At 63.4% G+C, this 55,548-nt stretch carries 54 protein-coding genes, 5 tRNA genes and 2 pseudogenes; 45 read left to right on the top strand and 16 right to left on the bottom strand.

Annotated elements, in window-relative coordinates; genetic code table 11:
* Positions 1-45 precede the first annotated feature (45 nt).
* The 3 genes from INS93_RS08570 (at position 46) to INS93_RS08560 (ending at position 456) form a co-directional block, all read left to right on the top strand.
* A tRNA-Arg gene (locus INS93_RS08570) sits at positions 46-122 on the top strand.
* 110 nt (positions 123-232) lie between these two features.
* A tRNA-Arg gene (locus tag INS93_RS08565) sits at positions 233-309 on the top strand.
* Positions 310-379: 70 nt separating this feature from the next.
* Positions 380-456 (top strand) — tRNA-Arg (locus tag INS93_RS08560).
* Positions 457-500: 44 nt separating this feature from the next.
* On the opposite strand, the gene INS93_RS08555 is transcribed toward INS93_RS08560, so the two are convergent.
* Positions 501-995: a DUF4124 domain-containing protein gene (locus tag INS93_RS08555; protein ID WP_192981048.1), complete on the bottom strand. Its 495-nt coding sequence runs from the start codon at positions 993-995 to the stop codon at positions 501-503.
* A gap of 323 nt (positions 996-1,318) precedes the next feature.
* Here INS93_RS08555 and mgtE point away from each other — a divergent pair, with 323 nt between their 5' ends.
* On the top strand, positions 1,319-2,761 hold the full coding sequence (gene mgtE / locus INS93_RS08550; protein ID WP_192981047.1) for a magnesium transporter: 1,443 nt from the start codon (positions 1,319-1,321) through the stop codon (positions 2,759-2,761).
* Positions 2,762-2,767: 6 nt separating this feature from the next.
* On the opposite strand, the gene INS93_RS08545 is transcribed toward mgtE, so the two are convergent.
* From INS93_RS08545 to INS93_RS08535, 3 genes are read right to left on the bottom strand one after another with little or no spacing between them, the layout of a single operon-like run.
* Positions 2,768-3,229, bottom strand: coding sequence for a nuclear transport factor 2 family protein (locus INS93_RS08545; RefSeq protein WP_160020291.1), 462 nt, complete (start codon positions 3,227-3,229; stop codon positions 2,768-2,770).
* 29 nt (positions 3,230-3,258) lie between these two features.
* Complete coding sequence (locus INS93_RS08540; RefSeq protein WP_224490645.1) at positions 3,259-3,555, bottom strand: Atu4866 domain-containing protein; 297 nt, start codon at positions 3,553-3,555, stop codon at positions 3,259-3,261.
* A 44-nt stretch (positions 3,556-3,599) separates the two neighbouring features.
* Complete coding sequence (locus tag INS93_RS08535) at positions 3,600-4,334, bottom strand: SDR family oxidoreductase (RefSeq protein ID WP_420707285.1); 735 nt, start codon at positions 4,332-4,334, stop codon at positions 3,600-3,602.
* Between the two features lie 163 nt (positions 4,335-4,497).
* On the opposite strand from INS93_RS08535, the gene INS93_RS08530 reads away from it, so the two are divergent.
* From INS93_RS08530 to INS93_RS08515, 4 genes are all read left to right on the top strand, one after another.
* Positions 4,498-5,394, top strand: a complete 897-nt coding sequence (locus INS93_RS08530) for an AraC family transcriptional regulator (RefSeq protein WP_192981429.1) — start codon at positions 4,498-4,500, stop codon at positions 5,392-5,394.
* A gap of 201 nt (positions 5,395-5,595) precedes the next feature.
* Entirely contained in the window at positions 5,596-5,853 is a 258-nt protein-coding gene (locus INS93_RS08525) for an OadG family protein (protein ID WP_192981044.1), read from the top strand.
* A gap of 23 nt (positions 5,854-5,876) precedes the next feature.
* Positions 5,877-7,652, top strand: coding sequence for a sodium-extruding oxaloacetate decarboxylase subunit alpha (gene oadA, locus INS93_RS08520; RefSeq protein WP_192981043.1), 1,776 nt, complete (start codon positions 5,877-5,879; stop codon positions 7,650-7,652).
* A 10-nt stretch (positions 7,653-7,662) separates the two neighbouring features.
* Positions 7,663-8,799: a sodium ion-translocating decarboxylase subunit beta gene (locus INS93_RS08515; protein WP_192981042.1), complete on the top strand. Its 1,137-nt coding sequence runs from the start codon at positions 7,663-7,665 to the stop codon at positions 8,797-8,799.
* An 80-nt stretch (positions 8,800-8,879) separates the two neighbouring features.
* Here INS93_RS08515 and INS93_RS08510 read toward each other — a convergent pair whose 3' ends face one another.
* Positions 8,880-9,206 carry an Arc family DNA-binding protein gene (locus tag INS93_RS08510; protein WP_003461866.1) on the bottom strand — a complete coding sequence of 109 codons (327 nt, stop codon included), beginning with the start codon at positions 9,204-9,206 and terminating at the stop codon, positions 8,880-8,882.
* Between the two features lie 377 nt (positions 9,207-9,583).
* On the opposite strand from INS93_RS08510, the gene phnC reads away from it, so the two are divergent.
* The 14 genes from phnC to INS93_RS08440 all read left to right on the top strand — a co-directional run bounded on the left by phnC (position 9,584) and on the right by INS93_RS08440 (position 21,527).
* Entirely contained in the window at positions 9,584-10,408 is an 825-nt protein-coding gene (phnC, locus tag INS93_RS08505) for a phosphonate ABC transporter ATP-binding protein (RefSeq protein ID WP_192981041.1), read from the top strand.
* 54 nt (positions 10,409-10,462) lie between these two features.
* Positions 10,463-11,464: a phosphonate ABC transporter substrate-binding protein gene (phnD, locus tag INS93_RS08500; RefSeq protein ID WP_192981040.1), complete on the top strand. Its 1,002-nt coding sequence runs from the start codon at positions 10,463-10,465 to the stop codon at positions 11,462-11,464.
* 63 nt (positions 11,465-11,527) lie between these two features.
* Positions 11,528-12,319: a phosphonate ABC transporter, permease protein PhnE gene (gene phnE, locus INS93_RS08495; RefSeq protein WP_192981039.1), complete on the top strand. Its 792-nt coding sequence runs from the start codon at positions 11,528-11,530 to the stop codon at positions 12,317-12,319.
* Between the two features lie 20 nt (positions 12,320-12,339).
* On the top strand, positions 12,340-13,062 hold the full coding sequence (phnF, locus tag INS93_RS08490; protein ID WP_192981038.1) for a phosphonate metabolism transcriptional regulator PhnF: 723 nt from the start codon (positions 12,340-12,342) through the stop codon (positions 13,060-13,062).
* Between the two features lie 11 nt (positions 13,063-13,073).
* Positions 13,074-13,523, top strand: coding sequence for a phosphonate C-P lyase system protein PhnG (phnG, locus tag INS93_RS08485; protein WP_397428071.1), 450 nt, complete (start codon positions 13,074-13,076; stop codon positions 13,521-13,523).
* Entirely contained in the window at positions 13,523-14,134 is a 612-nt protein-coding gene (gene phnH, locus INS93_RS08480) for a phosphonate C-P lyase system protein PhnH (RefSeq protein WP_160020280.1), read from the top strand. The genes phnG and phnH overlap by 1 nt, the downstream gene beginning before the upstream one ends.
* Positions 14,134-15,210: a carbon-phosphorus lyase complex subunit PhnI gene (locus INS93_RS08475; protein ID WP_192981036.1), complete on the top strand. Its 1,077-nt coding sequence runs from the start codon at positions 14,134-14,136 to the stop codon at positions 15,208-15,210. Before phnH ends, INS93_RS08475 begins: the two co-directional genes overlap by 1 nt.
* Complete coding sequence (locus INS93_RS08470) at positions 15,210-16,088, top strand: alpha-D-ribose 1-methylphosphonate 5-phosphate C-P-lyase PhnJ (protein WP_192981035.1); 879 nt, start codon at positions 15,210-15,212, stop codon at positions 16,086-16,088. The genes INS93_RS08475 and INS93_RS08470 overlap by 1 nt, the downstream gene beginning before the upstream one ends.
* Complete coding sequence (gene phnK / locus INS93_RS08465) at positions 16,085-16,894, top strand: phosphonate C-P lyase system protein PhnK (protein WP_160020277.1); 810 nt, start codon at positions 16,085-16,087, stop codon at positions 16,892-16,894. Before INS93_RS08470 ends, phnK begins: the two co-directional genes overlap by 4 nt.
* A gap of 82 nt (positions 16,895-16,976) precedes the next feature.
* On the top strand, positions 16,977-17,693 hold the full coding sequence (gene phnL / locus INS93_RS08460) for a phosphonate C-P lyase system protein PhnL (RefSeq protein WP_192981034.1): 717 nt from the start codon (positions 16,977-16,979) through the stop codon (positions 17,691-17,693).
* Positions 17,683-18,828 carry an alpha-D-ribose 1-methylphosphonate 5-triphosphate diphosphatase gene (locus INS93_RS08455; RefSeq protein WP_192981033.1) on the top strand — a complete coding sequence of 382 codons (1,146 nt, stop codon included), beginning with the start codon at positions 17,683-17,685 and terminating at the stop codon, positions 18,826-18,828. Before phnL ends, INS93_RS08455 begins: the two co-directional genes overlap by 11 nt.
* Positions 18,828-19,475, top strand: coding sequence for a phosphonate metabolism protein/1,5-bisphosphokinase (PRPP-forming) PhnN (gene phnN / locus INS93_RS08450; protein ID WP_192981032.1), 648 nt, complete (start codon positions 18,828-18,830; stop codon positions 19,473-19,475). Before INS93_RS08455 ends, phnN begins: the two co-directional genes overlap by 1 nt.
* Positions 19,466-20,245: a phosphonate metabolism protein PhnP gene (phnP, locus tag INS93_RS08445; protein ID WP_192981031.1), complete on the top strand. Its 780-nt coding sequence runs from the start codon at positions 19,466-19,468 to the stop codon at positions 20,243-20,245. Before phnN ends, phnP begins: the two co-directional genes overlap by 10 nt.
* Before the next feature lie 82 nt (positions 20,246-20,327).
* On the top strand, positions 20,328-21,527 hold the full coding sequence (locus INS93_RS08440) for an MFS transporter (protein WP_192981030.1): 1,200 nt from the start codon (positions 20,328-20,330) through the stop codon (positions 21,525-21,527).
* A gap of 19 nt (positions 21,528-21,546) precedes the next feature.
* Here the strand turns inward: INS93_RS08440 and INS93_RS08435 are convergent, their stop codons facing one another.
* The 3 genes from INS93_RS08435 to INS93_RS08425 all read right to left on the bottom strand — a co-directional run bounded on the left by INS93_RS08435 (position 21,547) and on the right by INS93_RS08425 (position 24,667).
* Positions 21,547-22,164, bottom strand: coding sequence for an NAD(P)H-dependent oxidoreductase (locus INS93_RS08435; RefSeq protein WP_192981029.1), 618 nt, complete (start codon positions 22,162-22,164; stop codon positions 21,547-21,549).
* Positions 22,157-23,551 (bottom strand): class II fumarate hydratase, encoded by a 1,395-nt coding sequence (locus tag INS93_RS08430; protein ID WP_192981028.1) that lies wholly within the window; start codon positions 23,549-23,551, stop codon positions 22,157-22,159. The genes INS93_RS08435 and INS93_RS08430 overlap by 8 nt, the downstream gene beginning before the upstream one ends.
* Before the next feature lie 105 nt (positions 23,552-23,656).
* Positions 23,657-24,667, bottom strand: coding sequence for a DUF2804 domain-containing protein (locus tag INS93_RS08425; RefSeq protein WP_192981027.1), 1,011 nt, complete (start codon positions 24,665-24,667; stop codon positions 23,657-23,659).
* Between the two features lie 275 nt (positions 24,668-24,942).
* Here INS93_RS08425 and INS93_RS08420 point away from each other — a divergent pair, with 275 nt between their 5' ends.
* The 5 genes from INS93_RS08420 to INS93_RS08400 all read left to right on the top strand — a co-directional run bounded on the left by INS93_RS08420 (position 24,943) and on the right by INS93_RS08400 (position 29,298).
* A complete protein-coding gene (locus INS93_RS08420) occupies positions 24,943-25,440 on the top strand; it encodes a DUF2059 domain-containing protein (RefSeq protein ID WP_160020268.1) in 498 nt (165 codons plus the stop codon).
* 11 nt (positions 25,441-25,451) lie between these two features.
* Positions 25,452-25,745 carry a BolA family protein gene (locus tag INS93_RS08415; RefSeq protein ID WP_160020267.1) on the top strand — a complete coding sequence of 98 codons (294 nt, stop codon included), beginning with the start codon at positions 25,452-25,454 and terminating at the stop codon, positions 25,743-25,745.
* A gap of 205 nt (positions 25,746-25,950) precedes the next feature.
* Positions 25,951-26,889, top strand: a complete 939-nt coding sequence (locus tag INS93_RS08410; protein ID WP_160020266.1) for a rhodanese-related sulfurtransferase — start codon at positions 25,951-25,953, stop codon at positions 26,887-26,889.
* 2 nt (positions 26,890-26,891) lie between these two features.
* Entirely contained in the window at positions 26,892-27,524 is a 633-nt protein-coding gene (locus INS93_RS08405; protein WP_192981026.1) for a DsbA family protein, read from the top strand.
* Positions 27,517-29,298 carry an ABC transporter ATP-binding protein gene (locus INS93_RS08400; protein ID WP_192981025.1) on the top strand — a complete coding sequence of 594 codons (1,782 nt, stop codon included), beginning with the start codon at positions 27,517-27,519 and terminating at the stop codon, positions 29,296-29,298. The genes INS93_RS08405 and INS93_RS08400 overlap by 8 nt, the downstream gene beginning before the upstream one ends.
* Before the next feature lie 521 nt (positions 29,299-29,819).
* On the opposite strand, the gene INS93_RS08395 is transcribed toward INS93_RS08400, so the two are convergent.
* Entirely contained in the window at positions 29,820-30,683 is an 864-nt protein-coding gene (locus INS93_RS08395; protein ID WP_160020263.1) for a LysR family transcriptional regulator, read from the bottom strand.
* A 95-nt stretch (positions 30,684-30,778) separates the two neighbouring features.
* Between INS93_RS08395 and INS93_RS08390 the strand changes: the two genes are divergently transcribed.
* The 9 genes and pseudogenes from INS93_RS08390 to INS93_RS25065 all read left to right on the top strand — a co-directional run bounded on the left by INS93_RS08390 (position 30,779) and on the right by INS93_RS25065 (position 39,887).
* On the top strand, positions 30,779-31,516 hold the full coding sequence (locus INS93_RS08390; RefSeq protein WP_192981024.1) for a CTP synthase: 738 nt from the start codon (positions 30,779-30,781) through the stop codon (positions 31,514-31,516).
* Positions 31,513-31,839 (top strand): antibiotic biosynthesis monooxygenase family protein, encoded by a 327-nt coding sequence (locus INS93_RS08385; RefSeq protein ID WP_192981023.1) that lies wholly within the window; start codon positions 31,513-31,515, stop codon positions 31,837-31,839. Before INS93_RS08390 ends, INS93_RS08385 begins: the two co-directional genes overlap by 4 nt.
* Before the next feature lie 224 nt (positions 31,840-32,063).
* A complete protein-coding gene (hppD, locus tag INS93_RS08380; RefSeq protein ID WP_192981022.1) occupies positions 32,064-33,146 on the top strand; it encodes a 4-hydroxyphenylpyruvate dioxygenase in 1,083 nt (360 codons plus the stop codon).
* 4 nt (positions 33,147-33,150) lie between these two features.
* Positions 33,151-34,290, top strand: coding sequence for a homogentisate 1,2-dioxygenase (locus INS93_RS08375; RefSeq protein ID WP_192981021.1), 1,140 nt, complete (start codon positions 33,151-33,153; stop codon positions 34,288-34,290).
* A 90-nt stretch (positions 34,291-34,380) separates the two neighbouring features.
* The gene (locus INS93_RS08370) at positions 34,381-35,361 is read left to right on the top strand and encodes a fumarylacetoacetate hydrolase family protein (protein ID WP_192981020.1); all 981 of its coding nucleotides are present in this window, start codon (positions 34,381-34,383) and stop codon (positions 35,359-35,361) included.
* Between the two features lie 67 nt (positions 35,362-35,428).
* Positions 35,429-36,079: a maleylacetoacetate isomerase gene (gene maiA / locus INS93_RS08365; protein WP_192981019.1), complete on the top strand. Its 651-nt coding sequence runs from the start codon at positions 35,429-35,431 to the stop codon at positions 36,077-36,079.
* 91 nt (positions 36,080-36,170) lie between these two features.
* Positions 36,171-37,631, top strand: coding sequence for a sodium-dependent transporter (locus INS93_RS08360; RefSeq protein WP_160020256.1), 1,461 nt, complete (start codon positions 36,171-36,173; stop codon positions 37,629-37,631).
* Positions 37,632-37,937: 306 nt separating this feature from the next.
* A pseudogene (locus tag INS93_RS25070) lies at positions 37,938-39,029 on the top strand (HAMP domain-containing protein); the annotation flags it as partial.
* Positions 39,015-39,887, top strand: a complete 873-nt coding sequence (locus INS93_RS25065) for a methyl-accepting chemotaxis protein (RefSeq protein WP_420707293.1) — start codon at positions 39,015-39,017, stop codon at positions 39,885-39,887. The pseudogene INS93_RS25070 and the gene INS93_RS25065, both read left to right, overlap by 15 nt.
* Positions 39,888-40,181: 294 nt before the next feature.
* On the opposite strand, the gene INS93_RS08350 is transcribed toward INS93_RS25065, so the two are convergent.
* Positions 40,182-40,598, bottom strand: coding sequence for a VOC family protein (locus INS93_RS08350; protein WP_192981017.1), 417 nt, complete (start codon positions 40,596-40,598; stop codon positions 40,182-40,184).
* Positions 40,599-40,659: 61 nt separating this feature from the next.
* Between INS93_RS08350 and INS93_RS08345 the strand changes: the two genes are divergently transcribed.
* Positions 40,660-40,962, top strand: coding sequence for a putative quinol monooxygenase (locus INS93_RS08345; RefSeq protein ID WP_192981016.1), 303 nt, complete (start codon positions 40,660-40,662; stop codon positions 40,960-40,962).
* A 34-nt stretch (positions 40,963-40,996) separates the two neighbouring features.
* On the opposite strand, the gene tsaA is transcribed toward INS93_RS08345, so the two are convergent.
* The 6 genes from tsaA to INS93_RS08315 all read right to left on the bottom strand — a co-directional run bounded on the left by tsaA (position 40,997) and on the right by INS93_RS08315 (position 44,509).
* The gene (tsaA, locus tag INS93_RS08340; RefSeq protein WP_192981015.1) at positions 40,997-41,701 is read right to left on the bottom strand and encodes a tRNA (N6-threonylcarbamoyladenosine(37)-N6)-methyltransferase TrmO; all 705 of its coding nucleotides are present in this window, start codon (positions 41,699-41,701) and stop codon (positions 40,997-40,999) included.
* Positions 41,702-41,711: 10 nt separating this feature from the next.
* Entirely contained in the window at positions 41,712-41,918 is a 207-nt protein-coding gene (locus INS93_RS08335; protein ID WP_192981014.1) for a hypothetical protein, read from the bottom strand.
* 43 nt (positions 41,919-41,961) lie between these two features.
* Positions 41,962-42,672, bottom strand: coding sequence for an rRNA pseudouridine synthase (locus INS93_RS08330; RefSeq protein WP_192981013.1), 711 nt, complete (start codon positions 42,670-42,672; stop codon positions 41,962-41,964).
* Positions 42,673-42,776: 104 nt separating this feature from the next.
* Positions 42,777-44,099 carry a 30S ribosomal protein S12 methylthiotransferase RimO gene (gene rimO, locus INS93_RS08325; RefSeq protein ID WP_160020249.1) on the bottom strand — a complete coding sequence of 441 codons (1,323 nt, stop codon included), beginning with the start codon at positions 44,097-44,099 and terminating at the stop codon, positions 42,777-42,779.
* 142 nt (positions 44,100-44,241) lie between these two features.
* A tRNA-Met gene (locus INS93_RS08320) sits at positions 44,242-44,318 on the bottom strand.
* Positions 44,319-44,432: 114 nt separating this feature from the next.
* Positions 44,433-44,509: transfer RNA gene (locus INS93_RS08315), tRNA-Met, on the bottom strand.
* A gap of 594 nt (positions 44,510-45,103) precedes the next feature.
* Here INS93_RS08315 and tssB point away from each other — a divergent pair.
* The 8 genes and pseudogenes from tssB to INS93_RS08275 all read left to right on the top strand — a co-directional run.
* The gene (gene tssB / locus INS93_RS08310) at positions 45,104-45,604 is read left to right on the top strand and encodes a type VI secretion system contractile sheath small subunit (RefSeq protein ID WP_192981012.1); all 501 of its coding nucleotides are present in this window, start codon (positions 45,104-45,106) and stop codon (positions 45,602-45,604) included.
* Between the two features lie 20 nt (positions 45,605-45,624).
* Entirely contained in the window at positions 45,625-47,169 is a 1,545-nt protein-coding gene (tssC, locus tag INS93_RS08305) for a type VI secretion system contractile sheath large subunit (protein ID WP_192981011.1), read from the top strand.
* Between the two features lie 21 nt (positions 47,170-47,190).
* Positions 47,191-48,546, top strand: a complete 1,356-nt coding sequence (tssK, locus tag INS93_RS08300) for a type VI secretion system baseplate subunit TssK (protein ID WP_192981010.1) — start codon at positions 47,191-47,193, stop codon at positions 48,544-48,546.
* Complete coding sequence (gene tssL / locus INS93_RS08295) at positions 48,543-49,214, top strand: type VI secretion system protein TssL, short form (RefSeq protein WP_192981009.1); 672 nt, start codon at positions 48,543-48,545, stop codon at positions 49,212-49,214. Before tssK ends, tssL begins: the two co-directional genes overlap by 4 nt.
* Positions 49,215-49,216: 2 nt before the next feature.
* Positions 49,217-50,968: an OmpA family protein gene (locus tag INS93_RS08290; RefSeq protein ID WP_192981008.1), complete on the top strand. Its 1,752-nt coding sequence runs from the start codon at positions 49,217-49,219 to the stop codon at positions 50,966-50,968.
* Between the two features lie 12 nt (positions 50,969-50,980).
* Positions 50,981-51,472 carry an Hcp family type VI secretion system effector gene (locus INS93_RS08285; RefSeq protein ID WP_192981007.1) on the top strand — a complete coding sequence of 164 codons (492 nt, stop codon included), beginning with the start codon at positions 50,981-50,983 and terminating at the stop codon, positions 51,470-51,472.
* A 76-nt stretch (positions 51,473-51,548) separates the two neighbouring features.
* On the top strand, positions 51,549-54,182 hold the full coding sequence (gene tssH / locus INS93_RS08280) for a type VI secretion system ATPase TssH (protein ID WP_192981006.1): 2,634 nt from the start codon (positions 51,549-51,551) through the stop codon (positions 54,180-54,182).
* 3 nt (positions 54,183-54,185) lie between these two features.
* Positions 54,186-55,548 (top strand): annotated as a pseudogene (locus INS93_RS08275) (type VI secretion system Vgr family protein); the annotation flags it as partial.

Here is a 55,548-nt window from a genome sequence, read left to right as displayed (position 1 = left end):
GGCGAATCAACCAGAGGTGATCTGGTATAAAAGCACCGTGAAAGTGGACTCATAGCTCAGCTGGATAGAGTACTCGGCTACGAACCGAGCGGTCGGAGGTTCGAATCCTCCTGAGTCCGCCATTTCCAATGGCTTGCATCGCTGCAAGCCATTTTGTTTCAGCCAGTGGTGGTCTGGTCTAAAAACACCATAAGATCGCACGAAAGGCACTGCCTTGAAGGCGTTCTGAAACGGACTCATAGCTCAGCTGGATAGAGTACTCGGCTACGAACCGAGCGGTCGGAGGTTCGAATCCTCCTGAGTCCGCCATATTCAATGGCACTGCAGCGATGCAAGGTCATGTTTCAACCAGCGGTGATCTGGTCTAAAAGCGCCAAACGGACTCATAGCTCAGCTGGATAGAGTACTCGGCTACGAACCGAGCGGTCGGAGGTTCGAATCCTCCTGAGTCCGCCATACCCAAAGGGCCTGCAGTAATGCAGGCCCTTTTTCTTTGTGCGTCATTTCTTCACGCAGCCGGCTTCGTCGAAGCTGACCTGTCGGCTGCTGCCGCCTTTGCGTTTTTCTGTGTAGTGATAACGCTGCTGCCCGTTGCTGGCTGTGACCCTGTCCGGTTTGCCCAGGCTGTTCTCCACGTCGGCACGGCTCATGCCGCTGCGGACTTCCTTGCGGATGATTGCCTGGCGCTTCTCGCTGCTGGTCAGCAGGTTGCCGCAGCCGTCGTCTTGTTGACCAACTATGACCAGCTCCCCGGTGCCCGTTGGGTTGGGTGTTGCGCGTCGGTCTGGGTCGGCAAGGGGGATGGTCTTGCTGCTGCTGGGCGTAGGGTTGCGCGCATCTTGCAGATGCTGCTCCTGATCGGTGGCGCAGCCGTGGCGGGTGAAGGTGACATGGCCGTCTGCGCCTACGCAGCGGAACACACTGGCGGCCGAGCTGTCTTCAATAGGGTAGAGAAGCGCAGCGGCCAATAGCGCTGCGAAGTGCTTTCCTCGCATGAATCGTCCTCCGTGACGTTCGCCTGCTTCAGGTTAGACCCTTTTTTCGCGCTCGCCAGGGTGTCCCGGCGCGGATCGCTGGCGTCGTATAACCAGGTTTTCATGCGAGATCGAAGTTTGTGATGCAAGCAATTGTTCTTGCCGCGCTTTTGTCACGTACAAAGCTGTTTTGCGGTGTTATTATTCGCCGCGTCAGCCCCGCCGGGGCTTGTGGAATACCACCATGGACTTACCCAGTAGTTACTCAATACTCCCCTCGCACAATCGTGTAAGACCTGATTGATCCCCTCTGGCGTGCCTGCCAACTGGGGGTGGAGCGCGCTATGACTGAAGTAGAAGCCAAAAAGCCGCAAGAGAGCTTGCAGGATCGCCTGGCCCAGGTGATCGAACTGCTGCACCGGCACAAACTGGTCGAAGACCTGACCCATCGTCAGGAAGGCCAGCATCACGACCGGGTCGAGAACCTGGTGCATCGTCAGAATCTCGTCGAACTGCAACGCAAGCTCGAAGATCTGCACCCTGCGGATATTGCCCACATCCTCGAAGCCCTGCCGCTGGATGAGCGCCTGACCGTCTGGCAATTGGTCAAGGCCGAGCGCGACGGCGACATCCTGCTGGAAGTGTCCGACGCAGTACGAGAAACCCTGATCGCCGACATGGACGATCACGAGATTCTCGCTGCGGCCAAGGACATGGACGCCGACGAACTCGCCGACCTGGCACCAGAACTGCCGCGCGACGTCGTGCATGAGCTGATGGAGTCGCTCGACGCTCAGCAGCGTGAGCGCGTGCGTTCGGCCCTGTCCTACGAAGAGGATCAGGTCGGTGCGCTGATGGACTTCGAGATGGTCACCATCCGCGAAGATGTCAGCCTGGAAGTGGTGCTGCGTTACCTGCGGCGCCTGAAAGAGCTGCCGGGCCATACCGACAAGCTGTTCGTGGTCGATTACGACGGCGTGCTCAAGGGCGTGCTGCCAATCAAGCGCCTGTTGGTCAACGACCCGGACAAGCAGGTCGGCGAAGTCATGGCCGACGATCCGGTGAGCTTCCATCCCGATGAAGATGGCTACGACGCCGCCCAGGCTTTCGAGCGTTATGACCTGATTTCCGCGCCAGTGGTGGACAAGAACGGCAAGCTGATCGGGCGTCTGACCATCGACGAGATGGTCGACCTGATCCGTGAGGAAAGCGAAAGCGAAGTGCTGAACATGGCCGGTCTGCGCGAGGAAGAAGACATCTTCGCCTCGGTGTGGAAGTCGGTTCGCAACCGTTGGGCCTGGCTGGCTATCAACCTGGTCACCGCGTTTCTGGCGTCGCGGGTGATCGGCCTGTTCGAAGGCTCGATCGAGAAGCTGGTGGCGTTGGCCGCGTTGATGCCCATCGTCGCCGGTATCGGCGGTAACTCGGGTAACCAGACCATCACCATGATCGTCCGCGCCATGGCGCTGGATCAGGTCAGCACCGGCAATACCAAGCGCCTGGTACGCAAGGAGCTCGGCGTATCCCTGATCAACGGCCTCCTCTGGGGTGGGGTGATCGGCGCCGTGGCCTATGGGCTTTACGGCAGCTGGTCGCTCGGTGTCGTGATGACGGCGGCCATGACCCTCAACCTGCTGCTGGCAGCGCTGATGGGGGTGCTGATCCCCATGACCCTGGCACGCCTGGGGCGCGACCCGGCCATGGGGGCCAGTGTGATGATCACTGCCATGACCGACAGCGGCGGTTTCTTCATCTTCCTGGGGCTGGCGTCGATCTTCTTGCTGTAGGTCGCTTCAGTTCATCAGTTCGACCAGCCGCCAGGTATCGAGAAAGGCCGTGACCCTTGTGATCCGGCCGTTGTCCAGCTGCATGTGCCATGAGTAACTGTTCTCGTAGCGGCTGCCGTCCTTGGCAGTCGCCTGGCCATCCCAGTGCACGACCACGTAGGGTCCTTGTGCCACGATCTGGCGGACGGTGGGCACGATGGGTGTCGCCAGTTTGTCAGTGATGGGTTTGACTGCATCTTCCATGAACGCCTCGCGTGTAGGGTAGGTCCCGGAGTACGGGCTGCTGCCGGCCACGACCCAGACGGCATCATCGGCCAGCAACTGGAAGATGCCTCCCTGGCCTGCGCGCCAGTCATCGAAGGCTTTCTGAATCAGGGCCTGATTGGCCGCCGTGTTGTCACTTGCCCAGGCCGGGAGGCAGAGTGATGCGCTCAGTAGCAATGCAGCGATGATCTTTTGCATGTTCATGGGCTTTTTCTCTTGGCTGATGGGTATCGTTACTCGTTGGTTGGGAGGGCTTTGCGGCGCAGTACCATGCCGCCGTGGTAGAGCACGTCGTCGACGAACTCACCGTCGGCGGTAAAACCGGTGTCGTCGACGTAGTCGATGTGGTTGCCGGTGACGCGGTAGTGACCCTGATAGGCGCTTTCGCGATTGCCGCGTGCCTCGTCATACCGGCCGTTGGCCAATAACTCATGGCGGACACGGCCGTCGTCCGTTACCCACATGCCTACATAAGGATGCGGGTGCTCGGATTGCGCGATTGCCACGCCGGTTAGCAGGGCACCGCTCATCAACAGTGCCGTGGCAGTGTTCTTCGCTGACATGGTGGACTCCATCAATAGGGGCTGGCGGTCGGGCGCACGATCAGTTCGCTGACGTCGACGTCGTCGGGCTGTTCGACTGCATAGGCCACGGCGCGGGCGATGGCGTCTGGCGTGATGGCGACGCGACGGAAAGCTTTCATCGCCTCGCGCGCACTGGCATCGGAGATGCTGTCGGCCAGTTCGGACTCGACCACGCCGGGGCAGATCGTGGTGACGCGGATGCGCTCGCTTTCCTGGCGCAGGCCTTCGGAAATCGCCCAGACGGCATACTTGGTGGCGCAGTAGACCGCCGCTGTCGGCGATACGGCGTGGGCGCCGATGGAGGCGATATTGATGACCTGACCGCGTCCGCGTTCTTCCATGCCTGGCAGCACGGCGGCAATACCGTGCAGCACGCCCCTGATGTTGACGTCGATCATGCGGTTCCACTCATCCACCTTCAGGGCGTTGAGCGGCGACAGCGGCATGACGCCGGCATTGTTGATGATCACGTCGATGGGGCCGTGATGCGTTTCGGCATGCTCGACGAAGGCCTGCATGTCATGCAGTTGGCTGACGTCGACGGCGCGGCAGGAGGCATGTTGACCTTGTGCCTGCAGCTCTTCTGTCAGTGCCTGCAGGCGCTCGATGCGTCGGGCGCCGAGTGCCACTCGATGACCCAGGCTTGCCAGGTGTCTGGCGGTGGCTTCGCCGATGCCGCTGCTGGCGCCGGTGATGAGGATGACTTTGCTCATGTCGGTCTCCATTGCGTTATGGAGCGTCCATGCTAGGCAGGGGCGGGCCGGCTGCTAAGTCTCGTTACTCTTTCGATATTGCCTGTTTCTATTGAATGCTTCCTACAATGGCCGGGTATTGATCACGAGTCGAAAGCGGCGCATGAGCATGAGTTCCGAGAGCATCAAGCGGCGCATGGTCGAACTGATGCTGCGCCTGGCCCCCGAGGAGGGGTACACCGCAGCGCAGCTCGACGGGGTTACCTTCATGCGCTCCAATCGCTCGCTACCGGTTACCCCGGCGCTGTATGAGCCGAGCATCGTGATCGTGATCCAGGGGCGCAAGAGCGGGCTGCACGACGGCAATCTGTATGTCTACGACGCGCAGCACTATCTGGTGCTGGCGCTGCCCTTGCCGTTCTCCATCGAAACCGAGGCCAGTGCCGAAGAGCCCATGCTCGGGGTGGCGCTGCGTGTCGACCCGCTGTTGGTGGCTGAGCTGGTCATGGATCTGGAAGAGCCCCAGCCAACTCGACCGGCAACGCTTTATTCCAGCCCTATGGATGCGCGCCTGAGTGACGCCACGTTGCGCCTGCTGGAGGCCCTGGCCGACCCTGACGAGGTGCGCCTGCTCGGCCCATCGATTCTGCGTGAGATCGTCTTTCGCGTGCTGCAGGGTGAGCAAGGTAATGGCCTGCGCGCGACCCTGGCGCAGAATAGTCATTTCGGCCGTATTGCTCGTGTCCTGCAGCGGATTCATCGGGATTATCAGGAGTCGCTCGATGTACCCTCGCTGGCCGAAGTCGCCAGCATGAGCGTGCCGACCTTCCATGTGCATTTCAAGGCGATGACCAGTCGTTCGCCGCTGCAGTACCTCAAGGCCATTCGCCTGCATCAGGCGCGGCTGCTGATGATCCGCAGCGACATGAGTGCGCTCAGTGCTGCGCAGTGCGTTGGGTATGAAAGTCCGTCGCAGTTCAATCGGGAGTTCAAGCGCCTGTTCGGGCGCACCCCTGGCGATGAGACGCGCCACTTCAAGACCCTGCTGAGGCTTGCTCCTGCCGTTGATACCGTGGCTCGCTCCGCATCCTGAGGCTTCGCTCGCAGGGCCTTTATGCTTCTTTGGTAGTGGATGCTTATAAACCACTACATAAATAGCCCGTACGGCCCCTTTGGCGTTTGCTTCAAACGCTCGTTTCACGCTAAGGTTCGCCAGCTTTGCCCAGGCGCTGACTCTGGGCGCTCCTAATCAATAATGAACGCAGCCGCCTGGCTGCTGGCCAAAGGAGCCAAGATGACCTCCAGTGAACTGCTGCTCGAGGGTGTCGAACTCATGCTGTTCGGCATGGGCTTCGTATTTGTCTTTCTGGTGTTGCTGGTGGGTGTGGTCAGTCTGATGTCACGTCTGATCGCGACCTTCGCTCCGTCCGCGCCGAGCCCGGCTATTTCTTCTCGAGCGCCTAGTTTCAGGTCGGCCAGCCATGAGCCGGATGCAGAAACATTGGTCGCCATCCAATCCGCTATTGCCCAGCACCGCGCGCGCCGCGGTTGATCAGGTTCAGAGGGAGCACCTGTATGACTGCCGTAAAACAAGCACTCGGAATCACCGATGTGGTGCTGCGTGATGCGCATCAGTCGATCCTGGCGACGCGTGTTCGTCTCGAAGACATGCTGCCTATTGCGCCCAAGCTCGATCAGGTCGGCTTCTGGTCGGTGGAGTCCTGGGGTGGCGCGACCTTCGATGCCTGCATTCGTTATCTCGGCGAAGATCCCTGGGAGCGCATCCGCGAACTGAAGAAAGCCATGCCCAATACCCGCCAGCAGATGCTGCTGCGCGGGCAGAACCTGTTGGGCTACCGCCACTATGCCGATGACGTGGTGGAAAAGTTCGTCGAGCGCGCCGCCGTCAATGGCGTCGATGTGTTCCGCGTATTCGATGCGATGAACGACCCGCGCAACCTGGAAACCGCCCTCAAGGCCGTCAAGCAGCAGGGCAAGCATGCCCAGGGCACCATCTCCTACACCACCAGCCCGGTGCACACGCTGGACATGTGGGTCGACCTGGCCAAGCAGATCGAAGACATGGGCGCCGATTCGGTAGCGATCAAGGACATGGCCGGCATTCTTACGCCCTATACCGCCTTCGAGTTGGTGTCGCGCCTGAAGGCCAGCCTGGCGATCCCAATCCATATGCAGTGCCACGCCACCGCCGGGCTGTCGTCGGTGGCCATTCTCAAGGCGGTGGAGGCTGGTATCGACAACGTCGACACCGCGATTTCCTCGCTGTCGATGACCTACGGTCATTCGCCGACCGAGTCGGTGGTGGCCATGTTCCAGGGTACCGAGCGCGACACCGGGCTGAACCTGGAGCTGCTGGAAGAAATCGCCGCGTACTTCCGCGAGGTGCGCAAGAAATACGCGAAGTTCGAGGGCAACCTCAAGGGCGTCGACTCGCGCATCCTGGTCGCTCAGGTGCCTGGCGGCATGCTCACCAACATGGAAAGCCAGCTCAAAGAGCAAGGCGCCCAGGACAAGTTCGACCAGGTGCTGGCCGAGATTCCACGCGTGCGCGAAGATCTGGGTTTCATCCCGCTGGTGACGCCCACTTCGCAGATCGTTGGCACTCAGGCGGTGATCAATGTGCTCACCGGCGAGCGCTACAAGTCCATCACCAAGGAAACCGCCGGCGTGCTCAAGGGCGAGTACGGCGCCGCGCCCGCGCCGTTCAACGCCGAGCTGCAGGCCCGTGTACTCGACGGTGGCGAAGCGATCACCTGCCGTCCGGCTGATCTGCTCGAGGCCGAGATGGACAAGCTGACTGCCGAACTCAAGGGCATCGCTCAGGAGAAAGGCATCAAGCTGGCTGTCGACGAAATCGACGACGTCCTGACCTATGCGCTGTTCCCACAGATCGGCTTGAAGTTCCTGGAAAATCGTGGCAACCCGGCGGTCTTCGAGCCTGTGCCGACCGGTAAGCAAGCCCCGGCTCGCGAGGCAGGCAAGCCTGAGGTCTACACCGTCGAGGTCAATGGCAAGTCGTTCGTCGTGCAGGTGAACGAGGGCGGCGATATCGAAGGTATCAAGCCCGTCGGTGGTGCGGCGAGCACCGCACCGGCGGCTCCGGTCGCAGTGGGCGGCGGCGAGCCGCAAGCCGCGCCGCTGGCTGGCAATATCTTCAAGGTGTTGGTGCAGCCTGGTCAGGTCGTGGAGGAGGGTCAACTGGTGATCATCCTCGAAGCAATGAAGATGGAAACCGAGATCCGCGCCTTCAAGGCCGGTACCATCGGTGCCGTCAACGTCAAGGTCGGCGATGCAGTGGCAGTGGGCGCAAGCCTGCTGACCATCGGCTGAGGGGCGCGTCATGGAAAAGCTGCTCAAGCTCTGGCAGAGCACTGGTCTGTACCATCTGGAGCCCGGTCAGGCATTCATGATCGCGGTCTGCCTGTTGCTGATCTACCTGGCCATCAAGAAGGGCTTCGAGCCCCTGTTGCTGGTGCCCATCGGCTTCGGTGGCCTGTTGTCGAACATTCCGGTGGCCAACATGGCCGAGGGCGCGGGTTTCCTGCACCTGATCTATGAAGTGGGCCTGCCGACCAGCATCTTCCCGCTGCTGATCTTCCTCGGCGTCGGCGCCATGACCGACTTCGGCCCGATGCTGGCCAATCCGAAGACGCTGCTGCTTGGCGCCGCTGCGCAGTTCGGCATCTTCGGCACCCTGCTCGGCGCCCTGGCGATCACTGCGCTGGGCATTCCCGGCATGGAGTTCACCCTCAAGGAGGCGGCGTCCATCGCCATCATCGGCGGGGCGGATGGGCCGACCTCGATCTTCGTCACCTCAAAGCTGGCGCCTGATCTGCTCGGGCCCATTGCCGTCGCGGCCTATGCCTACATGGCGCTGGTACCGTTGCTGCAGCCGCCGATCATGCGTGCGTTGACCACCAAGGAGGAGCGCGCCATCGTCATGCAGCAGTTGCGCCCGGTGGGGCAGACCGAGAAGATCATCTTCCCTATCGTGCTGTGCGTTCTGATTGGCATGCTGCTGCCTGACGCCGCGCCGCTGATCGGCATGTTCGCCCTCGGCAATCTGCTGCGCGAGGCCGGTGTAGTCGAGCGCCTGGCCGATACTTCGCGTAATGCGCTGATCAATATCGTCACCATCTTCCTCGGTCTGACCGTGGGTTCGAAGCTGTCGGCCGAAGCCTTCCTGCAGCTCAAGACCCTGGGCATTCTCATGCTGGGCATGGTGGCGTTTTGCGCAGGCACTGCGGCCGGTGTGCTGATGGCCAAGCTGATGAACCTGTTCAGCAGCAACAAGGTCAATCCGTTGATTGGCTCGGCCGGTGTGTCGGCAGTGCCGATGGCGGCTCGGGTATCGAACAAGGTCGGTCTGGAAGCCAATCCGCAGAACTTCCTGCTGATGCATGCCATGGGGCCGAACGTGGCCGGGGTGATTGGCTCGGCGGTGGCGGCGGGGGTGTTGCTCAGTTTCGTTGGCTGATTGCGGCGCGGAGTTCGCTCCGCGCCTTTTCGTTGCCCACAAAAAAACCGGCTCAAGGCCGGTTTTTTTGTGGGCTCGCCTCAGGCTTCTTCGGCGGCCATTTCCACGTCGTGGGCAATCAGAGCGACCAGCGCGTTCTGCTGGCGGCGCGACAACTGACGAAAACGCTGCAGCAATTCACGCTCGTGGAGGCTCAGTTCGGGGCTGTCGAGGCGCAGGCTGAGATCGTCATCCAGAGCACCTTCCTGAAGCATGCTTTGCTCCAGGCGGGCGATGATTTCCGAATTCATGCTGCGGTGATGGTTGCGTGCTACGTCAGCGATACGCTCACGCATGCCATCTGGCAAGCGAACGACAAATTTGTCAGCCGTGCGGCTGGAATAAATAGCCTGTTTCATAGGGCGCATACATTACCGGTTAGTTCAGGGAGCGATACTGGTAGTCAGTGTCGAGATTGTCACCGGTTTGACAGTGTTTCGCACTAGCCGTTCAACCGGTATCGCGTTCTGCGTCATTATGACCCAAGAGTCATCTGAACAATTCCTTGACGCCAAATACGTGTCGGATTGTGAATCAGGTGGCGGCTTTATGCCAGCACCGATTGTCTGAAATGCGCGGTGTTCGGCAGAAGTCATGCTGATGCTGTACTCGATTATAAAAGTTTCGGTCACTCAATCGTCATCACTGATTCACAAGCCTGACACAGCTTGCGCCTACCTTGGTCTACACCAGAAGGCGCCAGCTCGCTGCCTTCGTATCGACAATGATAGTAGAGGGCCAGCCCATGCGCGCAGCGATTCGAGTCGACCGTCTGAACAAAAGCTTCGGCCGTAAACAGGCATTGTTCGATCTGGCTCTTTCGGTACAGCCGGGTGAAATGGTGGCGTTGATCGGCGCGTCGGGTTCGGGCAAGTCGACCCTGCTGCGTCATCTTGCTGGCTTGGCGCGCGGCGATGCCGGCAGTATCGAAGTGCTTGGGCGCCAGGTGCAGGCCGATGGCCGTCTGAACGGCGACGTGCGTCGTCAGCGTGCCGATATCGGCTACATCTTCCAGCAGTTCAATCTGGTGGGCCGCCTCAGTGTGCTGCAGAACGTGCTGCTCGGTGGTCTGGGGCGTATGCCGCGCTGGCGTGGCAGCCTCGGGCTGTTCAATGCCGAGGAAAAACAGCGTGCCATGCAGGCGCTGGAGCGGGTCGGTCTGGCCGAGTTCGCTGCTCAGCGTGCTTCGACCCTCTCAGGCGGGCAGCAGCAGCGCGTGGCTATCGCCCGCGCGCTGTGCCAGCAGGCCGAAGTGATTCTCGCCGATGAACCGATCGCCTCGCTCGACCCGGAGTCGGCGCGCAAGGTGATGGAGATTCTCGCCGACATCAACCGTCACGACGGCAAGACAGTGGTGGTGACTCTGCATCAGGTCGACTACGCGGTGCGCTATTGCCAGCGTGCGGTGGCGCTGAAGGGCGGGCGCATCCATTTCGATGGCCCGACCACGGGCTTCAACCCCGATTTCCTAAACGATCTCTACGGCGGCGATCTCGATATCAGCCTGCTGCTGCCGCAAGGGCAGCGCCCTCGGGCTGTAGAGCGTCCGCTGACGCTGGCCAAGGCCTGACGTCACCTCCCTCACTCGAAACAACAACGCCAACCTGCAACAGGAGTGTGCTCCATGTTCAAACGCATCGGCCATATGCTGGCTGCCTCCGCGCTCGTCACCGGTTCCCTGCTGGGCTCGGTCCAGGCCGCCGAGGAACTCAACTTCGGCATCATTTCCACCGAGTCCTCGCAGAACCTCAAGGCCATGTGGGAGCCCTTCCTGGCCGACATGAGCAAGCAGACCGGCGTGAAGATCAACGCCTTCTTCGCCCCTGACTATGCCGGGATCATCCAGGGCATGCGCTTCGACAAGGTCGATGTGGCTTGGTACGGCAACAAGTCGGCGATGGAAGCGGTGGACCGCGCTGGCGGCGAGATCTTCGCCCAGACCGTGGCGGCCAACGGCGCGCAGGGTTACTACAGCCTGCTGGTGGCGCACAAGGACAGCGCGATCGACTCGGTCGAGGACATGCTCAAGAACGCCAAGAGCCTGACCTTCGCCAACGGCGACCCGAACTCCACTTCCGGCTACCTGGTGCCCGGTTACTACGTGTTCGCCCAGAACAATGCCGACGCCGGCAAGATCTTCAAGCGCTCGCTCAACGGCAGTCATGAGGTCAACGCCTTGTCGGTGGCCAACAAGCAGGTCGATGTCGGCACCTTCAACAGCGAGGGCATGGAGCGCCTGGAAGTGACTGCGCCGGACAAGGCCGCGCAACTCAAGGTGATCTGGACCTCGCCGCTGATCCCGTCCGACCCGATCGTCTGGCGCAAGAACCTGCCGCAGGAAACCCGCGACAAGCTGCGTGACTTCTTCATGAGCTACGGCGCCAAGCCGGAAGAGAAGAAGGTACTCGCAGGCCTGCAGTGGGGGCAGTTCAAGGCTTCCGACAACGATCAGCTGCTGCCGATTCGCCAGCTCGAGCTGTTCAAGAAGCGTACCGAAGTGGCTAACAACGCCACGCTCAAGGACGCCGACAAGCAGGCTCAGCTCAAGGAACTGGACGCCGAGCTGGCCAAGTTGGAGCAGCGCATGGCCGAGCGTGAGAAGCAAGGCGGCGCCAGCGCCGGTTGATCCTGGCAGCCCCTCGGTATCGACCGAGGGGCTGACTGCAGTCGTTTTCCCCGAGATGCCTTGATGACCACTTTGACCACCCATACCCCGACCATCGATAGCAAACGCAGCTGGTTGCAACTGATCGGCTGGGGCCTGTTCTTCGCCGTACTTGCCTGGTCCTGGCAGGGCGCGGAAATGAACCCGCTGGCGCTGGTGCGCGATGCCGGCAACATGGCCACCTTCGCCGCCGACTTCTTCCCGCCGGACTTCAGCAACTGGCAGCACTACCTCAAGGAGATGGTGGTCACGGTGCAGATCGCCCTCTGGGGCACGGTGCTGGCCATCGTCTGCGCCATTCCTCTGGGCATTCTCTGCTCCGAGAACATCGTGCCCTGGTGGATCTATCAGCCGGTACGCCGAGTGATGGATGCCTGCCGTTCGATCAACGAAATGGTCTTCGCCATGCTCTTCGTCGTCGCGGTCGGCCTCGGCCCCTTCGCGGGCGTGCTGGCACTGTTCATCAGCACCACCGGGGTGCTGGCCAAGCTGTTCGCCGAGGCGGTCGAGGCCATCGACCCCGGCCCGGTCGAAGGGGGGCGCGCCACTGGTGCCAGCGCCTTGCAGGAGGTGATCTTCGGCGTCATCCCGCAGGTGCTGCCACTGTGGATTTCCTACTCGCTGTACCGTTTCGAGTCCAACGTGCGCTCGGCCACGGTGGTCGGCATGGTCGGCGCTGGTGGTATCGGCGTGATCCTCTGGGAGGCTATCCGCGGCTTCCAGTTCGCCCAGACCTGCGCGCTGCTGATCGTGATCATCCTGGTGGTGAGCGCCATCGACATCCTGTCCCAGCGCCTGCGCAAGCTCTTTATCTGAAGGAGAGGGAGGGCGCCTGCGTGCGCCCTTTTCAAACGATGAACTTGTCTAGACAAAGCGAACCGCTGTACCGCGAACTGGCTGCCGTGCTGCGCGAAGACCTGCAGCGCATGAGTCCGGGCGACTACCTGCCGGGCGAGATGCAACTGGCCGCGCGGTTTTCCGTCAACCGTCACACCCTGCGCCGCGCGGTGGACGAACTGGTGCTCGAAGGCCGCCTGCTGCGTCGCCAGGGCAAGGGCACTCAGGTGCTGGCCAAGCCGCTGGTTTATCCGGTGGAGGCGGGCAGCGCCTTCAGTCAGTCGCTGTCGGCGCTCGGCCACCGGGTCGAGGCGCAACTGATCGAGCGCCTGCGCCGCAGTGGCAGCCGCGAGGAGTGCCGCCACCTGCAACTGCCCGATGGCAGCGAGCTGATCGAACTGGCCACGCTGCGCCTGCTCGACGGCCAGCCGATGAGCCTGATCCGTCACCGTTTCTGCGCCAGCCTGGCGCCGCTGCTGGCTGACTACCAGGGTGGTTCGCTGCGCCAGTACCTGGCCGAGCGCGACCTGCCGTTGGCGCGCACCTTCAGCCTGATCGGTGCGCGTCTGCCCAGCCGCGAAGAAGCCGCGCACCTGCTGATGCCACGCCATGCGCCGCTGCTCAGCGTACTCACCCTGTCCCGCGACCCTGCCGGTCGTGCGGTGGAGCTGGCGCAATCCAGCAGCCGCGCCGACCGCTTCCAGTACCAGGTAGCGACCTGATGGAGACCCGCATGAACGACCATGATCCGAACATCGCCGCGCGTCAGCGCTGGATGGGCGTGCTGGCCCGCGCCGGCGACGCCCTCGATGCACATGAGGCGGCGCTCAAGGATAGCGCCTACCAACTGATCCGCTCCCCCGAGGTCGGTATGACCCTGGTGCGCGGACGCATGGGGGGCACCGGCAGCGCCTTCAATCTCGGCGAAATGACCGTGACTCGCTGCGTGGTGCGCCTGGCCGATGGACGCACCGGCTACAGCTATCTGGCCGGACGCGACAAGCGCCGCGCCGAACTGGCGGCATTGGCCGACGCCCACCTGCAGGGCAGTGACCAGGCGCGCTGGCTCAGTGATCTGATCGAACCCCTGGCCCGTCAGCAGCGCGAACAGCGCCTGGCTCGGGCCGCACAGACTGCCACCACCCAGGTGGAGTTCTTTACCCTGGTCAGAGGAGAGGATTGATGACTACGCCGCACAGCTCGCACTGGCTGCAACCGGCTTTCGACGACCCGGTGCTGGACGCCCAGGTAAGCTTCCGCGCCGCCCTCGCTGCCCTGGCCGAACCCGGCCTGACCCAGTCGATGGCCCGCGCCCATGCCCTGGGCGATCTGGCGCCGGCCACCTACGGCCTGTGCCTGGCCTTCCTCGACAGCGACACACCGCTGTGGCTCGCACCGCGCTTCGACACGCCGCTGATCCGCGCCAATCTGGCTTTCCATTGTGGTTGCCCGATCGTCGCCGAGCGCGAGATCGCCCTGTTTGCTCTGCTCGACGAAAGCGAGCTCGCCGACCTGTCGGACTTCGACAACGGCAGCGAGCGCTACCCGGATCAGTCCTGCACGTTACTGATTCAGCTCGCTGACCTGCACGCCGGTGCCCCGCTGCGCTGGCGTGGGCCGGGCATCAAGGACGTGCGCAGCGTCAACCTGCCGCTGCCGGCCTCGTTCTGGCAGCAGCGCCAGGCGCGCAGCGCCTTTCCCCGTGGCCTGGATTGCTTCTTCGCCGCAGGCGGCGAGGTGATCGGCCTGCCGCGCAGCACCCGCGTGCTGATCGAAACCGAGGAGGCTGCCTGATGTATGTCGCCGTCAAGGGTGGCGAACGCGCCATCGACAATGCCCATCAGCTGCTGGCCAGCCGTCGCCGTGGCGACTCCGCTGTCGCCGAACTGGCCGTGGAACAGGTGCGTCAGCAACTGCCACTGGCCGTGGCCCGCGTGATGAGCGAGGGCTCGCTGTATGACGAGGAGCTGGCCGCGCTGGCCATCAAGCAGGCGGCTGGCGACCTGATGGAAGCCATCTTCCTCTTGCGCGCCTACCGCACCACCTTGCCGCGTTTCGGCGCCAGCGAGCCGCTGGACAGTACGAAAATGCAGCTGGAGCGCCGCATCTCCGCCACCTTCAAGGATCTGCCCGGTGGCCAACTGCTCGGCCCGACCTTCGACTACACCCACCGCCTGCTGGACTTTGCCCTGCTGGCCGAGGGCGATTACCCGGCACCGGAAAGCGCCGTGATCGATGAACCGAAAGCCTGCCCTCGGGTGCTGGACTTTCTCGCCGAAGAGGGGCTGATGGCCCGCGAGATGGACGATGGCGCACCGGTGCCGGACATCACCCGCGAGCCGCTGGCCTTTCCCGCCAAACGTGCCGAGCGCCTGCAGGCGTTGGCCCGTGGCGACGAAGGCTTCCTCCTGGCGCTGGGTTATTCCACCCAGCGCGGCTACGGCCGCAACCACCCGTTCGCCGGGGAGATCCGCATTGGTGACGTCGAGGTGTGGATGACGCCCGCCGAACTGGGCTTCGCCGTGCCGCTGGGCGACATCGAAATCACCGAGTGCGAGATGGTCAACCAGTTCGTCGGTGAAAGCGCCGAGCAGGCGCAGTTCACCCGTGGCTACGGCCTGGCCTTCGGTTACGCCGAACGCAAGGCCATGGGCATGGCCCTGGTCGACCGCGCCCTGCGCGCCGGCGAGTACGGCGAGGAAGTGCAGGGCCCGGCGCAGGAGGAGGAATTCGTGCTGATGCACTGCGACAACGTCGAGGCCGCCGGCTTCGTCTCGCACCTCAAATTGCCGCACTACGTCGACTTCCAGGCCGAACTGGAACTGATCCGCAAGCTGCGCCGCCAGGCGCCGGCAGAGGAGAACCGCTGATGAACCTGTCCACTGCAAGCGGCGCCCGCGAGGCGTCGGCCTACAACTTCGCCTACCTCGACGAACAGACCAAGCGCATGATTCGTCGAGGCCTGCTCAAGGCCGTATCCATCCCCGGCTACCAGGTGCCCTTCGGCGGCCGCGAGATGCCGCTGCCCTACGGCTGGGGCACCGGTGGCATGCAACTGACCGCCGCCATTCTCGGTGCGGATGATGTGCTCAAGGTGATCGACCAGGGCGCTGACGACACCACCAACGCGGTGTCGATCCGTCGCTTCTTCGCCCGCACCGCCGGCGTTGCCACCACTGAGCGCACGGCTGCCGCCAGCGTGATCCAGACCCGCCATCGCATCCCCGAAACGCCACTTTCGGCCGGGCAGATCATGGTCTACCAGGTGCCGATTCCCGAGCCGCTGCGTTTCATCGAACCGAGCGAGCAGGAGACACGGACCATGCATGCGCTGGAGGACTACGGCGTGATGCACGTGAAGCTGTACGAGGACATCGCCACCTTCGGCCATATCGCCACCGCCTATGCCTACCCGGTGACGGTGGATGAGCGCTACGTGATGGACCCGTCGCCGATCCCGAAATTCGACAACCCCAAGCTGGACATGAGCCCGGCGCTGATGCTGTTCGGCGCCGGTCGCGAGAAGCGCCTCTACGCGGTACCGCCGTTCACCAAGGTGATCAGCCTGGACTTCGAGGATCACCCCTTCGCCGTGCAGCAGTGGGAGGAGTGCTGCGCTTTCTGTGGCAGCAACGAGTCCTTTCTCGACGAGCTGATCGTCGACGACGCCGGCAGCAAGCGCTACGTCTGCTCCGACACCGACTACTGCCGCCAGCGCACCGAGCGTCTCGAGGAGAACCTGCAATGAGCGCCGCCGAACGTTTGCAACCTGCCTTGGCAACGGCCGAGCCGCTGTTCTCGGCGCGTGATCTGACCCGCCTGTACGGCCCGGAAAAGGGCTGCCAGGGGGTGAGCTTCGACCTCTATCCCGGTGAGGTACTGGGCATCGTCGGCGAGTCCGGCTCGGGCAAGTCGACCTTGCTCAGCTTGCTCTCCGGGCGCTGCCCGCCAGATCGCGGCGCAGTGAGTTATCGCGGTCGCGACGGCCAGTGGCTCGACCTGTACAGCGCCAGCGAGGCCGAGCGGCGCACGTTGCTGCGCACCGAATGGGGCTTCGTCGAGCAGAACCCGCGTGACGGCCTGCGCATGGCGGTATCGGCCGGCGCCAACATCGGCGAGCGGCTGATGGCCCAGGGCGTGCGCCACTATGGCGAGCTGCGCGCCGCCGGGCTCGACTGGCTGAGCCAGGTAGAGATCGACCCGGCGCGTATCGACGACCTGCCGCGCACCTTCTCCGGCGGCATGCAGCAGCGCCTGCAGATCGCCCGCAACCTGGTCTCCGCGCCGCGCCTGGTGTTCATGGACGAGCCGACCGGGGGCCTCGATGTCTCCGTTCAGGCGCGCCTGCTGGATCTGCTGCGCGGGTTGGTACGCGAGTTGGACCTGGCGGTGGTGATCGTCACCCACGACCTGGCGGTGGCGCGCCTGCTGGCCGACCGCCTGATGGTGATGCGCCGTTCGAAGGTCGTGGAGGCGGGGCTGACCGACCAGATTCTCGACGATCCGCAGCATCCGTATTCGCAGTTGCTGGTGTCGTCGGTGTTGCAGCCTTGATTCCGTCTTGTGGGAGGGGCTTTAGCCGCGATCCCTTTTGTCGCGGCTAAAGCCCCTCCCACGCACGCAGAGATTATTGACCATGAACAACCTGATCGAGGTCAGCGGCCTCAGCAAGACCTTCACCCTGCACCAGCAGAACGGCGTCGTCCTGCAGGTGCTGCGTGACCTGAACTTCAGCGTGCGGGGCGGCGAGTGCCTGGTGCTGCACGGCCAGTCCGGCGCTGGCAAGTCGACCCTGCTGCGCACGCTGTACGGCAACTACCTGGCCGCTGGCGGCAGCATCCGCATCCGTCACCAGGGCGCGCCGGTGGAGCTGGTCGGCGCCGAGCCACGCCAGGTGCTGGACGTGCGGCGGCAGAGTCTGGGTTATGTCAGTCAGTTCCTGCGGGTGATCCCGCGCGTCTCTACCCTGGACGTGGTGATGGAACCGGCGCTGTCGCGTGGCTGGGCGCGTGCCGATGCGCAGGCGCGTGCCAAGGAACTGCTGGCCCGCCTGAATATTCCCGAGGCGCTCTGGCAACTGGCGCCGGGCACCTTCTCCGGGGGCGAGCAGCAGCGCGTCAATATCGCCCGCGGCTTCATGGTCGAGTGGCCGGTAATGCTGCTGGACGAGCCCACCGCCTCGCTGGACGACGCCAACCGCCAGGTGGTGCTGGAGCTGATCAACGAAGCCAAGGCCGCAGGCAGCGCACTGATTGGCATTTTCCACGACCGCACCGCCCGCGAGGCGGTGGCCGACCGTTACCTCGACATGAGCGCCGAGGCGGCGCAACCGGAGTACGTCTATGTCGTCTGAACAGATTCTCAGCAACGCCCGCGTCGTCACCGCTGAGCGGGAATTCCTGGGTAGCCTGCTGCTGCGTGACGGACTGATCGCAGCGGTGGACGAGGGCGCCAGCCGCCTGCCGCAGGCCCAGGATCTCGGCGGCGATTACCTGCTACCGGGGTTGGTGGAGTTGCACACCGACAACCTGGAAAAACACATGAGCCCGCGCCCTGGCGTGGACTGGCCATCGGCTTCGGCGGTACTGACCCACGATGCACAGATCGTCGCCGCCGGCATCACCACGGTATTCGACGCGCTGTCCATCGGCGACATCAACCCGCGCGGGCGGCGCATGCAGCAGTTGCCGGCGATGATCGAGGCCATCGCTGCCAGCGAGGCGGCCGGACAGACTCGCGCCGAGCACCGCCTGCACCTGCGTTGCGAGCTGTGCCATCCGGATGCCCTGACGATCTACCGCGACCTGGTGGAGCACCCGCTGGTGGCGCTGGTCTCGGTGATGGATCACTCGCCCGGCCAGCGCCAGTTCGCCAAGGTGGAGAAGTACCGCGAGTACTACATGGGCAAGTATCACCTGAGCCCGGCAGAGATGGAGGATTTCCTCCAGGAGCAGATCGCCAACTCGCGCCAGTACAGCGACCGTCAGCGCCGCGCCATCGTCGAGGACTGCCACAGTCGCGGCATCTCGGTGGCCAGCCATGATGACGCGACCCTGGCCCATGTACAGGAATCGGCGGATTTCGGCATGGCCATCGCCGAGTTCCCTACCACCCTGGAGGCGGCCAGGGCCAGCCATGAACTGGGTCTGAAAGTATTGATGGGCGCGCCGAACGTGGTGCGTGGCGGCTCGCACTCGGGCAATATCGCCGCCGCTGAGCTGGCGCGCCATGGCGTGCTGGATATCCTCTCCAGCGACTACTACCCGGCCAGTCTGTTGCATGCGGCCTGGCTGCTCGTCGGGCAGTACAACGACTATGATTTGCCTGCGGCCATCGCCACCGTGAGCCGCGCGCCGGCCAGGGCGGCCGGGCTGGATGATCGCGGCGAGATTCGCGTCGGCCTGCGCGCCGATCTGGTGCAGGCCAGGGCCCATGGCGAGCAGCCGGTGATCCAGCAGGTGTGGCGCCAAGCACGAAGGGTGTTCTGATGCAGGGCAGGTTGATCTATCTGATGGGGCCTTCGGGCTCGGGCAAGGACAGCCTGTTGCAAGCCGCGCGCGCGCCGCTGGAAGCGCACGGCTGCCGTTTCGCCCGACGGGTGATCACCCGCAGCGCTGAATCGGTAGGGGAAGATGCGCTAGGCGTCACCCCGACAGAGTTCGAGCGCCTGGAGGGCGAGGGCGCCTTTGCCCTGAGCTGGCGCGCCAATGGCCTGGCCTATGGAATCCCGTGCGAGATCGATGACTGGCTGAGCGCCGGGCAGGATGTGCTGATCAATGGTTCGCGCGGTCATCTCGAGGCTGCGCGCCAGCGCTATCCGGATTTGCTGGCGGTTCTTCTGCAGGTCGATGAGGCAGTGCTGCGCCAACGCCTGCTGGCCCGCGGCCGGGAGACGCCGGAGCAGATCGAGCAGCGCTTGGCCCGCAGCCGCAGCTTTGCTGTTGTGGGAGGCGCTTTAGCGGCGACTGTCGCCGCTGCGACTGCTGGGATGCAGGAGGTAGAGCGAAGCAGGATGCCCGAGCCGAAAGCCGCTCCCGCAGGGGAGTACCTGGCAATCCTCGACAACTCCGGCCCCCTGCAACAAACCGTCAGCCGCCTGTTGTACCTGCTCGACGAGGCTCGCCAATGCGCCTGACCCTGCTCGGCACCGGTGATGCCCGTCAGCTGCCGGTCTACAACTGCAGTTGTCCGGCCTGCGATGCGGCACGCGTGTATCCGGCGCGGCGTCGTGGCCCCTGCTGTGCGTTGATCGAATGCGGCACGCAGCGCTGGCTGATCGACAGCGGCCTGACCGACCTCACCGAGCGCTTCGCGCCGCACAGCCTCAGCGGCATCCTGCAGACCCATTACCACGCCGACCATGCCCAAGGCCTGCTGCACCTGCGCTGGGGCCAGGGGCTGGTGATTCCGGTGCATGGCCCGGATGACCCGGAAGGGTTGGCCGACCTGTACAAACACCCCGGTATCCTCGACTTCAGCCAGCCATTCGCCGCCTTCGAGCGCCGTCAGCTGGGTGAGTTGCGCGTCACTGCCTTGCCGCTGAATCATTCCAAGCCGACCTTCGGGTACTTATTTGAAGGGCGGGGGGTCGAAGGGCAGGGATTGCAGGGGAAAGGCAGGCGCATCGCCTACCTCACCGATACCCTCGGTGTGCCCGAGGCCAGTTGCGCCGAATTGCAGCGTGCACCGCTGGATGTGCTGGTGCTCGATTGCTCCACCGCGCCGCAACCTGTCGCACCGCGCAACCACAACGATCTGACCCGCGCGCTGGAGGTCATCGAGCGGTTGCAGCCGACGCAGGCGGTGCTGACCCATATCGGCCATGCCTTCGACGCCTGGTTGCTGGATCATCCCGACGCGTTGCCGAGCGGCGTAAGCCTGGCCAGCGACGGCCTGGTGCTTTGATTGTGCTGAGCCCAACGTTTCCGAGGTGTACGACTTTGCCGTCTCAGTGCACAACCTTCCGGCTGCTTGCCCTGAGAACATCATGAAGGCTCGCCGCATTACCCTGCTGCTGTGTACGGCCGAAACCCTGGGCATGGCCGGTTTTGCCCTGTTCGCCGCATTGCTGCCGCAATTTCAGGTGCTCTGGGGGCTGAGCAATACCGAGGCCGGCTGGATCGGCGGCGGCTTCTTTCTCGGTTATATGCTGGCCGTGCCGGTGCTCACTGGCCTGACCGACCGTCACGATGCCCGACTGATCTACCTGTGGGCCATGCTGCTGACGGCCGCGGCCAGCGCCGGTTTCGTCTTCGCCGATGGCTTCTGGTCGGCGCTGCTCTGGCGCGTGCTCGCCGGCATCGGTCTGGCGGGCACCTACATGCCGGGGCTCAAGGCGTTATCAGAGCGCATCGACGGCGCCTCGCAGTCGCGGGCAATCGCTTTCTACACCGCCAGCTTTGGTCTGGGCACGGCGCTTTCCTTCACCCTGTCTGGTGAGCTGGCCAAGCTCGGTGGCTGGCAGGTGCCGGCACTGCTCAGTGGCGGCTGCGCGCTGCTGGCCTGGGCGCTGGTGTACCGGGGCCTGGCGCCGAAGCCGGTGGCGGCGCATGCGCCGCGCAATCTGCTGGATCTGGCACCCCTGAAGAGTCGCGCAGTGCTGGCGTACTGTCTGACCTACGCGATGCACAACCTGGAGCTGTTCGCCCTGCGCGCCTGGTTGGTGGCTTTCGTGGTGTTCTCCGGGCATCTGCAGGGCGTCGATCCCTGGCTATCGGGCACCTGGGTGGCGATGCTGGCGACGCTGATCGGTATGCCGTCGAGCATCCTTGGCAATGAGCTGGCGCTGCGTTTCGGTCGTCAGCGCTGGCTTATCGGCGTGATGCTCGCCTCCGCGCTGTTGGCAATCGTGGTCGGCCTGGGTGCGGCACTGCCGTTCTGGGTGATGCTGGTGCTGGTTCTGCTCTACGCGGTGACTGTGACCGCAGACTCCGCCGCGCTGACCGCCGGGCTGGTCAGTGTCGCCCCGGCCAGCCACCGTGGGGCAGCGATGGCGCTGTATTCCTGCACCGGCTTTACCGGCGCGTTCCTCGGGCCGCTATTGTTCGGCATTACTCTCGATGCCCTGGGTGATCAGCAGTTGCTTGGCTGGTGGGCGGCGTTCGCGCTGATGGGCCTGCTGTTGACGCTGGGCCCGCTGGCGCTGTGGTGGGCGGGCAGGGCACGCAAGGGTGCTGCTGGTTTGTAGGCCCGATGTGCCTGCTGCGTCACGCCTTCGTTCCCAGTGCTTCAGCCTGCCGCAGCCAGCTCTGGCGCTGTTCCTCATTGGAGGGGCGCACCGGGGCGAATTCGCTCAGGCGCCGCGTTTTGATGCCGCAGAAACCCAGGATGGTGCGCACCATCTGCCGATGGGCCGGGGCACCATAGATCCAGCGGAAGTACCAGCGTGGCGTGTCCATGGTCACCAGCAGGTCGGCGCTGCGCCCGGTGAGCAGCTTGTCCCAGAGTTGCGAGCGGTTGCGGTACTTGAAGGCGAAACCGGGCAGGAACACCCGGTCGAAGAAGCCCTTGAGCAGCGCAGGAATGCCACCCCACCAGACCGGGTAGACGAACACCAGGTGCTCGGCCCAGTGGATCAGACGCTGAGCTTCGAGCAAGTCCGGCTCCAGATTCTGGCTCTGCTCGTAACCTTCACGCAGTATCGGATCGAACTGCATCTCGCCCAGCCGGAGTTGGCGCACCACGTGCCCCTTGCTGCGTGCTCCCAGGCTGTAGGCCTCGGCCAGGGCGTGGCAGAGGCTGTCCTTTTTCGGCGTGCCGAGAATCAGCAGGATTCGTTTGCCATCGCCTTCCAGCGGTGTGGCGCCACTCTTGCCTTCAGTCATGCCGCCCGGCTCCGAGCATGTCCTGTGGTCGTACCCATTGGTCGAATTCCTCTTCGCTCAGGTAGCCGAGCTGCAGAGCGGCCTGACGCAGGGTGCTGCCTTCGGCGTAGGCCTTCTTGGCGATCTCTGCAGCTTTGTCGTAGCCGATGTGGGGGTTGAGCGCGGTCACCAGCATCAGGCCATTTTCCAGGTGCGCGGCCATTTGCACGGCATCCGGCTGCAGATCGGCGACGCAGTGCTGCTGGAAGTTGCGGCAGCCATCGGCGAGCAGGCGGATCGATTGCAGCAGGTTGTGGATGATCACCGGCTTGAACACGTTCAGCTGCAGGTGGCCCTGGCTGGCGGCGAAGCTGATGGTGGCGTCGTTGCCCAGTACCTGACAGGCGAGCATCGACAGTGCTTCGCATTGGGTGGGGTTGACCTTGCCCGGCATGATCGAGCTGCCCGGCTCGTTGGCCGGCAGGCGCACCTCGGCGAAGCCGGCACGTGGGCCCGAACCAAGCAGGCGCAGGTCGTTGGCCAGCTTCATCAGCGCCACGGCCAGGGTTTTCAGGGCACCGGACAGGTGTACGAGAGGTTCATGGCCGGACAGCGCAGCGAATTTGTTCGGCGCGCTGGTCAGTGGCAGGCCAGTAAGCGCGGCCAGCTCGGCAGCGATGGCTTCGGCGAAGCCGGCCGGAGCATTGAGGCCGGTGCCGACGGCGGTACCACCCTGAGCCAGTTCGCAGGCTGCGGGCAGGGCGGCGCGAATCGCCGCTTCGGCGTGGCCGAGTTGGGCGACGAAGGCCGACAGCTCCTGGCCGAACGTGATCGGCGTGGCGTCCATCATGTGCGTGCGCCCGGTCTTGACCAGGTTGGCATGACGCTGCGCCTGCTCCTGCAGCCCATCACGCAATTCGGCCAGCGCCGGCAGCAGGCAATGGCGCACGTCCTGCACGGCGGCGATGTGCATGGCCGTGGGGAAGCAGTCGTTGGAGCTCTGCGCGCGGTTGACGTGATCGTTGGGGTGCACCGGGGTCTTGCCACCACGGCTGCCGCCGGCCAGTTCGTTGGCGCGCCCGGCGATCACCTCGTTGACGTTCATGTTGCTCTGCGTGCCGCTGCCGGTCTGCCAGACCACCAGGGGGAACTGCGCGTCGTGCTGGCCTTCGAGCACTTCGTCTGCGGCCTGTTCGATCAGGCGGGCGATGTCCGCCGGCAGCTCGCCGCTGCGGCTGTTGACCCGTGCCGCGGCTTTCTTGATCAGCGCCAGGGCGTGCAACACGGCCAGTGGCATGCGCTCCTGGCCGATGGCGAAGTTGATCAGCGAGCGCTGGGTCTGCGCGCCCCAGTAAGCGTCGTCAGGGACTTCGATGGGGCCGATGCTGTCGGTTTCGGTGCGGCTCATTGCGTTCTCCGGGGCAAGTGCAAGGTTGCTGGCAGTTTAGGTCGTGCCGCCGAAGACTGGTTCCACAACTTGTCTATCAGGTTGATTGGAACCTTGAGAGGGCGTCTACCAGCGGGCGTGGGTTTCACCCAGCCAGCCCAGCGCTCCGTCCACCGGCACGCGCTCGCCCTTCGGGCCGCGCAGTACGCCGTCGTAATGACCGAAGCGCTGTACGGTATTGGCGTGGAAGGGGCCGAGTTTGGGGCAGGCCTTGTGCAGTTGGCGAGGCGTGAAGCGCAGCGCCACGCGATCATCTTCGCTGTCCAGGCGCCAGGGCGCCAGTGGCGCCTGTGAGCTGCGTTCGATATGCAGGGGGCTGTCGAGCAACTGCACTTCACCGCCGAACCACAGGGAATTTTCCGACAGGCTGCTGTGATCGAGCCAGCCAGCACCGAAGTTGCCGGCGATGCCGCCCGCTGCAGCGAATGCCGCCCGCTGCCAGTAAGTGTTCAACGGCCAGACGCCGCGGCCGAAGTCCAGCGCGGCGAAGCTCTGGCCCGGCACGCAGCTGTAATGCTTGCCGCCCAACTGCAGGCTGCCTGCGGTGGGCAGGCCGAGTTGCCGACAGGTGGCATGAAAGCCGCCATGTTGCAACGGCGCGACCAGATTGACCGATTGCAGATGGGCAGGGCGCTGAATGTCCAGGGCCACCTGCAGGGGCTGGCCGCCAATATCCGGGGCGGCAGCGGTGAGGCGCAGGCGTCCGGGGTGCTCATCGATGCGCAGTTGCAGGCGCGAGTGGCTGAAGGCGTGACTCTCCAGCGGCAGGTCGGGCAACTGGCAGCCGAGGGCAAAGGGACGGAACTGGGTATGGGCGACGGCCTGGCCGGTTTCCAGATCGAGGAAGTAGGCGGCGCCGTAGCCGAGGTAGTCGAGGTCAGCCAGGGTTAGCGAGAGCATCCACTGCGGCGTGGTGATGCACCAGTGATTCCAGCGTTTGCGCCGCCCGGCGTGACCATGCAGGGTGCAGTCCACCTGTGGTCGATTGGACCAGCCAATGGCCTCATCCAGCAGTCGACCTTTGCTGTCGCAAAGTGGCTGGAGCGGAAGGGGCGCGTGTGAGGTGAGGCTGGTCATCGGGCACGTCCATGTGTGTGCGCGGGCTGGCGATCAATTGCCGGCTCTTGAGGTGCGCACGCCTTGTTGAATAATGGGGAGGTCGCAAAGAATGCCGAGCCCACACGAGCATGAGCAAGTACTGGCATTTTGGCAACTGACCAGTGGGTGCGCCGGTCAACATGACGGGTGTGAGCCAGCGCACAACGCGCATCGCTTGAGGGATTTGCGCGCAGGGCACAAAATGCCGCCTTCGTAGTCTACCCAGACTCATTCACAACCTCTGGACGCTCTCCATGCTCCGTTTTTCCAAACTCTGCACCGCCGTTCTGCTCAGCGCGAGCGCATCCCTGGCCATGGCCGATGCCGCCAGTCACGCCGCCGATGCCGAGCGTTTTCTCAAGCTGGCCAACGCCGACAGGCTGACCGTGCCGGTCTACGGTCAGGTGCAGCAGATGTTCGCGCAGCGCTTCGCCGAGGCGCCGGGTGGCAAGAAAGCGGTGCTGGAAAGCTATCAGGCCAAGGCCAACACCGCGCTGGACAAGGCCGTTGGCTGGGACAAGCTGAAGCCGGACATGGTCAAGCTTTATACCAGCAACTTCAACGAGCAGGAGCTCAAGGACCTGATCGCCTTCTACGAGTCGCCGCTGGGGCAGAAGGTGCTGCAGAAGATGCCGACGCTCACCGCGCAGTCTGCGCAGATCACCCAGAGCAAGCTGGAGTCCGCCGTGCCCGAGGTGAACAAGCTGCTGGCCGACATGAGCAACGAGCTCGGCCTGCCGAAACAGCCCTGATGGAGCCCAAGATGTCCAAGCAAGACCTGATCGTCACCGCCCTGGCTGCGCTGCAGCCCGAGCATCTCGATGTGCTGGACGAGAGTCACATGCACAGTCGCGGTCTGGAGACTCACTACAAGGCGGTGATCGTCAGCCCGGCGTTTGCCGGCCTGAATGCGGTCAAGCGACATCAGAAGGTGTATGCGACGGTCGGCGAGCTGATGGGGCAGATCCATGCCTTGGCGCTGCACACCTACACTCCGGAGGAGTGGGCGGCGCAGGGCATGGCTCCGGCCTCGCCGACCTGTCGCGGCGGTCATTGAGGTAGCCCGGATGCAATCCGGGGAGCCCTGCGGCAATTCCCGGATTGCATCCGGGCTACGTGACAGGCTGTCGCGCCTTGTCAGCAACTCACCCCGGCGATTGGTCGCTTTGCTACAATCGCCCTTCGCGCCGGCCTGCTGAGCCGGCGTTTTTCATGTCCCGCCAGTCCGCCCTTTACGTGGGCGACTACTGAGAGAACTGTTCATGACCGACAAGATCGTCGTCGCGGCGCTGTATAAATTCGTCTCCCTGCCGGATTACCAGGCGCTGCGCGAACCCCTGCTGCAAACCCTGATCGATAACGACATCAAGGGCACCCTGCTGCTCGCCGAAGAAGGCATCAATGGCACCGTTTCCGGCACTCGTGCCGGTATCGATGCACTGCTCGCCTGGTTCGCTCAGGACGCCCGCCTGGCCGATATCGACCACAAGGAATCCTACTGCGATGAGCAGCCGTTCTATCGCACCAAGGTCAAGCTGAAGAAAGAGATCGTCACCCTCGGCGTACCGGGCGTCGATCCCAACCAGCGCGTCGGCACCTATGTCGAGCCGCAGGACTGGAACGCCCTGATCAGCGACCCCGACGTGCTGCTGATCGATACCCGCAACGACTATGAAGTGGCCATCGGCACCTTCGAGGGTGCCATCGACCCCAAGACCAAGTCGTTCCGCGAGTTTCCCGAGTACATCCGCGAGCACTTCGACCCGAGCAGGCACAAGAAGGTGGCGATGTTCTGCACCGGTGGCATTCGCTGTGAGAAGGCCTCCAGCTACATGCTCGGCGAAGGTTTCGAGGAGGTCTATCACCTCAAGGGCGGTATTCTCAAATACCTCGAGGAAGTGCCGCAGGAAGAGACCAAGTGGCAGGGCGACTGCTTCGTCTTCGACAACCGCGTGACCGTGCGCCATGACCTGTCCGAAGGCGACTACGATCAGTGTCACGCCTGCCGCACGCCAATTTCCGTGGAAGACCGTCAGTCCGAGTTCTACAGCCCCGGCGTCAGCTGCCCGCATTGCTGGGATTCGCTGCCGGAGAAAACCCGCGAAAGCGCCCGTGAGCGGCAGAAGCAGATCGAGCTGGCGCGCCAGCGCAACCAGCCGCACCCCATTGGCCGTAACCCCCGCCAACTGAACGAGGCCTGACCATGGCTAGCCGCCTGCTCTACGTGATGGACCCGATGTGCTCCTGGTGCTGGGGTTTTGCACCGGTAATCGAAGCCCTCGCCGAGCAGGCGGCGGCAGCCTCTGTGCCGCTGCAGATCGTGGTGGGCGGCCTGCGCCGTGACCAGGTGGCCGTCGATGCTGCCGCCCGCGTGCGTTATCTGGGCTACTGGCAGGCGGTCAACGCCAGCACCGGGCAGCTGTTCGACTTCGAACGCGGTCTGCCCGAGGGGCTGGTGTATGACACCGAGCCTGCCTGCCGCGCGCTGGTGACCGCACGCAACCTCCATGCGCCGAGTGCCTGGACGCTGCTCAAGCTGATTCAGCAAGCCTTCTATACCGAAGGTGCCGATGTCACCCAGGCCAGCGTGCTGGTGCAACTGGCCGAACAGGCGGGTATCCCGCGCATCGAGTTCGCCGAGGCCTTCGACAGCCAGGCCATGGAGGAGGCGACTGCTGCCGACTTTACCTGGGTACAGGATCTGGGCATCGCCGGCTTCCCCACCTTGCTGGCCGAGCGCGATGGCCAGCTTGCTTTGTTGACCAACGGCTATCAACCGCTCGAGGTGCTGGCGCCGCTGCTGGGCCGCTGGCTGGAGCGCGCTGCCCATGCCTGATCGGTTGAGCTGGGCAGAAATCCGTCGCCTGGCCCTGCATCACAAGAAGGCGCTGATCCTGGCGAATCTGGTGGCCGTGCTGGCGACCCTGTGCAGTGTGCCGATCCCGTTGCTGTTGCCGCTGCTGGTGGACGAAGTGCTGCTGCATGACGGCGATGCGGCGCTCAAGGTGATGGACAACTTCCTGCCAGCCGGCTGGGAAACGGCGGCCGGCTATATCGGCCTGATGCTGTTTTTGACCTTGCTGCTGCGCAGCTCGGCGCTGATCTTCAACGTGTTGCAGGCGCGCCTGTTCGCCAGGCTGTCGAAGGACATCGTCTACCGCATCCGCATGCGCCTGATCGAACGGCTCAAGCGCATCTCCCTTGGTGAGTACGAGAGCCTGGGCGGCGGCACCGTGACCACCCACCTGGTCACCGATCTGGACACCCTGGACAAGTTCGTCGGCGAGACCCTCAGCCGTTTTCTGGTGGCGGTGCTGACCCTGGTCGGCACCTCGGCCATCCTGATCTGGATGCACTGGCAACTGGCCTTGCTGATCCTGCTGTTCAACCCGCTGGTGATCTACGCCACCGTGCTGCTGGGCAAGCAGGTCAAGCACCTGAAGAAGCTGGAGAACGACAGCACCTCGCGCTTCACCCAAGCGCTGACCGAGACCCTGGAAGCGATTCAGGAAGTGCGCGCCGGCAACCGCCAGGGCTACTTCCTTGGCCGTCTTGGTGGGCGCGCACGAGAGGTACGCGACTATGCCGTGGCCTCGCAGTGGAAGAGCGACGCCTCGAACCGGGCCAGTGGCCTGCTGTTTCAGTTCGGCATCGACGTGTTCCGCGCGGCGGCGATGCTCACCGTGCTGTTCTCCGACCTGTCCATTGGCCAGATGCTCGCGGTGTTCAGTTACCTGTGGTTCATGATCGGCCCGGTCGAACAACTGCTCAGCCTGCAGTACGCGTTCTACGCTGCAGGTGGCGCGCTGACGCGGATCAACGAGTTGCTGGCGCGCAAGGACGAGCCGCAGTACGACGGGCGCGTCGACCCTTTCAAGGGGCGCGACACGGTCGGTATCGAGGTACGCGGGTTGACCTTCGGCTATGGCGAGGAGCCAGTGCTTGATCGTCTCGACCTGTCCATCGGCCCGGGTGAGAAGGTCGCCATCGTCGGCGCCTCTGGCGGCGGCAAGAGCACGTTGGTGCAGCTGCTGCTGGGTCTTTACACGCCGCAGGCCGGCAGCATTCGCTTCGGCGGTAGCGCGCTGGAGGAGATCGGCCTGGGCTGCGTGCGCGACAACGTGGCCGTGGTGCTGCAGCACCCGGCATTGTTCAACGACACGGTGCGTGCCAACCTGACCATGGGTCGTGAACGCAGCGACGAGGCTTGCTGGCAGGCGCTGGAGATTGCCCAGTTGGCGCCGACTATCCATGCGCTGCCCCTGGGCCTGGACAGCGTGGTCGGGCGCAGCGGCGTGCGGCTCTCCGGCGGACAGCGCCAGCGCCTGGCGATTGCCCGCATGGTGTTGGCCGAGCCTAAGGTGGTGATTCTCGATGAGGCCACCTCGGCGCTGGACGCCGCCACCGAGTACGCCCTGCACGAAGCGCTGGCGCAGTTCCTTGAAGGTCGCACCACGCTGATCATCGCCCACCGCCTGAGCGCGGTGAAGCAGGCCGACCGCGTGCTGGTATTCGATGGCGGCAGCGTCGCCGAGGATGGCGACCATCAGCAGTTGATTGCTGAAGGTGGTCTGTACGCCAAGCTCTACGGACATTTACAGCAGGGGTGATGTGTCTACTCTTCGCGGCTGAAACTGTTCCTACGGGGGCAGTTGGGCATCTGTAATGTTGTAGGGCGGGTGCAACCCGCCATAAATGAGTGGCGGGTTGCACCCGCCCTACGGATCTGAAGCCGCCTCTACGGAGCGGCTGGGCGGCATTCCGCTTCAGCCGCGATGCTCTTTTGCGCAACCAATGTCCCCGGATTGCATCCGGGCTACACAGTTTCCTTGGCTGTCGCGGCTGAAGCCCCTCCCACAAGGCTTCGCCGTGGCAATGGCATGCTGTTCCGCTTCCGTGGGAGGCGCTTCAGCGGCGACGCTCTACCTCAGTCATGGCTCATCAAGGCTTCGCTCAGGCCGTAGCCCGGATGCAATCCGGGGAGAGTTTCGCCATGCCATTTCCCGGATTGCATCCGGGCTACACAGCTTCCTGGGCTGTCGCGGCTGAAGCCCCTCCCACAAGGCTTCGCTGCTGCAATGACCGGCTGCCCCCGCTTCCGTGGGAGGCGCTTCAGCGGCGACGCTCTACCTCAGTCATGGCTCATCAAGGCTTCGCTCAATTCCTCGAACAGCGTCTGCACCGAACGTAAAGCTCGGCAGTCCGGGCGTGTCAGCAGCCAGAGTTCGGTGTCGCAGCCTGCCAGTGGCGGGCCGAGAGCCTTGAGTTCGGGATGGGCGCGCAGCACGAAGTCGGGCAGGGCGGCGACACCCAGCCCGGCGCGGGCCAGTTGCGCCACGGCGTACATGCTGCTGCAGCGATAGCTAGGCGTGACGCTCGGCAATTCACGCAGGCGCCAGAGCACCGTGGCGTGATCCGGCATCGCCTCGTCCGGGGCGATCCAGCTCTGGCGCGCTAGGTCGCTGCGATCCTGATCATCATCGCGGGCGCAGACGAGGTAGGAGACGGTGGCCAGGCGCCGGCCGACCAAATGCTCCGGTGGCTGATTGGTCAGGCGCAGGGCCAGGTCGGCGTCGCGCCGACTGAGGTTGGCGAAGTCGTTGGAGGTCACCAGCTCCAGCGCCAGCGCCGGATAGCTGGGCATGAAGCGCGCCAGCGCCGGCAGCAACAGGCTGCTCAGTACCGCATCGGTGCAGGTCAGGCGCACGGTGCCGCTGACCACTTGCTTGCCCAGTTCCAGCGCCACGCGTGCGGCATCCAATGCCTGTTCGGCGCGCTCGGCCTGTTCGGCCAGGGCGCGCGCGGTCTCGCTGGGTTCGTAGCCGCGCCGGCTCTTCTCGAACAGCGCCACGCCCAGGGCGGCCTCCAGCCGGCGTACGGCGCGGAACACCGTGGACACGTCGACCTGCATCAGTTCTGCCGCGCGCGCCAGGGAGCGGCCACGCACCAGGGCGAGCACCAGGGACAGGTCGGTATGGTCGATTTGATATTGCACGGCTGCAATCTCTGCTTGTCTATTCGCCAATTATTATTGCGCGAGCGCCATCTTATAGTGGCAGAGAGACCGCCATGCAAGAAGGGGATAGGCGTATGTACAGCAAGTGTCGAGTCAAGGTCGCTCTGGTGGGGGACTACAATGCGGCGATTGCCGCGCACCGGGCCATTCCCGAAGCGCTGCGCCTGGCCAGCGAGGCGCTGGGGGTGGCGGTCGAGCATGAGTGGCTGGCCACCGGCAGTCTCGTCGATGACGCTACCCTGATGGCTTACGACGGCATCTGGTGCGTACCGGGCAGCCCCTATGCCGCCACCGAGGGTGCGCTGCGCGCCATTCGTTTCGCTCGCGAGCAAGGCGTGCCGTTCCTGGGCACCTGTGGTGGCTTCCAGCACGCGCTGCTGGAGTACGCGCGCAACCGTCTGGGCTGGACCGATGCCGAGCACGCCGAGCTGTCACCGCAAGCGCAGAACCCCCTGATCGCGCCCCTGAGCTGTGCCTTGCTGGACGTCAGCGAGCATGTGCACCTGGTCTCGGGCTCGCGCATCGCCGAACTCTACGGAGTACGCGAGATCAGCGAGCAGTACCTGTGCCGCTATGGTCTGGTCGATGCCTTCGTCGAGCCGTTGATGGCCCAGGCGCTGAAGGCCTCCGGGCATGACCAGGCCGGTGCGGTGCGCGCTATCGAGCTGGAAGATCATCCGTTCTTCATCGCTACCCTGTTTCAGCCCGAGCGTGCCGCGCTGGAAGGTCGCCTGCCGCCGGTCGTGGCCGGCCTGGTCGGCGCCTGTGCGGTGCAATCGGTACACGAAGCACATCTGCAGGCAGCCGTGTGATCGCCGCCACGCCTGAGCCACCTTATTACGTGGTGATGTTCACCTCCCTGCGTACGGAGGTGGACGCCGGCTATGCCGAGGCGGCGCAGCGCATGCTGGAGCTGGCCGCGCAGCAGCCCGGCTTTCTCGGTGTGGAGTCGGCGCGCAGTGATGGCCTGGGCATCACCCTGTCCTACTGGCAGAGCGAGGAGGCCATTCGCGCCTGGCGTGAGCATGCCGAGCACAGCGCCGTTCGCGAGCAGGGACGCGCCGATTGGTATGCCGCTTTCACTACGCGTGTGGCCAAGGTGGAGCGCGCCTACACCTTCTTGCGCCGGGGCTGAGTGATAGCGGCAAGCCGGCTGACCGCTTTGTAAGGATTTTTTTACGGTTGCCAGGGCTTTGCGTGCCTTGCCTGGAAGGTGTAAGGAAAATTTGCCACTGCCGCACTCGGCCACCGCGTCGACGTGTCGCAAAGCATCTTGAGAGCGGGTCTGCACTCGGTTGTCATGAGGTTGTCCGCAACGCATTCGTGCGGCTGCCATAACAATGACAATCAGGAGGCGAAATGACCGCCGTGGCCAAGATCGAGCAGCACAACCCCATCGGAACCGACGGTTTCGAGTTCGTCGAATTCACCGCACCAAATGCCGAAGGCATCGAGCAACTGCGCCAGTTGTTCACCGCCATGGGTTTCACCGAAACCGCCAAGCACCGCTCGAAGGAGGTCTGGCTGTTCCAGCAGAACGACATCAATATCGTGCTCAACGGCAGCCCCACCGGTCATGTGCGCGCCTTCGGCGAAAAGCATGGGCCCAGCGCATGCGCCATGGCTTTCCGGGTCAAGAACGCGGCCCAGGCCGCCGCCTACGTCGAGCAGCAGGGCGCCACGCTGGTCGGTAGCCACGCCAACTTCGGCGAGCTGAACATCCCCTGTGTCGAAGGCATCGGCGGCTCCCTGCTGTATCTGGTTGACCGTTACGGCGACAAGAGCATCTACGACGTCGACTTCGAGTACATCGAAGGCCGCAGCCCCAACGATAACGCCGTCGGCCTGCAGTGCATCGACCATCTGACCCACAACGTGCGTCGCGGACAGATGGACGTCTGGTCCGGCTTCTATGAGCGCATCGCCAACTTCCGCGAGATCCGCTATTTCGATATCGAGGGCAAGCTCACCGGCCTGTTCTCCCGCGCCATGACCGCACCGTGCGGCAAGATCCGCATCCCGATCAACGAGTCGGCCGATGACAAATCGCAGATCGAGGAATTCATCCGCGAATACCACGGCGAAGGCATCCAGCACATCGCCCTGTCCACCGACGACATCTACGCCACCGTGCGCCAGCTGCGTGCCAACGGCGTCGACTTCATGACCACCCCGGACACCTATTACGAGAAGGTCGACACCCGCGTCGCCGGCCATGGCGAACCGACCGATGTACTGCGCGAGTTGAACATCCTGATCGACGGTGCACCTGGCGACGACGGCATCCTGCTGCAGATCTTCACCAACACCGTGATCGGTCCGATCTTCTTCGAGATCATTCAGCGCAAGGGTAACCAGGGCTTTGGCGAGGGCAATTTCAAGGCGCTGTTCGAATCCATCGAGGAAGACCAGCTGCGTCGCGGCGTGATCTCCGAGGAGTGATGCCATGAGCCGCAAATGGATCAGCTTTCCCCTGCGTGAAGGCGAGTGCTCGCGTCAGGCACACTGCGATCTGCCGCAGGGCACCTACGAGCGCGAGATGGGCCGTGAGGGCTTTTTCGGCCCCACCGCGCACCTGCACCACAAGCATCCCCCCACCGGCTGGATAGACTGGGAAGGTCCGTTGCGCCCGCACGCGTTCAACTTCAACGACATCCCCAGCGAGCGCGACTGCCCGCTGGCGGCGCCGCTGACGCTGCACAACGCCGACGTCAAGCTGCGCGTCTGGCGCACTCATGGCGCGATGCGTCATCTGGTACGTAACGCCGACGGCGACGAGCTGTTGTTCGTCCATGAAGGCAGTGGGCACTTCTACTGCGACTTTGGCCATCTGCAGTACCGCGACGGCGACTACCTGCTGATTCCGCGTGGCACCGCATGGCGCATCGAGGCCAGCACGCCGAGCTACTTCCTGCTGATCGAGAACACCAACGGCGCCTACCAGCTGCCGGACAAGGGCCTGCTCGGGCCGCAGGCGATCTTCGACCTGGCCGTGCTGGAGCACCCGCATATCGATGAGGCCTTCAAGGCGCAACAGGACGAGAACACCTGGCAGATCCGCATCAAGCGACGCGGCCAGATCAGCACAGTGACCTACCCCTACAACCCGCTGGACGTGGTCGGCTGGCATGGTGACAACACCGTGGTGCGCCTGAACTGGCGCGACATTCGCCCGCTGATCAGCCATCGCTACCACCTGCCGCCGTCGGTGCACACCACCTTCGTCGCCAGCGGTTTCGTGATCTGCACCTTTACCCCGCGCCCGGTGGAATCCGACCCCGGCGCGCTCAAGGTGCCGTTCTTCCACAACAACGACGACTACGACGAAGTGCTGTTCTACCACCGTGGCAATTTCTTCAGCCGCGACAACATCGAGCAGGGCATGGTCACTCTGCATCCGTGCGGCTTCCCCCATGGACCGCACCCCAAGGCGCTGAAGAAGAGCCAGGTCGATCCGGCGACCTTCATCGACGAGGTGGCGGTGATGATCGACACCCGCCGCGCCCTGGAGGTGGCCGATGCCTCCAGTGCGGTGGACGTGGCCGAGTACGTCAACTCCTGGCGCGCGCCGGGTACCCAAGGTTGAACCTGTAGGAGCCGGCTTGCCGGCGATCAGCGATCAGCGATCCCCGGATCGCCGGCAAGCCGGCTCCTACGCCAAGAACGGAAATCGCATATGAAACTCGCATCACTGAATCAAGGCCGCGATGGCGTGCTGATCGTCGTTTCCCGCGATCTCACCCGCGCCGTACTTGCGCCGCAGATCGCTTTCACCCTGCAGGCCGCGCTGGACGACTGGGCCGTGGCCCGGCCAAAGCTGGAGGCGGTCTATCAGCGTCTCAACGACGGCCTGGAGGAGGGCGCCTTCGCCTTCGATCAGAGCGCCTGCCACAGTCCGTTGCCGCGCGCCTACCACTGGGCCGACGGCAGTGCCTACGTCAACCATGTCGAACTGGTGCGCAAGGCGCGCGGCGCCGAGATGCCGGAATCCTTCTGGCACGACCCGCTGATGTATCAGGGGGGGGCCGATGCCTTCATCCCGCCGCACAGCCCGATCCGCCTGGCAGACGAAGCCTGGGGCATCGATCTGGAAGCCGAGCTGGCGGTGATCACCGATGACGTGCCGATGGGCGCCACGCCGGCCGAAGCGGCGGGCCATATCCGCCTGCTGATGCTGGTCAACGATGTCTCGTTGCGCAACCTGATCCCTGGCGAGCTGGCCAAGGGCTTCGGTTTCTACCAGAGCAAGCCGTCGTCGAGCTTCTCGCCGGTGGCCATCACCCCAGACGAGCTGGGCGAGAGCTGGAAGGACGGCAAGGTGCATCGGCCGCTGGTGTCGCATATCAACGGCGCGCTGTTCGGCCAGCCGAACGCCGGCGTCGACATGACCTTCAACTTCCCAACCCTGGTAGCGCATGCCGCCAAGACCCGGCCGCTGGGCGCGGGCACCATCATCGGCTCGGGCACGGTGTCCAATTACGACCGCAGCGCCGGCTCGAGCTGCCTGGCGGAAAAACGCATGCTGGAGATCGTCGAGCAGGGCGAGGCGAAGACGCCGTTCCTCAAGTTTGGCGATCGGGTGCGCATCGAGATGTTCGACGTTGCCGGGCAGAGCATCTTCGGCGCCATCGATCAGGTGGTGGAAAAATATGAGTAGCCCGGATGAAATCCGGGAAATTCCCAGGTCAGTCCCGGATTGCATCCGGGCTACGGGGGGATGATCGATGCTGAAACTCTACGGCTACTGGCGTTCCAGCGCCGCCTACCGTGTGCGTATCGCCCTCAACCTCAAGGGCCTGGCCTGTGAACAGGTGCCGGTGCACCTGGTCAAGGACGGCGGCCAGCAGCACGGCGCCGATTATCGCGGGCTGAACCCGCAGGGCCTGTTGCCGCTACTGGTGGATGAGGAGAACGGCGGCGTGCGCATCGCCCAGTCGCTGGCGATCATCGAATACCTCGAAGAGATCTTCCCGGTGCCGGCGTTGTTGCCGGCCGACCCGGCCGAGCGCGCCCAGGTGCGGGCGCTGGCGCTGCATATCGCCTGCGACGTGCATCCGCTGAACAACCTGCGCGTGCTGCAGTATCTGTCCAGCGAACTGGGCGTCGCCGATGAGGCGAAGAACGCCTGGTACCGGCACTGGGTCGCGCTGGGTCTGGCCGCCGTGGAGAAGGGCCTGGCCGCGTTCGACGGGCGCCTTTCGCTTGGCGAGCGGCCTGGATATCTGGAAGCCTGCCTGATCCCGCAGCTGTATAATGCGCGGCGTTTTAACTGTGACCTTGCCGCGTATCCACGCATTGTCGCCATGGCGGCGCGCTGTGAACCCCTGGAGGCCTTCCAAATGGCCGCGCCGGAGGCACAAACCGACGCCCAGTGACACTTTTCGGCTTCACCTAAGCCTTGCATTCCGCTGCGCCACAAGCGCAGCGGGTCCGATTCCGTCACAGATAAAAACAAACAGGTGACGCATGACCCGTGAAAAACCGAAGAACCTCTGGCTTTCGCGCTGGGGTTTCATCCTCGCTGCAACCGGCTCGGCCGTCGGGCTGGGCAATATCTGGAAATTCCCCTACATCACGGGCGAATACGGCGGCGGCGCCTTCGTGCTGATGTACCTGGCGTGCATCCTGGCCATTGGCATTCCGGTGATGATGACCGAGATCGCCATCGGCCGCCGCGGCCGCGGCAGTCCCATCGACGCCATCGGCCGCGTTGTGCGCGAGAACGGCGGCAATCCGCTGTGGAAGGCGGTCGGTGGCATGGCCATGCTCGCTGGTTTCATGATCCTGTGCTTCTACGTGGTGGTGGCCGGCTGGGCCTTTGCCTATACGTGGAAGATGCTCGACGGCTCGCTGGCCGCGACCAGTGTCGAGGCGCTGGGCGGGGTATTCGAAGCGCATAACGCCAACCCCTGGCAACTCGGCGGCTGGAGCGTGCTGGTGGCATTGCTGACCCTTTGGATCGTGGCCAAGGGCGTACAGAAAGGTATCGAAAGTGCGGTGCGCTGGATGATGCCGGGCCTGGCCCTGATGCTGGTGGCGTTGGTTGGCTATGCCTTCACCAGCGGCAGTTTCAGCGCCGGTTTCGGTTTTCTGTTCCATTTCGATGCCTCGAAGATCACCGGTGAGGCGCTGCTGGCGGCCTTGGGCCATGCATTCTTCACCCTGAGCCTGGCCTCGGGCGCCATCCTCACCTACGGCTCCTACATTCCGGACGGCCAGTCCATCGCGCGCACCACCTTCGTCGTCGCCCTCTGCGATACCTGTGTGGCGTTGCTGGCCGGCCTGGCGATCTTCCCGATCATCTTCGCCAACGGCATGAGCCCGAGCGCCGGACCGGGTCTGATCTTCATGAGCCTGCCGCTGGCCTTCCAGCAGATGCCGTTCGGCACCGCCTTCGGCGTGTTGTTCTTCGCCATGGTGTCGATCGCCGCGTTGACCTCGGCGATCTCGATGATCGAAGCCAGCGTGGCCTACCTGAACGAGAAGTACGGCATCAGTCGTCTGCGTGCAGCGATGGGGGCTGGTGCGGTGCTGCTGGTGATCAGCCTGGTGGCGATGCTGTCGTTCAACCTGCTGGCGGGCTGGACGCCGCTGGGCAAGAACTTCTTCGACTGGCTGGACTACCTCACCTCGCGCTGGATGATGCCGTTGGGTGGCATCTTCATGGTGGTGCTCGCCGGCTATGCACTGCGCGGCGAGATCATGCGTGACGAGCTGGACCTGCCGCCTGCGGGCTACGCGCTGTGGCTGTTCATGGTGCGCTACGTCAGCCCGGTGCTGATCATGGTGGTGTTCCTGCATGCGCTGGGCTGGTTGATGTTCGACCCGGTGCTGCAGTGGTACTGGATCGCTGGCGCCATCGGCTTGCTGGCCGTGGCGGGCGAAATCCTGCGGCCCAGGGTGGTACCGGCGCTCGCCGGACGCTGATCGGGGCTCGAATCGAAGGGCGCAGCTGCGTTGGACGCTGCGCCCTTTTTATTGCTGGCTTGCTCACAGGGTTTGCTAGGTAGGCGAGAACTCGCCACTTATCCGGCGTCAATAAGCGGATAATTGCCGGTGGTGGCGGTTTTCCGGATTATGCTCGATGCCATGTATTGGCGAATTGCCAGCACTCAAGCTGGGCGCCTTTGCTGCCGATATCTGGGGTTCGATCTGGCACAGCAGTTGCCTCACCTTCCGACCAGGCCGCGTTCACGAGACGTGGCTCTATAAGAAGAACCGGAGTCGCCCCTTATGTTCAAGCCTGCCGCACGCTTTTTCGCCAACCTTGCCGTAGGCAAGAAACTTCTCATCGGGTTTGGCCTGGTGCTGTTGCTCACAGCTGCCATGACGGTCAGTGGGTACCTCGCCGTTCAGGCGGTGTTGCATGGGCATGAGCAGGTCGGGGAGTTGGCGCAGGTGAACCAAGAGATCCTCCAGGCGCGTCGTCTTGAACGCAATTTCGCCATCGAGCAGAGCCCGGAGAGTGCGCAGCGCGTCCGCGAAAGCCTGCTCAAGGTGCAGGACATGCTGGTGCACTTGGGCAAGGATGCCGCAGAAGGCACGCGCGTGCAGACCATGCAACAGGCTACCGCTGAGTACCTGAAGCAATTCGACAACTATGTGGAACAGCAGGACAAGGCCCGCGAGGCCCGGCAGGACATGCGCAGTGCCGCCGCCGAAGCGCGCGACCAGTTCGAAGTGATCGAACTGGACATGTACGACGCGGTGCGTGAGCTGCGCCTGCAGGGCGACCGACTGCGCGGCAGCGACCCGCTGACCCTGGCGGAAACCGCATCCGGTCTGAGCAAGCGCATGCTCGACCTGCGAGGCCAGGAAAGTCTGTACATCATCGACGGCTCGCCCGAAGCGCTGGAAGAGTGGGAGTACGTCAGCGAGGATCTGCAGACCGTCGCCCGCAGCCTGACCGTCTGGCTCGAGGATGATCAGAAAGCGTCCATTGAAACCGCTTTGCAGGCGTTGACCCTTTACCAGCGTTCCTTTCTCTATTACCAACAGCTTCGCGAGCAGAACCTGGCCACCGAGAAGGCCATGATCGAGCGCGCACGTTCGGTCGTCGATCTGGCCGAGTCAGCCCAGGCAAGTGCCGAGACCCGCATGCTCGCCGACTCCCAGCGCGCGCTGGTGCTGCTGGGCATCATGGGCGCGGCCGCCGTGGTGTTGGGCCTGTGCGCCGCGTTGCTGATCACCCGTCTGATCGTGGCACCGCTGCGCCAGAGCGTAGGTTTTGCACAGCGCATCGCCGCCGGCGATCTCAGTCAGGACATCCCGCAGGATCGCCGTGACGAAGTCGGGCAGCTGCTTGCTGCCATGCAGGACATGACCGTCAGCCTGCGCAATCTGGTCAGCCGCATTGGCGGTGGGGTCGGACAAATCGCCGCGGCTGCCGAGCAGTTGTCAGCCATTACCGCGCAGACCAGCGCCGGTGTGCAGACGCAGAAGCTTGAAACCGAGCAGACCGCTACCGCCATGCACCAGATGGCCGCGACCGTGCAGGAAGTGGCGCAGAACGCCGAGCAGGCCTCGCTGGCCGCACGTGATGCCGACCTGGAGGCACAACAGGGCAATCGCGTGGTGCAACAGGCCGTGGATCAGATCGACAGTCTGGCCAGTGAAGTGGAACAGTCGGCCAAGGCCATCGCCGACCTGAATCAGGAAAGTGCGCGTATTGGCAGTGTGCTGGAGGTGATTCGCAACGTCGCCGAGCAGACCAACCTGCTGGCGCTCAACGCGGCCATCGAAGCGGCGCGTGCAGGTGAGCAGGGCCGTGGTTTCGCCGTGGTTGCTGACGAGGTTCGCGCGCTGGCCAAGCGTGCCCAGGACAGCACAGAAGAGATCGAGAGCCTGATCGCGGGCCTGCAACGCATGGCCAAGGGCGCCGTGCAGCAGATGGACAGCAGCCGTGATCTGACTCGCCGCACCGTCGAGCTGGCAGGCGAGGCTGGCGACGCATTGGGGCGCATCACCCAGGCAGTGAGCACCATCGAGCAGATGAACCAGCAGATCGCCGCTGCCGCCGAAGAGCAGAGTGCGGTAGCCGACGCGATCAACGAAAGCGTCACTCGCGTACGAGACATCGGTGAGCAGAGCGCCACTGCCAGCGAGCAGACTGCCGCGTCCAGCGCCGAGCTGGCGCGTTTGGGCGTAGAGCTGCAGGAGCTGGTGCGGCAGTTCCGCACCTGACGCCGGCCGCGGGCGGGAGGGCGTAGGGCGGACTCAGGAGCGTCAGCGAACAGTCCGCCGTCTTCGGCGCGGCAAAAGTCTCAACGGCGTACTGCTTCGCGAGTACGCCCTACAGCGCTGCAGGAGCTGGTGCGGCAGTTCCGCACCCGACTCGGACGAACCGGGACACCGGGCGCGGGCGGGCGTAGGGCGGACTCAGGAGCGTCAGCGAACAGTCCGCCGTCTTCGGCGCGGCAAAAGTCCTAACGGCGTACTGCTTCGCGAGTACGCCCTACGGCGCTCGCTCCCATATGTTCAGGTTCGGGCTGGACTGAAGCGCTGGCCCGAGATTGCGGGGTGATAGAGCGGCTGGACCTTGTTACCGGCCGGGTCCAGCAGGTGAAAGCTGCGTGCACCGTCGCCATGGTCGAAGGGTCGGTCCAGCAAGGTCACGCCGCGTGCCTTTAGGTACTGGTACCAGGCGTCCAGTTCCTCGACGCTGTCGACGATGAAACCGTAATGATCCACCAGCGCCACGCCGTGGCTCTCGGCATACGCGCGGCCGAGCGACAGGTTGTCGTTGCCGCAGGTCAGGTAGACCAGGTCCTCGTTGGCGCGATGCAGCACCTGCATGCCCAGCACGTCCACGTAGAAGCGCTCGCACGCTTCCAGGTTGGGTACCAGCAGGGCCAGGTGGCGCAAGCCATTGAGACGGGATGGGCGTTCGAGCATCTTTTTGTACTCAAATATGTATACAATTATTTTTCAAATATAAAACATATTGGAGTTTGCCGTGTACGTGCTATTGCTCAAGACCCAACTCAAACCGGGTCGTTTCGATGCGTTCATGGATGCCATGCGCGTCAACGCCGCCGCCTCGGTGCACGATGAACCGGGTTGCCTGACCTTCGACGTGATGCGTGACCGCAGCGACCCCGATCTGGTCTGGCTGTACGAGGTCTACGTCGACGAGGCGGCGTTCGAGGCGCATACGCGAACCGCGCATTTCCTTGCCAGCCGGCCGCTGCTGGAGCCGCTGATCGAGCGTCAGGAAGCCATTGAGGCCGATATGCAGGCGCTCAATCCATCGCGCTGAAGAGAAGAGAGGCTGCTGCGAAGGCTTGGCTCGGTCAGGCCGTGCTTTGTGCCATCTGCATATCCAGCACCCGGATACGGTCTGGCTCGGGATAGTGCCAGTGCACGTCCAGATCCCAGAAGCACGCGCCGTAGCGCCGCTCGGGCTGCGGTTGCTGATAGGCCGGGCGCGGATCCTGCGCCAGGCACTGCTCGATCAGTTCCACCAAGGGTTCACCCAGGCGCAGCGCGTGTTGGCGCGCCAGGTGTAGCGCGCCGTCCTGCCAGTCCACGGCAATCAGTGGGGGTGGCGCGTCGGCCATGTCGTTGCGGGCATCGGCCACGGCATCGGCGTAGGGCACGTAGGGCTTGATATCCAACACCGGGGTGCCGTCGAGCAGGTCGATGCCGGACAGGTGCAGACGGCCCGGCTCGACCTTCTCCAGGCGTACCACCGATTGGCCGATACCATTGGGGCGGTGGGTGGCGCGGGTGCTGAACACGCCGACTGACTGATTGCCGCCCAGGCGCGGCGGGCGCACTTTCAGGCGCGGCTTGTCTTCCAGCGCCTGGTGAAAGAGAAACAGCAACCAGACGTGGCTGACCTGCTCCAGTCCCTGCACGGCCTCGCCCTGATCGAAGGGGGGCAGCAGCTCCAGCACGCCGCGCGCGGCGGGCGCCAGGTGCGGCTGGCGAGGAATGGCGAATTTTTCCTTGAAACAGGAGCGAACGATACCGACCGGAGAAACCAGATGCTGCATGGTGTTCTACTTAGCGGCTACGCACGGGGGCGTCGTGTGCTACACGACAGCCGGCATCGCGGAATGGGCCGGTGAAGCGAATCCAGCCTTCACCAGGGCTGACCTGAGCGCAGGTCAGGTGGCCATCGACCTTGCTTTGCCAGAGGAAGAACGGCGCAGGTGCGGCGAGGCCGGGCAGGCTCAGTGCGAGCAGTGCGATGAGGAGCAGGGTACGCATGATGGTGGTCTCCAGAGCGTGACGAACACAGCCTAACACGGTCTCAGAATCGTTCTTTCTCGCCCAGATAGCGCCATTGCCCGACCGGCAACTTGGTCATGGGTACGCCGCCGATGCGGATGCGCTTCATGCCCAGCACTTTCAGGCCCAACGCCGCGCAGATCTGCCGTAGCAGGTCAGGAGCCGGATTCTTCAGCGCGAAGCGCAGGCGCTGCTCGCTCTGCCAACTGGCCTTGCAGGGTGGGAACTGCGTGCCCTTGTGCAGCCAACCTTTCTTCAGGCGTTCCAGTGCGCTGGCGGGCACTTCGCCGGCTACCTCGACCAGGTATTCCTGTTCCAGCTTGGCGGCGTCTTCGCGCAGCTTGCGTTGCGTGCGCCAGTCCTGGCTGAGCACTATCAGGCCGCTGGCACCGGTCTGCAGTGGCAGGCTCTGCTCCTGGCGCAGGAAGTGGCCATGCAGGACGCGTTGGGCGTGCGGGTCCTCTTCCCAGTGTCGTTCGCGCACCAGCAAGTGCTGCAACTGTGCGGCGTTGCAGCCAGTCGAGCCATGCACCAGCAGGGTGACGGGCTCCACGGGGTCAAGGCGGGCATCGGGGTGCAATTCGACGCGTTGATCTTCGACCTTGAACTGCGGCGCTTCGACCACTTGGCCGTCCACCGTCACCCAGCCTCCTGCGATGTAAAGATCGGCTTCACGACGCGAGCATCCGAACAGTTCGATGACGCGTTTGGACAGGCGGGTGGGTTCGCTCATGAGATGGCTCGGCAGTAAAAGGAGGTCATTGTACCGGCAAGAAGCTGTGGTGCCGGGAAAGAAAAAGCCCCGCATTGTGCGGGGCTTTTCAGGAGAGAGGTCGGTCAGACCAGCTCGCCCCACATGTCGTACTCGTCGGCGTCGACGATACGTACGCGCACCTTGTCGCCTGGCTTGACGTCGGGGGAGTCGATGAACACGCTGCCGTCGATCTCCGGGGCGTCGGCCCAGGAGCGGGCCACGGCGCCTTCGCCGTCCACTTCGTCGATCAGTACGTCCATCTCCAGGCCGATCTTGGCCTGCAGACGTGCAGAGCTGATGGCCTGCTGGTGCGCCATGAAGCGCTCCCAGCGGTCCTGCTTGACGTCATCAGGCACTACTTCCAGACCCAGGTCGTTGGCTGGTGCGCCCTCGACTGGCGAATACTGGAAGCAACCGACGCGGTCGAGCTGCGCTTCCGTGAGCCAGTCCAGCAGGTACTGGAAGTCTTCCTCGGTCTCGCCGGGGAAACCGACGATGAAGGTGGAGCGGATGGTCAGCTCCGGGCAGATCTCACGCCACTTCTTGATGCGCGCCAGGGTCTTGTCTTCGAAGGCCGGGCGCTTCATCGACTTGAGTACTTTCGGGCTGGCGTGCTGGAAGGGGATGTCCAGGTACGGCAACAGCTTGCCGGCGGCCATCAGCGGGATCACGTCATCGACGTTGGGGTAGGGGTAGACGTAGTGCAGGCGCACCCACACACCCATCGACGACAGCGCTTCGCAAAGCTCGAGCATGCGCGTCTTCACCGGCTGGCCGTTCCAGAAGTCCAGCTTGTACTTCATATCGACGCCGTAGGCGCTGGTGTCCTGGCTGATCACCAGCAGCTCCTTGACACCGGCCTTGACCAGGCGCTCGGCTTCGCTGAGCACATCGCCAACCGGACGGCTGACCAGTTTGCCGCGCATCGACGGAATGATGCAGAAGCTGCAGCTGTGGTTGCAGCCTTCGGAAATCTTCAAATAAGCGTAGTGACGCGGGGTCAGCTTGATGCCTTGCGGCGGCACCAGGTCGATCAGCGGGTTGTGATCGGTCTTCGGCGGAATGACTTCATGTACAGCATTGACCACCTGCTCGTACTGCTGTGGGCCGGTAACGGCCAGCACGCTCGGGTGCACATCGCGGATGCTGTCTTCGGCTACGCCCATGCAGCCGGTGACGATCACCTTGCCGTTCTCGGCCAGCGCCTCACCGATGGCGTCCAGCGATTCGGCCTTGGCACTGTCGATGAAGCCGCAGGTGTTGACCACCACCACATCAGCATCCTGGTAGGTCGGTACGATCTCGTAACCTTCCATGCGCAGCTGGGTCAGGATGCGTTCGGAGTCAACGGTCGCTTTCGGGCAACCAAGGCTGACGAATCCGACTTTCGGTGTGGCGGTGGACATGCGGGCTAACCTCTAAGGGCGCCTGGGTGGCGCCTCTGATCAAAAAGTGCGCAATTCTAGCGGCGGATCATACGCTTGACCAGTGCTGGTCAGGGGGCGGAAACGAAAAAGGCCACTCGATTGAGTGGCCTTTATCTGAAGGTGGTTGCGGGAGCAGGATTTGAACCTACGACCTTCGGGTTATGAGCCCGACGAGCTACCAGACTGCTCCATCCCGCGTCGACAATTCTACGCTTACTTAATATCTTGTCAATCGATTTGTTTCATTTGATCGAAAAAGTTAATTTTCGTTAAAGCAAAAAGGCCACTCATCGAGTGGCCTTTTCGTGAAGCTGGTTGCGGGAGCAGGATTTGAACCTACGACCTTCGGGTTATGAGCCCGACGAGCTACCAGACTGCTCCATCCCGCGTCTGTGGGTCGGCATTCTACAGTCAGAAGCTTGGCTGTCAACCGCTAATTGCAAGAAAAGTGTTTTCAACTCAGATGCTTAGCGTTAAACAACTGTTGGACTTCCCGGCTCCAGGCCAGTCTGTACGAGGCTTGCGCGGGTGTTGTGCACAAGATGATCCACGTTGACTGCGCGCCATGTATTGCTCTGTTTCCTTACTTCCTGGCAGCCAGTAAAACCTCAGTCTGCGCGGCGTATGCGTCCATGAGCATCCTCTGACGTGCTGGTTCAGCGATGAAAAAGCGGGTGTTCAAGCGCCTGGACGTACCACCTGTCAGCGATACCCGCCATGCCATTTACCGGTGTCCAGGTCCGACAGGCCAAGCTCGACGACAAGTCGCGCAAGCTCGGTGATGAATGTGGCCTCTACTCAGAAATCCGCATGCGTGGCAGCACGTTCTGGCGGTGCTGCTTTTAAGAAAATTCTTATAGATCACCGAGTGCTTGTCGCTTAAAAAACCTCACTGGACAGCGGTTCAGGTCATTGCGCGCATCGACTATCACCCATAGCGGCGCGTGCTTGCATTAACAAGGGAATTGTAAGGCAGGTCCACAATGGCATCTGATAGTTTTCAGAATGAAGTTCCAAAGGCGCGGGTCAATATCAAACTTGACCTGCATACCGGTGGAGCGCAAAAGAAGGTCGAGTTACCGCTCAAGTTGATGATCATGGGTGACTACAGCAATGGCCGCGAGCAGCGCCCGTTGTCTGAGCGCAGTAAAGTCGACATCAACAAAAATAATTTCAACAGCGTACTGGCCGAATTTCACCCGAGCGTGAAACTGGTCGTGCCCAATACGCTCGTTGACGATGGCTCTGACGCCTCTCTCGATCTGACCTTCCGTAACATGAAGGACTTCCAGCCTGAACAAGTGGCTCGTCAGATTCCTGAGCTGCGCGCGATGCTGGCCATGCGCAATCTGCTGCGCGACCTCAAATCCAACCTGCTCGACAACGCCACTTTTCGTCGAGAGTTGGAGCGCATCCTCAAGGATGACGCCCTGAGCGACAAGCTGCGCGCCGAACTGGCTCAGTTAGCCCCCCAAGACCGCTAATCAATATCAAGGAGTGACTTATGTCTGCATCTGCGGAAGGAGCTGTTGCGCCTACAGGAAGCGCAAGTGCTGTAACTCATGAAGGCCAAGGTATCTATGCCGGCCTGTTCGAAAAGATCAATCTCAGCCCGGTATCGAAACTGTCGGATATCGAGGTTTACCAAAACAGTGACGCGCTTTCCGAAGCCTCCGCTGATGAGCGTGTGACGGCAGCGGTCAGTGTTTTCCTGGATCTGCTGAAGCAGTCCTCTCAGAAAGTTGAACGCCTCGATAAAACGCTGCTCGATGAGCATATCGCCTCTCTGGACCAGCAGATCAGTCGCCAGTTGGACGCCATCATGCACCATGAAGACTTCCAGCGCGTCGAGTCGACCTGGCGTGGAGTCAAGTCACTGATCGATCAGACCGATTTTCGTCGCAACGTGCGCATCGAGCTGCTCGACATCAGTAAGGAACACCTGGTGCAGGACTTCGAGGACGCACCGGAAATCGCCCAGAGTGGACTCTACGTTCACACCTATACCAATGAGTACGACACACCCGGTGGTGAGCCGATTGCCGCCGCCATCTCCAACTACGAATTTGGTCGTGGCCCGCAAGACATCGCGTTGCTGCGCAATATCTCCAAGGTTGCCGCCGCTGCACACATGCCCTTCATTGGTTCGGTCGGCCCGGCCTTCTTCGGCAAGGAGTCGATGGAGGAGGTCGCCGCGATCAAGGACATCGGCAACTACTTTGACCGTGCCGAATACCTGAAGTGGAAGTCCTTCCGCGATAGCGATGACTCCCGTTACATCGGCCTGACCATGCCGCGTGTGCTGGGTCGCCTGCCATATGGGCCTGACACCGTGCCGGTGCGCAGCTTCAACTACATCGAGAGTGTGAAGGGGCCGGATCACGACAAGTATCTCTGGACCAACGCCTCGTTCGCCTTCGCTGCCAACATGGTGAAGAGCTTCATCAACAACGGTTGGTGCGTGCAAATTCGTGGGCCGCAAGCCGGCGGTGCCGTGACCGACCTGCCGATCCACCTCTACGATCTGGGCACCGGTAACCAGGTGAAGATTCCGTCCGAGGTGATGATTCCGGAAACGCGAGAGTTCGAATTCGCCAACCTGGGTTTCATTCCGCTGTCGTACTACAAAAATCGGGACTACGCATGCTTCTTCAGTGCCAACAGCGCGCAGAAGCCGGCGCTCTATGAAACTGCGGACGCGACGGCCAACAGCCGCATCAACGCGCGTCTACCGTACATCTTCTTGCTGTCGCGCATTGCCCATTACCTGAAGTTGATCCAGCGTGAAAACATTGGCACCACCAAGGATCGTCGTGTCCTCGAGCTGGAGCTGAACAACTGGATTCGCGGTCTGGTTACCGAAATGACCGACCCCAGTGATGACCTGCAGGCCTCTCACCCCCTGCGTGATGCCAAGGTCACGGTTGAGGATATCGAGGACAACCCAGGCTTCTTCCGTGTGAAGCTCTATGCCGTTCCCCACTTCCAGGTGGAAGGCATGGACGTGAACCTGTCTCTGGTCTCGCAGATGCCCAAGGCCAAAGCCTAAGTATTGACACGGAAGTCATCCATGAAGATCGACCTTCCCTTATGGGGAGCGGGGGCTTTGCTGTCCCCGCAGCAATTCCAGCAGCAGGCCCGGTGGGAGGCCTGGACAAATGAATGCCTGGCGCGTATCTCACGCGCTCACCCATGGGGCGTGCAGGTTGCGGCGTTCGATCTGGACGCGCTGAGGCTTGGCAAGCTCAAGGCCACGCGTCTGCGTGTGCGGATGCAGGACGGCACGCTGATCGACAGTGATGCGTCCGACCGCCTGCCGCCAGCGCTAGAGCTTGGCCGGCTGATGGAGGAGGGCATTTCTACCGTCACCTTACTGCTGGCGCTGCCACTCGAACATGCCAACGGCGACAACTGCTTGCTCGACGAAGGCAAAGCCTGCAAACCGACACGCTATCGCCGAGACTGGCGCGAGGTGCAGGATATCTATGGTGATGAGAGCCAATCCATCGCCGTGCTCGAGCATGTGTTGTCCCTGCGTCTGGACAGCGATGAGAACGCCGAGTACCTGACCTGTCCGGTTGCACGTGTGGTCCGCGACGTGCAGGGTATCTGGACGCTCGATCAGCAGTTTGTCCCGCCGCTGCTCAGCTTCGATGCCCAGCCACAACTGCTCGGTCAGTTGGACAACCTGATGACTCAGTTGGCCGCCAAACGTAGCCGCCTGATGGGTATGCGCCGCGAGAACAACCAGCGTATGGCCGACTTCGCGGTGGCCGATGTCTCGCTGTTCTGGCTGCTCAACGCACTGAACAGTTATCAGCCCGTGCTGGCTGATCTGCTGGCCCACCCGGCAAGGCATCCCGAGGTGGTGTACCTGGAGCTCATCAAGCTGGCGGGCAGTCTTCTCACCTTCTCGCTCGAACACGACATCAATGCCATACCGGCTTATCGGCATGAGCAGTTGGAAGCGGTCTTCCCTCCGTTGTTCACGCTGATTTCCACCCTGCTCGAGGCCAGCCTGCCGTCCCGCGTCATTGCACTGGATCTCGAGCATCCCAATGCACACCGTTGGCAAGTGGCGTTGAACGATGGTCGGCTACGCGATGCCGAGGGTGTCGATTTCTACCTGTCGGTGCGTTCCAGCCTGCCTGCAGCTCAGGTACAGAGCCAGTTCCCGCGCCTGTGCAAGGTAGGGGCTCCGGACGATGTCGACCATCTCGTCAACGTGGCCCTCGACGGTGTACCGCTGGTGCCGCTCGGCCACGTGCCGGCAGCGATTCCGCTGCGCCTGGGCAATCTGTACTTCGCCCTCGACCTGAACCATCCCAAGGCACGCGACATGCTGGCTTCAGGTACCTGCGCTCTCTACGTCCCCGGCACGCTCGGAGACGTCCAGCTGGATCTTTTCGCGGTGCTGCGCTCATGACCAAGGCCTTTGGAAAATCACCAATCGTGGCTATCGATGCCCTGCTGCAGGACAGCTACCTGCTGGTCGTGGAGTTGCGACAGAAGGCCGCACCCAAGGATGGCGAAGAGCTGTGGAAGCATTGCGTGGCGCAAGTCGAGCAGTGTCGCAACAGTCTGATCGACGCCGGCGTGAGTCAACGCGCAGTCAATCAGATTGGCTATGCGCAGTGCGCACTGCTCGATGAAACCGTGCTGCGTCATGCCTCGACGCGGGCGCATGCGGTATGGGCGGCCAAGCCGCTGCAGGCGCATTTCTTCAACCGTCATCAGGCAGGTGAGCAACTCTACGAGGACATGCGCGAAGCCCTGGCTGAACCTGCTCCCGACCTGCGAGTCCTGACCTGCTACCAGCGCGTTCTGATGCTGGGCTTCCTGGGACGCTATCGCGTTGAGAGCGCACCGGAGCGTGAGCAATTGGTGGCGGCCCTCGGCGAACAGGTTGAGCCCTTCACCACTGCGGGAGCGACTCCGCAACTGGTCAGCGTCCGTGGCGGCAGTTGGCGCCGTTGGCTCAGCCTTCCCTGGTTACATCTGACGGCTGCTGCGGTGCTCTTGGTTGGCCTCTGGCTGGTATTGCACCGAGTACTCGGCGATACCGTCACTTCGCTGTTGTCCGGTCAGGTCTAGCGATGGCCACGCCGCTCAAAGGAACACGTGCTCTTTGGCTCTGGGCTGGGGCGCTGGGCCTCGTGCTGATCCTGGCGATCCTGCCGCTTTCCAGGGTCGCGCAAACCCTCTGGGCGCTTACGGTGATTGCCCTGGTGGCTTCAGGTTGGCTGCTCGCGGGGCGAACTGCTTCGTGGCAACGCCACGCTCTGCTGTTGGCCCCCGGTAGTGCGCTGCCAGCGGACGGATACCGCCATCCGCTAGTCGCTGTCTGTGGTGATGGTCTGCACTCGCTGTTCGGTGCCGTGCCGGACGATCAACTGGCGCTGTGTGTCACTGAGCAGGGTGGCTACGTCCGGGTTCCCAGCCTGGATCGACTGCCCACGATCATCGACTACCTGCTGGCCCATCGTCCGCATTGGGTTGGCCAACTGGCGGTGCTCTACATCGTCAATCCCGCCGAGCAAAGAGACAACGCCCAGCTCGTCGGAGCGATTCAGACCTTCCGGCATCAGGTTTGCCGAATCCGCAGAAGCGGGGTGGCCTTGCCGATCCTGCTGTGCAGCTACCTGTCATCTTCACGCGATGACAGTCACTGGTTCACTTGGGAGGCGGAGCAACAGGGCCTGTCCGTGCGTGAAGACACAAGCCATCTATCGATGGCGCAGTGGCAGCAGCGCGCCACGGACCTGCCGAGCCGCTCTGCGCGCCTGCGCACCTGCGTGCAAATCGAAAGCCTGGGGCACTGGCTGACCCAATCGGTATTACCGCATCTGGTCTCCCATGACTCGCGCGACGCGCGCTGCCCAGCCGTCGCCTGCGCCATGACCTTGGCCGCCGGCGCCATGGCCAATGCACCGGACAACCTGTGGTCGCAGTGGATGCACGAAAGGACCGCCCTTGAACCCTCTACGCCAGCACCCGGTGCGGCGTCGCTGCCATTTCCCGATCCGCTCCTCAGCCTGTTGCCGCAGCAGACGAGTCTCACGCCGGCTCGCCGCGCAGTGGTGCGTGGGCTGTGGCTGTTCGTGCTCGCTGCCGTGATTGCACTGTGCAGCTCGGCCTGGCAGAACCGCCTGCTGGTGCGCCAGGTGAGCGACGATCTGCGGCGATACCAGGCGATTCCCGAACCAACCACCCTGGAGCAACCTGAACATCAGCTGCGTGAGCAAGCTGTCACCGTTCTGCGTCGTGATGCGGCGATGCTGGATCGCCATTACCGTGAAGGTGAACCGCTGTCCCTGGGGCTTGGTCTGTACAGCGCCGAACGCATTCGTCCGCTGATTCTGGCCGCGCTTGCCGCTCACCGCGTCCCGGCGCCCAAGCCGGTGCTGGCGAACATTCCCGACTCTGTCCGCCTTGACAGCCTGTCGTTGTTCGCCAGCGGCAGCGCCGAGCTCAAGCCCGGTTCGGCGAAGGTGCTGATCAATGCCCTGGTGGACATCAAGGCCCAGCCGGGCTGGTTGATCGTGATTGCCGGGCATACCGACGCCACTGGCGATCCCAAGCGCAACCTGTTGTTGTCCCGCGCCCGTGCAGCTGCCGTGCGCGACTGGATGCAACGGATGGGCGACATTCCCGACAGCTGTTTCGCCGTCCAGGGCTTCGGTGCAGATCAACCCGTCAGCAGTAACGAAACCCCGGAGGGGCGAGCAGCCAACCGCCGGGTCGACATCCGCCTGGTGCCTGAGTCGGGAGCCTGCGCGCTCTCGACTCAGGTATCCGGCGGCCAACCCCAGCCGCGGCAACAGCCGTCGGCGAATGTGCATCTGTAGAAGGAACTTCACATGGCTATTCCAGTTTATTTGTGGCTCAAAGACGATGGCGGTGCGGACATCAAGGGCTCGGTCGACGTGCAACAGCGCGAAGGTAGCGTCGAGGTAGTGGCACAGGATCACTGCCTGTACATCCCGACCGACAACAACACCGGCAAGCTGACCGGCGCCCGCATCCATACGCCGTTCAACTTCACCAAGGAAATCGATGCCTCCAGCCCCTATCTGTACAAGGCTGTGAGCACCGGCCAAACCCTCAAGAGCGCGGAGTTCAAGTGGTACCGCATCGACGACGCCGGCCAGGAAGTCGAGTACTTCAACACCCTGCTGGAGAACGTCAAGGTCGTCAAAGTCGCGCCGAAAATGCACGACGTGAAAGACCCGTCCAAGGAAAAGCACAACCACCTGGAACAGGTTGAGCTGCGCTACGAGAAGATCACCTGGACCTTCAAGGACGGCAACATAATCCACTCCGACGCCTGGAACGAGCGTCAGAGCGCTTGATCGTGTCCCGTCGACCGGCGGGGTACCGCCGGTCGATGCTCGCTGAATACCCCTACGCCCAAGCAAGGATCGCCCCATGGCCCAGTCCACTCATCTGCTACGTCGCCTCAATCCCTATTGCGCCCAGGCGCTGAGCGCCGCCGCGTCGCTGTGCCAGACCCGCACCCATCCCTTCATCACCGTCGAGCACTGGCTGCTTAAACTGATGGAGCAGGGCGAGGGCGATCTGACCCTGATCGCACGTCGCTACGAATGGGATATGGACAGCCTGTGGCAGGGATTGCTGAACCATCTCGATACCTTGCCGCGCAGCGTACGCGACAAGCCGCAGTTGTCTGCCAAATTGCAGCAACTGATCAAGGACGCCTGGCTCTTCGCTTCCCTGCACGAAGATGCCCAAACCCTGCGCTCGGCCCACCTGCTGGGGGCTCTGCGCGAGACACCGAGCCTGCTCGATTGTGATGCCGCCTGGCCGTTGCTCAGCGTCGCCGACACCCAGATCGAACGCCTGCTGCCGCTACTCAATGAGCAGTCCAGGGAGCGTCCGGCGCTTCAGCAGGAAGCGGCTCTGGCTGAGACGCCACGATCTGCCACAGGCACGTCTTCGGCCAAGAGCGATGTTCACACCGCCATCCTCGACAAGTTCACCCTGGACATCACCGCCAAGGCCTGGGCAGGCGGCATCGACCCGGTCTTTGGACGCGACAACGAAATCCGCCAGGTCATCGACATTCTTGGCCGTCGGCGCAAGAACAACCCGATCCTGGTCGGCGAGCCTGGCGTGGGTAAAACCGCGCTGGTCGAAGGGCTGGCCCTGCGGATTGTCGACGGTAACGTGCCGGACAGCCTCAAACGGGTCAGCGTGCGCACGCTCGACCTCGGCTTGCTGCAGGCGGGGGCGGGCGTAAAGGGCGAGTTCGAGCAGCGCCTGAAGAACGTCATCGATGCCGTCCAGCAATCGCCCACGCCGATCCTGCTGTTCATCGACGAAGCCCACACCCTGATCGGCGCCGGCAACCAGGCCGGAGGCGCCGATGCCGCCAACCTGCTCAAACCCGCCCTGGCACGGGGCGAACTGCGCACCATCGCCGCCACCACCTGGTCCGAATACAAACAGTATTTCGAGCGCGACGCCGCTTTGGAGCGGCGCTTCCAGATGGTCAAGGTCGATGAGCCTGACGACGCCAACGCCTGCCTCATGCTGCGTGGCCTCAAGGCTCGCTATGCCAGCCATCATGGCGTGCATATTCAGGATGCCGCCGTGCAGGCCGCGGTCACGCTGTCACGCCGCTACCTCACGGGTCGTCAGTTGCCGGACAAGGCTGTCGACCTGCTCGATACCGCCAGCGCTCGCGTGCGCATGAGCCTGGATTGCGAACCGCAATCGCTGGTGCAGCTCAAGGCTGAGCAGCATGCGCTACAGCTCGAGCGTCAAGCCCTCGAAGAGGACGCCAGGCTCAGCGGCGCCATGGCGATCGAGCGTTTGTCCGCCATCGACCTTCGCGAGCATCAGGTGCAGGAGTATCTCGCTGAGCTACAGCAGCAGTACCAACAGGAACTGGCGCTCACCCGTGAACTGCTGGAAGCCCGCACCCATGCACCTGACGCATGCGCCGCTTTGCAGGAGCGGCTGGCCACCCTGCAAAGCGACCACCCTCTGCTGTCGCTCGACGTCGATGCACGCAGTGTTGCTGAAGTCATTGCCGACTGGACCGGCGTCCCCCTGGGCAGCCTGCTGAAGGACGAACAGACCAACCTGCTTGAGCTCGAACAGCACCTGGCGCAGCGGGTCATCGGCCAGGACAGCGCCCTGGGCGCCCTGGCGCAACGCCTGCGCGCCGCCAAGACCGGCCTCACCGCCGAGAACGCCCCCTTAGGCGTCTTTCTCTTGGTGGGCACCAGCGGCGTGGGCAAGACCGAAACCGCCCTGGCGCTGGCCGACTGCCTGTTCGGCGGTGAAAAGTCCTTGGTCACCATCAACCTTTCCGAATACCAGGAAGCCCATACCGTCAGCCAGCTCAAGGGCTCGCCGCCGGGCTACGTCGGCTATGGCCAGGGTGGTGTGTTGACCGAAGCGATCCGTCAGCGCCCCTACAGCGTCGTGCTGCTCGATGAGGTGGAGAAAGCCCACCGCGACGTGCTCGATCTGTTCTACCAGGTATTCGATCGCGGCTTCATGCGAGATGGCGAAGGGCGCGAAATCGACTTCCGCAACACCGTCATCCTGATGACCTCGAACCTGGGCAGCGACCGATTGCAGGCGCTGTTCGAAGAGCGCCCCGAGGCGACGGACAGCGACCTGCAGGAACGGCTGGGGCCGGTGCTGCGCGAGCACTTCCAGCCTGCGCTGCTCGCGCGCTTCCAGACGTTGATCTACCGCCCCCTGGACGGCGCCGCGCTGAGCCGCATCGTCGCCATCAAACTGGGCCAGGTCGCCAAGCGCCTGCAGCGTCACTACGGCATCACCTGCCATATTGATGATGGCCTCAACCAGGCCATCGTCGATGCCTGCCTGCTGCCCGACAGCGGCGCGCGCAACATCGACAGCCTGCTCAACCAGCAAATCCTGCCGGTGCTGAGCCAGCAGCTGCTGCAGCGCCAAGCCAGCCAGCGCAAAGCCACCGCCGTCACCCTGGGTTACGGCGCTGACGACGGCATCGCCCTGGCATTCAGCGAAGAGCCCTGGGCTCTCGAACGCGCGGAGGTCTGATCCATGCTCAGCGAGATACGCCCCTTCTTCGATCACAGCCGGCATAGGCTCACGGTGGCTGACCAGAGCGCCCCGTTGGACGTGCTCGCGTTTTCCGGCACCGAGGCACTCAGCGAAACCTTTTGCTATGCCATCGAGGTGACCAGCCCGAGTCTCGACATCGCCGCCGATACCTTGCTCGGCAAGGATGCCAGCTTCAGTCTGCACGCAGCGCCGCCAGCGCTGACCATTCGCGGCTACACGCCGCCGGCGCTCGCGCCGCTGCGCACCTTGCACGGGGTCATCACACAATTCCGGCGTCTCTCGGCCTCCAGGGACGAAGCCCGTTACGAGCTCACGCTGGAGCCGCGCCTGTCCCTGCTGGACAAGACCTGCCAGTACCGCATCTACCAGAACCAGAGCGTGCCCGAAGTGGTGGAAACCATCCTGCGGCGACATGGCTGGCGCGGGCAGGATTTTCTCATCGACCTCGGCAGAACGTACAAGCAGCATGACCAACTGCTGCAGTACGGCGAATCGGACCTTGCCTACATCAAGAGGCTCTGTGCGGAGCGCGGCATCTGGTTCAGCTTCAGCATGGACGCGCGCTTGAAAATCGACGTGGTCGAGTTCAAGGACTCGCCCATGCACTACCAACGCGAKATCAGCCTGCCGCTGCGGCCCCTGAGCGGGCTGCAAGCCACCGGCCAGGATGCCGTGTGGGACCTGCAGGCCAGCCACCAGGTCGTCCAGCAACTGGTCAGCACCCGCGCCTACTACTCGCGCGATGCCGGCGCCAACCTTGACGGCCAGGCCGACCTGACGCGTGGCGCCGCCACCACCTACGGCGAGGCCTACCATTACGCCGACGAGCACTACCAGAGCCTCGGTGATCCCCATGCCCGTGGCGATGAGGAAGACCACGCCGAGAGCGGCGTCTTCTACGCGCAACTGGCCCACGAGCGCTACCTGAATGACCAGCTCCGCCTGAGCGGCACCAGCAGCGACGCCGCCCTGGCCCCCGGCTGGGTGCTCAAGGTGACAGGCGGCGCACCGGCAGCGTTCAGGCAAGGCGCGCTGATCGTCCGCAGCCACTGCACGGCTGCCCGCGATCGCAGCTTCGACGTTCGCTTCGAAGCCATCCCCGACGGCCACATCGCCTTCCGCCCGCCGGTGCCGAGCAAGCCGCGCATCGCCGGCACCGTGCCCGCGCGCATCACCAGCCCGCAGCGCAACGATCCCTACAGCCATATCGATGGAGAAGGGCGCTACCGCGTCAACTTCCTGTTCGACCGGGATACCTGGCCAGCCGGCCGCGAAAGCATGTGGCTGCGCCTGGCGCGGCCCTATGCCGGCGACACCTAACGGCTTGCACATGCCCTTGCTG

The organism is Pseudomonas sp. EggHat1 (assembly GCF_014892995.1).
GTDB classification, from domain to species: Bacteria; Pseudomonadota; Gammaproteobacteria; order Pseudomonadales; family Pseudomonadaceae; genus Aquipseudomonas; species Aquipseudomonas chaetocerotis.
The sequence above is the reverse complement of the archived record's forward strand: the minus strand, read 5'-3'. Positions and strand labels throughout refer to the sequence as shown.

Bases quoted from the DNA above. Each gene is read 5' to 3' on its own strand.
- INS93_RS08545 (WP_160020291.1), bottom strand. From the start codon at position 3,229: ATGAACATGCAAAAGATCATCGCTGCATTGCTACTGAGCGCATCACTC.
- phnE (WP_192981039.1), top strand. From the start codon at position 11,528: ATGACCACTTTGACCACCCATACCCCGACCATCGATAGCAAACGCAGC.
- phnP (WP_192981031.1), top strand. From the start codon at position 19,466: ATGCGCCTGACCCTGCTCGGCACCGGTGATGCCCGTCAGCTGCCGGTC.
- INS93_RS08370 (WP_192981020.1), top strand. From the start codon at position 34,381: ATGAAACTCGCATCACTGAATCAAGGCCGCGATGGCGTGCTGATCGTC.
- rimO (WP_160020249.1), bottom strand. From the start codon at position 44,099: ATGTCCACCGCCACACCGAAAGTCGGATTCGTCAGCCTTGGTTGCCCG.
- INS93_RS08530 (WP_192981429.1), top strand. From the start codon at position 4,498: ATGGTCGAACTGATGCTGCGCCTGGCCCCCGAGGAGGGGTACACCGCA.
- tsaA (WP_192981015.1), bottom strand. From the start codon at position 41,701: ATGCAGCATCTGGTTTCTCCGGTCGGTATCGTTCGCTCCTGTTTCAAG.
- INS93_RS08470 (WP_192981035.1), top strand. From the start codon at position 15,210: ATGAACCTGTCCACTGCAAGCGGCGCCCGCGAGGCGTCGGCCTACAAC.
- phnL (WP_192981034.1), top strand. From the start codon at position 16,977: ATGAACAACCTGATCGAGGTCAGCGGCCTCAGCAAGACCTTCACCCTG.
- phnN (WP_192981032.1), top strand. From the start codon at position 18,828: ATGCAGGGCAGGTTGATCTATCTGATGGGGCCTTCGGGCTCGGGCAAG.
- phnG (WP_397428071.1), top strand. From the start codon at position 13,074: ATGAACGACCATGATCCGAACATCGCCGCGCGTCAGCGCTGGATGGGC.
- phnK (WP_160020277.1), top strand. From the start codon at position 16,085: ATGAGCGCCGCCGAACGTTTGCAACCTGCCTTGGCAACGGCCGAGCCG.
- tssH (WP_192981006.1), top strand. From the start codon at position 51,549: ATGGCCCAGTCCACTCATCTGCTACGTCGCCTCAATCCCTATTGCGCC.
- INS93_RS08290 (WP_192981008.1), top strand. From the start codon at position 49,217: ATGGCCACGCCGCTCAAAGGAACACGTGCTCTTTGGCTCTGGGCTGGG.
- INS93_RS08535 (WP_420707285.1), bottom strand. From the start codon at position 4,334: ATGGAGACCGACATGAGCAAAGTCATCCTCATCACCGGCGCCAGCAGC.
- INS93_RS08405 (WP_192981026.1), top strand. From the start codon at position 26,892: ATGGCTAGCCGCCTGCTCTACGTGATGGACCCGATGTGCTCCTGGTGC.
- tssL (WP_192981009.1), top strand. From the start codon at position 48,543: ATGACCAAGGCCTTTGGAAAATCACCAATCGTGGCTATCGATGCCCTG.
- tssC (WP_192981011.1), top strand. From the start codon at position 45,625: ATGTCTGCATCTGCGGAAGGAGCTGTTGCGCCTACAGGAAGCGCAAGT.
- phnD (WP_192981040.1), top strand. From the start codon at position 10,463: ATGTTCAAACGCATCGGCCATATGCTGGCTGCCTCCGCGCTCGTCACC.
- tssB (WP_192981012.1), top strand. From the start codon at position 45,104: ATGGCATCTGATAGTTTTCAGAATGAAGTTCCAAAGGCGCGGGTCAAT.
- INS93_RS08475 (WP_192981036.1), top strand. From the start codon at position 14,134: ATGTATGTCGCCGTCAAGGGTGGCGAACGCGCCATCGACAATGCCCAT.
- INS93_RS08285 (WP_192981007.1), top strand. From the start codon at position 50,981: ATGGCTATTCCAGTTTATTTGTGGCTCAAAGACGATGGCGGTGCGGAC.
- INS93_RS08455 (WP_192981033.1), top strand. From the start codon at position 17,683: ATGTCGTCTGAACAGATTCTCAGCAACGCCCGCGTCGTCACCGCTGAG.
- INS93_RS08555 (WP_192981048.1), bottom strand. From the start codon at position 995: ATGCGAGGAAAGCACTTCGCAGCGCTATTGGCCGCTGCGCTTCTCTAC.
- maiA (WP_192981019.1), top strand. From the start codon at position 35,429: ATGCTGAAACTCTACGGCTACTGGCGTTCCAGCGCCGCCTACCGTGTG.
- phnC (WP_192981041.1), top strand. From the start codon at position 9,584: ATGCGCGCAGCGATTCGAGTCGACCGTCTGAACAAAAGCTTCGGCCGT.
- INS93_RS08425 (WP_192981027.1), bottom strand. From the start codon at position 24,667: ATGACCAGCCTCACCTCACACGCGCCCCTTCCGCTCCAGCCACTTTGC.
- INS93_RS08350 (WP_192981017.1), bottom strand. From the start codon at position 40,598: ATGCTCGAACGCCCATCCCGTCTCAATGGCTTGCGCCACCTGGCCCTG.
- INS93_RS08400 (WP_192981025.1), top strand. From the start codon at position 27,517: ATGCCTGATCGGTTGAGCTGGGCAGAAATCCGTCGCCTGGCCCTGCAT.
- INS93_RS08525 (WP_192981044.1), top strand. From the start codon at position 5,596: ATGACCTCCAGTGAACTGCTGCTCGAGGGTGTCGAACTCATGCTGTTC.
- INS93_RS08515 (WP_192981042.1), top strand. From the start codon at position 7,663: ATGGAAAAGCTGCTCAAGCTCTGGCAGAGCACTGGTCTGTACCATCTG.
- phnH (WP_160020280.1), top strand. From the start codon at position 13,523: ATGACTACGCCGCACAGCTCGCACTGGCTGCAACCGGCTTTCGACGAC.
- INS93_RS08330 (WP_192981013.1), bottom strand. From the start codon at position 42,672: ATGAGCGAACCCACCCGCCTGTCCAAACGCGTCATCGAACTGTTCGGA.
- INS93_RS08540 (WP_224490645.1), bottom strand. From the start codon at position 3,555: ATGAGCGGTGCCCTGCTAACCGGCGTGGCAATCGCGCAATCCGAGCAC.
- INS93_RS08375 (WP_192981021.1), top strand. From the start codon at position 33,151: ATGAGCCGCAAATGGATCAGCTTTCCCCTGCGTGAAGGCGAGTGCTCG.
- INS93_RS08430 (WP_192981028.1), bottom strand. From the start codon at position 23,551: ATGAGCCGCACCGAAACCGACAGCATCGGCCCCATCGAAGTCCCTGAC.
- mgtE (WP_192981047.1), top strand. From the start codon at position 1,319: ATGACTGAAGTAGAAGCCAAAAAGCCGCAAGAGAGCTTGCAGGATCGC.
- INS93_RS08440 (WP_192981030.1), top strand. From the start codon at position 20,328: ATGAAGGCTCGCCGCATTACCCTGCTGCTGTGTACGGCCGAAACCCTG.
- oadA (WP_192981043.1), top strand. From the start codon at position 5,877: ATGACTGCCGTAAAACAAGCACTCGGAATCACCGATGTGGTGCTGCGT.
- INS93_RS08435 (WP_192981029.1), bottom strand. From the start codon at position 22,164: ATGACTGAAGGCAAGAGTGGCGCCACACCGCTGGAAGGCGATGGCAAA.
- INS93_RS08390 (WP_192981024.1), top strand. From the start codon at position 30,779: ATGTACAGCAAGTGTCGAGTCAAGGTCGCTCTGGTGGGGGACTACAAT.
- tssK (WP_192981010.1), top strand. From the start codon at position 47,191: ATGAAGATCGACCTTCCCTTATGGGGAGCGGGGGCTTTGCTGTCCCCG.
- INS93_RS08410 (WP_160020266.1), top strand. From the start codon at position 25,951: ATGACCGACAAGATCGTCGTCGCGGCGCTGTATAAATTCGTCTCCCTG.
- INS93_RS08415 (WP_160020267.1), top strand. From the start codon at position 25,452: ATGTCCAAGCAAGACCTGATCGTCACCGCCCTGGCTGCGCTGCAGCCC.
- INS93_RS25065 (WP_420707293.1), top strand. From the start codon at position 39,015: ATGCAGGACATGACCGTCAGCCTGCGCAATCTGGTCAGCCGCATTGGC.
- INS93_RS08510 (WP_003461866.1), bottom strand. From the start codon at position 9,206: ATGCGCCCTATGAAACAGGCTATTTATTCCAGCCGCACGGCTGACAAA.
- hppD (WP_192981022.1), top strand. From the start codon at position 32,064: ATGACCGCCGTGGCCAAGATCGAGCAGCACAACCCCATCGGAACCGAC.
- INS93_RS08335 (WP_192981014.1), bottom strand. From the start codon at position 41,918: ATGCGTACCCTGCTCCTCATCGCACTGCTCGCACTGAGCCTGCCCGGC.
- INS93_RS08360 (WP_160020256.1), top strand. From the start codon at position 36,171: ATGACCCGTGAAAAACCGAAGAACCTCTGGCTTTCGCGCTGGGGTTTC.
- INS93_RS08420 (WP_160020268.1), top strand. From the start codon at position 24,943: ATGCTCCGTTTTTCCAAACTCTGCACCGCCGTTCTGCTCAGCGCGAGC.